The sequence below is a fragment of the Flavobacterium lindanitolerans genome (assembly GCF_002846575.1).
Taxonomy (GTDB): Bacteria; Bacteroidota; Bacteroidia; order Flavobacteriales; family Flavobacteriaceae; genus Flavobacterium; species Flavobacterium lindanitolerans.
In genome coordinates this window covers 1,153,431-1,211,101 of the sequence record NZ_PJND01000007.1, presented here as the reverse complement: position 1 = coordinate 1,211,101, position 57,671 = coordinate 1,153,431, and the positions used below count along the sequence as shown (strand labels likewise).

Sequence of the window (57,671 nt, the reverse complement as noted above, 5' to 3'; positions counted from 1 at the left end):
ACCCGGAAAAACACAGCTTATCAATCATTTTAAAATCAACAGCAACTGGTTTTTGGTGGATTTACCGGGTTATGGCTATGCCCGGGTTTCAAAAAAGACCAAGGAAGTATTCCAGAAATTCATTACCGATTATTTTGAAAAGAGAGAGCAGCTGGTCTGCGCTTTCGTATTAATCGACATCCGTCTGGAAGCACAGGCTATTGATTTGGAATTCATAACTTATTTGGGAGAAATTGAAGTTCCTTTCTGTATCATTTTTACCAAAGCCGACAAAATCAGCAAGACTAAAATCGATTCACACGTAGCGGCCTATCGCAAAAAGCTTCTGGCGAGCAATTGGGAAGAAATGCCTCCCTATTTTATCACCTCCTCTGCCGATGGAACCGGAAAGGAAAAGCTGCTAACCTATATAGAAGAAATCAATACGGAAGTATTCAAAGACCTGAATAATTTTTAAAAAAAGCGGACTCGATATGAGTCCGCTTTTTTTTGCATTGCAGCAATACTTATTTTGCTTTCAAATCCATTTTTTCTGCAAAATAATCGCAAAAATCTCTCATGGTATCTGACATTTTCTCATCGTCTGTAGCCCTTTGGAAAGTATCTGCCATTGCAACAAGGCTTTGGTGAAAGAATTTCTTCATTTCATCAACCGGCATGTCTTTTGTCCAAAGGTCGATTCTCATCGTTTCCTGCACGTTGCTGTCCCAGAATGAAAGCATCATGGCTTTGGATTCTTCCTGAACTACGCCACCATCCTGGGCTGCCCAGAAAAGTTTTTCCGGCACTCTGTTTTCATCTAGTTCAACTGTTATTTTTATTTCAGAGGTTATTTTTTTAGACATTACTTTTTAGGTTTGTATTTGGATTTATCAAAAATTTCTTTTGCATCGGTCTGCAATAATTGCTGCAAAGATACGTCATTGTTTTTCATATAAGAACGAACTATCTGCCATCCTATCCATCTTCCTATCTGTCCCGGAGATTCGTTATCTATTTCCAGATAAAATTTGGAGAATGGTGCCGGATTGATAAATCTTCCCGGCAATTTAGGGTCAGAATCGTATAATAGTTTCTCATCTACAAAATAACGCCAGATGTATCCTTCATTTTCCTGGCTCCATACAATCTGTTCCGGCGTATAGCCAATTTTATCTGCATCTGAAATCTGCGGAATCAACAGGTCTTTCATGTACAATTCTTTACCAAAGTAAATCATCTGCGAAAGCAATGTTCTGTCTGTTGGCGGTACAATTTTTCGTATTGCAAAACTCGAAACCACATCTGAAAGCAGTTGTGATTTTTCAAAAGTCTTTCTTTGATATTCCGGGAAACCAGTATAAAACTCATGGTCTTTGCCCAGATACACATCTAATGAAAGAATCAGAAGGCTGTCTGTATAGATGACTTTATTATCCGTATCTACTTCCGAAATCAGCGTTACGACCTTTGGCAGTCCCGTTTCCGGGAAATAGTATTTAATATGACGGAAAAGCTCTTCTAAATCGCCTCTTTCTTTCTGAAAATTACCAAATTTTTTCTGAACCTCATCATGCACTTGCTTAAGCAACGGGTTTTTCATCTTATTGGTCCAAACCGTATCTTCATTTCCTGCGGGAAAAAAATACGGGAATTGGTGTTTTATTTTTGACAGCTCATTCGGGTCCGATTCATAAAAAATCTTATCAAAACGTTCTACAGTAAGCTCCACCGGAACTTCTTCTATTGCTTTTTCCACTTTATCTTTTTTGTCACAGGAGACGAAAAACACAGTGAACATCAATAAAAAGGCAAGTTTTCTCATTTATATTTTTGTTAGTATTTTTGTATTAAATCTTAACCTTAAATTATGAATTGTTTTTTTTAACTTTAATAGGCGAAATTTAAAGTGCAAATATACACTTCAACAATCTAATTAATAAAATTGTAATGCAAAAAAACAATACGCTTCAGGCTGAAAAGGTTACCACCCACATTGTAAATTGGCTTAAGGACTATGCTACAAACGCAAAAGTAAACGGTTTTGTTGTTGGAATTTCCGGCGGCGTCGATTCTGCTGTTACTTCTACACTATGTGCCGCTACCGGCATGCCAACCCTTTGTGTCGAAATGCCTATCCATCAGGCACCAAGTCAGGTTTCCAGAGGAAGGGAGCATATTGAGCAATTAAAAAAGAAATATCCGAATGTAGAAAGTGTTGAAACCAATCTGACGACTGTTTTTGAGATGTTTAAAAGTGTAGTTCCCGCCAGCGATGATGAAAAAAAATTACACCTCTCTCTCGCCAACACCAGGGCACGCCTGCGTATGACTACTTTATATTATCACGCCGGAATTCACGGAAGGCTGGTTGCAGGAACCGGAAATAAAGTTGAAGATTTCGGAGTAGGTTTTTACACAAAATATGGCGATGGTGGCGTAGACGTAAGCCCTATTGCTGATTTGATGAAATCTGAAGTATATCAGCTTGCGGAATACATGGGGGTTCCTAAATCCATTCTGATTGCTGCTCCAACCGACGGGCTTTTTGGAGACGACAGAAGCGACGAAGACCAGCTTGGCGCAAGTTATGATGAATTGGAATGGGCCATGAAGGCCGTTGAACAAGGAAAAGAGGCAACCGATTTTACCGGAAGAAAAGCAGAAGTTTTTTCAATCTATAAAAGACTTAATTACGTAAATCAACATAAAATGATTCCGATTCCTGTTTGCGAAATTCCGAAACATTTGAAATGATTTTCACACAACTTTATTTGATTTGAAAAAATTTAACTAAATTTACTATAGATTTATCAGTTTAAATTTAAAAAAAATGAATTATGATTAAAATATGTTTAGCCGATAATCATCCCATCGTCCACTACGGGATTAAATCCTACTTTAAAGACAATTCAGAAATCAGCATTGTTGGCCATGCTGAAGACTTTACTACTTTAGAAGATATTCTTAATAAAAAGTCTGTTGATATTGTTATTTTGGATTTGGATTTGGAAGGTCTGTCCAGCATCAACCTTATAAAAGGAATGGTTAAAGATTATCCTTCAACAAAGATTGTGATTTTCACAAATCTTTCCGAGCAAATGTATGCCCCGAATGCTCTGAAAGCAGGTGTTTCAGCCTACATCCACAAAACTTCCAAATTAGAAAATCTTGCATCCGCATTGATAAAAGTTTACGGAGGCGCTGTTGTTTTTAGCGAAACCGTAAAGAAAAATCTTGCCCTGATTGGAAAAAGAAACAAATCAGAGCGTTTGTACAGAAAACTTTCTACACGTGAAATTGAGGTATTACGCTATTTGAGCGATGGAAAAAAGAATAAGGAAATTGCCAAAATTCTTGACTTAAACGAAAAAACAGTGAGTACCTACAAATTAAGGCTTCTTACGAAATTAAATGTAACCAACCTGGTCGACTTGGTTAATAAGGCAAAAACGCTTGAAATAGTCTGATTTTAGCTATAACGCGACATTACCCTGCCTAGTTTGGATGAAAAAGAATTGATTAGTTTATAATAATCCATAGCCATAGACAAGGTTTCCGTATTATCTGAATCCGGACCCGATGTTATGCTTCCTTTCAACTCCTCTATAATCCTGTCAACAAGATACCACCTCAACGTCAGGATTGTTTCGGAAACATATTGCTCGATGGTTTGGTCTTTCTGCTTTACTATAATGTTTTGACCTTCCCAATTGTGAAGAACTTCCCTTTCTTCATGCATCAATATGTCTGTCACTTCTTGCGCTAATTCCGGCGCAAGATGCATGAGATAGTGCTCTGTATTAAACGATTCATTCTGGTGGAAATAATTCACCATATCGTTATATATTTCCCGGAATAACGGATTTGCCAATTCAACTTCGTCTTCCTGAAGGCTCAGATAAATTCTTTGGTAGACCTTATATTCTTTTTTTTCCGTAACTTCTTCTATCTCACCTTCCTCATTTGCACGGAGTATCACATCTTCAAATTCTTCGGTCTTATTTCCATAAAGCAAAAGAATTTCTATTATTTTTCTTTCCAGTTCATAGAGTACATCTATTCTTTGTGACTGTTCCGGATTCTCATTTTTGACAACTTCAAAAGCCTTCTGCTCCTGTTTCTGCTTCTTACCTGTCTCAACTACGTCTTTCTGAATGAGCTGCGCCAGTGTATTGACCAAAACCTGTTCAGAAATATCCATGATTCTTGCCGTCTCCTGAAGGTAGATTTCGCGTTGGATTCTGTCCGGTATTTTTGAAATACTCGTAACCATATCGCGAATGAGCCCCGCTTTTTTTACAGGGTCATTTTGGGATTCATCCATCAGGAGCGATGCCTTAAACTGAATAAAATCTTTTGCATTGGTATCCAGATAGCGGACAAGTTCCTCATAGGAATTTTTACGCGCAAAGCTATCCGGGTCTTCTCCCTGAGGAAACGTACAGACCTTTACATTCATTCCTTCTTCCAGAATAAGGTCAATTCCACGGATGGAAGCTCTCAATCCGGCTGCATCACCATCAAAAAGTACCGTAATATTTTTTGTCAATCGGTTAATCAGACGGATTTGATCTGATGTCAGGGCTGTTCCTGACGATGCCACGACATTTTCTATGCCAGCCTGGTGAAATTGTATTACATCGGTATAGCCTTCAACCAAATAACAATTATCCAGTTTGGCAATGGATTGTTTGGCATAAAAGATTCCGTAAAGCACTTTACTTTTGTGGTAAATGTCGCTTTCCGGCGAGTTCATGTATTTGGCCGCTTTTTTATCGTTGCCGAGAATTCGGCCACCAAAGCCCAACGTTCTTCCCGACATGCTCTGTATAGGAAACATCACACGCCCTTTAAAACGGTCAAACTGCTTGTCTTCCTTAACAATAGTCAATCCCGTTTTTTCGAGATATTCCAGCTTATAGCCTTTCCCTAATGCTTCTTTAGTCAAGGCATCCCAGGTGTCAGGCGAATAGCCCAATTCAAATTTTCTTATTGTTTCGTTGGTAAAACCTCTTTCCTTAAAGTAAGAATAGCCAATTGCCTGTCCTTCTTCATTATTGAGAAGTATGTCGTGGAAATAGCGTTTTGCAAATTCAGAAACCAGATACATGCTTTCCTTTTCATTAGCTTCTGCTTTTTCTTCCTGCGACTGCTCTGTTTCTTCAATTTCTATGTTGTATTTCTTGGCAAGGTACCTGATGGCTTCCGGATAGGTAAAATGCTCATGTTCCATTAAAAAAGCAACAACGTTACCTCCTTTTCCGGAACTAAAATCCTTCCATATCTGTTTTACAGGAGAAACCATAAATGAAGGCGAGCGTTCATCCGAAAACGGGCTCAGTCCTTTAAAATTACTTCCCGCTCTTTTCAATTGCACAAAATCACCAATGACCTCCTCAACACGGGCGGTTTCAAAAACGGTATCTATGGTTGTCTTGGCAATCAATGGCTAAAAAAATCAGGATTTAAGAGCCCAAAGATACGAAGATTTTGTCTTGCAGAATTCGGCAGACTATAAGAAAAGTGCTCATTTCCCAAAACAGGGAATGAGCACTTCTCAACGTATTCACTAACTTCAACTTTTCTAATTAAAATCAAATCTGATTCCTAAAGAGACATTATTCTGGTCAATTTCATTGTCGCGGAAAATCGTATTCAGGTCATATTTAACATACAAGCTCGTCTGTCCATAACCAACATAAGCGCTGAGTCCGTATATGAAATCATTAACATTAAAATCGCCTTTGGTTCTTTCTTTTACATTATGGTCGTCTATTTCATATCGCAAAATCTGTTTTGATTTCACATTTACTCCCGCATAACCACCAACACCCAATCGGAAACTTTCGTGTGAGCGGAAATATGTCCTCTTTTCTGTAACACGTTTTTTCGTAAAATCCAATTCCAGATGCAACGGAACTACCAGATAAACGTTTCTGAAACGGGAATCTTTCAGATGAATCGGATTTCTTTCAAGGTTGGTCTGGTCGCCATTAACAACAAAGCTTCGATTGTCTGTAGGCCTAAGATTGTTGTACATCAAAGACAGTCCGTATTTTGCATGCAGGAGGTTATGGTTTTTAGCCAATCTCGTATTGAACGCAATTCCCCATTCATAAAAATGCGACCCCCACATTCTGTAATCCGAACCTTCCAATGAACCCAGGTCGCCTTTTGTAAGCGCATTGTTAAGTCCTATTGCAAAAACAAATTGTGAAGTTGTTCTTAACTCGCCTCTGTTGTTTCTTATAGAATCTCTTTTTGGCGAATCTTTTTCCCAATAAACGCTGAACGCTGTTCTTCTTCCTTCGGACGGCAATTTTCCGTCAACCTTTTCCCTGACCAGGTCAGTAAGTTTTGCTTCTTCGGCACCAACCCTGGTTTCTATATTTTTAGCCCTTACATCCGCTAATTCCATTTTACGTTTGTCTGCTTCTTCAAGGTCAATTTCTCCTTTTTCGAGTAATTTATTTACAGCTTCTACTTCCTCTTTGAGCGCTTCTTTTTCTTCTTTGGTAATGGTTTCGATACGCAAGGCTATCGCTTTAGCTCTTTGCTCAAAAGTTTCCTGTGCTATTGCTTTAGATACTAAAAAACATAGCATTATCATTGCATAAAAAATAATTTTTTGCATGTCATTGGGTTTTAAAAAATTAAATCTGGTTTATTCGTTGTTTCTGTTTGCAAGGGATGTTTTGACAGATTCATAATTTCTGCCAATTGATTTGATTACTCTGTTTCTAAAACTTTCGTTCAACTCTCCTTCAACATCAGAAAGAAGGCCCTTAGAGTCTACTTTCACACTCGATTTTGCAACATATTTCTTCACTGATTGTGATTGGATTTTGTTTTCGGCTTCGGCCAAAAGTTTCTCTGATTCGATATACTTGTTTGCCTTAACCGTTTCTTTTTGCTCAACAGTAGCTATCGCTTCAGTTTTTTCAGGCATAACCTGCGAAGTTTTATCTTCCTGCGAAACAGCAGAAGATTTTATTTTTTGAACCTTCTTTTGTTCCGGCAATCTTGAAGCGATGGCTCCTGCAGCTGCTGTTGTGATTTGATTTGATGATTTTGTTTTGTATTCGTCTGCAGTTATTGCCTCTTCCTGTTTTTCTGTTGTTTTTTCCTGAACAACAACTCCTTTTTCTTTAGCGGTCTGGATTTCTACTTCTGGCTGTTTGAAGAAGATTGTCCCGACCAGCAAAAACCCTAAAAAACTGGCTGCAATATAGAGCCATGTGCGTTTTTTCGGCTTACTTTTCTTTTCTGCTACCGACAGCATGGCGTCCAGCCTGTCCCAAGACATTTCAGAAGGCTGAATAGTTCTTTCATTAAGCTTCTTCTTGAAATCCTGTTCTAATTTATTCAGTTCCATTTTGAAAATTCTTTAGTTTGTTAATTTGTTCCTGCAGCATTTTTCTTGCATGCGACAATTGCGATTTAGATGTTCCTTCATTAATTCCAAGCATTTTCGCAATTTCCTGATGCTTGAATCCTTCAATAGCATAAAGGTTAAAAACCATTCTGTAACCATCCGGAAGACTGTCTATCAAAAACTGAATATCTTCCACGTTAAACTGACTGTCTGTATTGTTATAGGTCTCTTCGAAATAGGTTTCGTCTTCTATGTACTTTACTTTTTTCTGAACTCTTATATAGGAAATACATTCGTTAATCATTATCCTTCTAATCCAGCCTTCAAAACTTCCTTTGTGTTCAAAATTTTTCAGATTGGCAAAAACTTTCATAAAAGCCGTAATCATTACATCTTCTGCCTGATGCAGGTCTTTTATGTATTGCCTGCATACGCTTAACATTTTGGGAGCATGTCCGGCATATATCTTCTGCTGAGCATGCCTGTTGTTCGCTACAGCCTGGGCGATTATGTCTTTTTCTTCTTGATGTAAAGCGATAACTTTCATTTATATTTTTCGGGTCTTTTTGATAATCGAACCTTCCAATTAGTGTTCTATTGGTATAGACGAGTCTTGTTTGAAAATGGTTGCATGGATAGCAAAAAAAATTAAAAATCAGATATAATAAGCTGTAATTACTTATAATAGAAGAGCTAAATTAAAATATTTTTTGCTTCTCAAGTCTTATCTGTTGTGTTTTGCCATCCTTATTTAGACTTATGACAATTTCATTTTTTCCTTCTAAAAGAATATTGTAAGTTTTTTTACACATACAAAAATCCTGACAATCTATTTTTTTACCATTTATTCCTTCAACAACATCATCTATCTGTAAGCCTGCTTTCTCAGCCGTTGAACCTTTTAGTAAGGTTGCTATTTTTGTTTTTCCATTATCATATTTGAGCGTAAACCCATAAGTTATCCATCCTTCATCTGCTGTTTCAACAGGAAGAAAATACATTTCATCATCTTTAAAGTTTAGGGTGACGATATAGTCTTTTATAATTGGGTTGCCAATCAGGGATTCATTATTTGATGAAGTATAAAGAATGGGCTTGTTGGAATAATAAAGATTTTTAATTTCAAGCTTGCCTGAATTCATTACATAAATTGATTCTTTGATAGTACCATTCCCACCTTCTGTTCCACCTCCTATAATCTCATAGACATTTTCTTTATCATGCTTTTTTGCTGCTTTTTCAGTCATGCTAAACAAAGTAGAACTTCCCAGGTCAAACATCATTTTCTCTTTCTTGCCGTTTATCCGTACATCTATATAAGGCATGAGTCTGCTATTAAAAGTAACCGGAACTTTTATCGCTTTTTGCAGATTTGTTATTTTGGCAATCTGGTCAGTAACAATTATTTTTTTTCTCGGATAGTCAATCTGCCAGATATAATTTTTGATAATACTTGCCCCAATCAATCCGCCATCAATCGTGCATTTAATTGTGGGTGATTCATCAAAATTCATCTGCAAAGCGGCAAGGTCATGAAAAGCGAGGGAACCAATATGCAGACTGTCCAGTTTTACAATATTGATTTCTTTTTTAATTTTATTGCTGCTTCCTACTGTCTGCCTGGTCAGTATCGGGAAATTGTTTTTTTCCTGAATGGCATCTGTAATATTGTTATAGCCTCCGGTGTCAAAAATATAATCGTAGGTATGATTTCCTATCCGAACCTGGATGACAATTTCATCATTGCGGTAGCTAAAAGGAATTTCAAAATAAAAGTTTTTGTTCTTTGATGGAGCAGTATTAATCCAATTCAGTACTTCTTTAGGCTTTTGGGCACAAACCTGTAATGTGATAAGAAAGAAAGAGAAGTAGAGGAAACGCATGAGTGACAGATTTTAGGTTCTACTGTCAAAGACGATATTACGGCTAAAAAGGTTGCATAGCAATAAAAAAATCAGCAGCAACAGATTATTTTTTTCTTTCTATCACATAATTTACCATCAGGGTAAGCGCATCCTTGTAGGGAGAGTTGGGAAAATCCTGAATTAGTTGCAACGCTTCTTTCTGGAATTCGGTCATTTTTTGTTCTGCATAGGCCAGACCGTTATTTTGTTTTACAAAAGAGATGACTTCTTTTACCCGTTTTTTGTCCTTATTGTGATTTTTAATGGAGTTGATAATCCAGCTTTTTTCTTTTGGCGTACAATGATTCAGCACATAAATCAATGGCAGCGTCATCTTTTGTTCTTTAATATCGATTCCGGTTGGTTTTCCAATAGCATCATCGGTATAGTCAAACAAATCGTCTTTAATCTGGAATGCCATTCCAATGAGTTCACCAAATTTGCGCATTCTTTCAATAACCTCATCATTTTCCGGAGCTACAGAACAAGCTCCGAGTGAACAGCAGGCTGCAATTAAGGTTGCTGTTTTCTGGCGTATGATTTCGTAATAGATGTCTTCTGTAATATCCAGCCTTCTGGCTTTTTCGATTTGAAGCAATTCTCCTTCGCTCATTTCTCTTACGGCTACAGAAATTATTTTCAGCAAATCAAAATCACCATTGTCAATAGAAAGCAACAGTCCTTTTGAAAGCAGGTAATCGCCAACCAAAACGGCAATTTTGTTTTTCCACAAAGCATTGATTGAGAAAAACCCGCGACGCCTGTTACTGTCATCAACAACATCATCATGCACTAAAGTTGCAGTATGGATTAATTCGATTACCGAAGCCCCCCGATAGGTTCTTTCGTTGACTGTACCACCTGAAACCATTTTGGCTGTCAGGAAAACAAACATCGGTCGCATTTGTTTTCCCTTACGGTTTACAATATAGTAGGTAATTCTGTTGAGCAAGGCAACTTTTGACGACATCGCTTCATGAAACTTTTTCTCAAAAAGTTCCATTTCGGCAAGAATCGGCTGTTTTATTTGCTCCGTGATTTTCATTGAGGACAAATATACTATTTAAGTGGTAAAGTACAAGAGGTGTTGTGAGGTTATAGAAGATGCAGTTACATTAAATACGCTATCAAAGTTTGAAACTTCGAAAACATAAATGTGTTATAATTATTTTTGTTTTGTTATAAATTTGATTTTTTAAAGAAAAAAGATTATGTTTACAACTTAACAGCCATATAAATTTATTCAAGCATGAAAAAAACTGTATTTATTTTATTCGCCATCTCTTTCCTACTTTTAAGCTGCGACAAAGAAAACCTAGAAACACAAAATACAAATGGTGTTTTAAAAGATGACAAAAGAATCAATAACCAAAAACGTATTATTGATAACAAGCTAAGTGATTTTATCACTGAATGCATCGCATTAAACAATCAAATCCTAACAATTTTAGAAGAAAGCAATAGCGACATAAAAAGCACCAGCCAAAATCTTGATGATATAAAAGACGAGGCAGAACTATTACGCTATTTTGAAAAACTAAAAATCTCTAAACCTGACAAACTAGTTAGACTTACAAAAGAACTTTCGATTCAAACTGAGATATTTTATCAAGACAACAAAGAGTTTTATGAAATACCAGAAGCAGACAGGTTTGAAATCATAATGCAAGAAATAGATTCTCAACTCAATTATGAAGCACATACTTCTGCTAAAAGAACATGTAAAGAGCAGTGGGCAATAGACGATGCCAGATGTGAACGTACCTTTTGGATTGGCGTATCTTTTGCCGCAGCTTCAGGGTTTGTTTCCTTTGGCTGGAGCACGGTAATCGGATATGCTGCCGTGCAGGCCAATATGATTGTTTGTAAAGCTGATGCTAACGCAGATTATGAAGCATGTATAAGAAAATAAAAAATATTAGTAAAAAAGATATTAGCGCAATAATATCGTACAGCTTTCTTTATATGGTGTTGATTATTCAAATTTTTGACACTGATGACTCGTTATTATACCTACAGTATATCATTTTGGGCGTATCAATAGTGTTTACTATTGTTATAGTATCACGCAGGAAATCCCCGAATAAGTAAACAAACAAACCCTGCCAGAGTTTGGAACTCTGGCAGGGTTTGTTTGTTTCTATTGTTTTTGTTTGAAAAATAGTTACGTTTAAAAAATTAAGCAAACTATTTACCAATTTTTAATTAATCTATACGCCATGTTTAAGATAAAAATCGATAAAAAGGTCATTAGCCAAATTATATCAGTTGGTTTGCTTTATACAGGTTTACTTATTCCATTTTTTGATCCTGATGACTCATTATTATATCTCCAATATAGCATTCTAGGTGTATCGATAGCACTTACTATTGTCACGGTACCACTCCGGAAATCTCCTAAGAAGTAAAAAAAAACTGCCAGAGTCTGGAACTCTGGCAGGGTTGAAGTATTCTTCGATTTTTAATTAAGCTTCTTTATTTGCCAACTGTCCGCAGGCGGCATCAATATCTTTTCCTCTGCTTCGGCGTACTTTCACGACAATATCGTTTCTTTCCAAAGCTTTTATGTATTCGTTTATCGATTCTTCCGAAGCTTGTTGAAATTCACCATCGTCAATCGGGTTGTATTCGATAAGATTGACTTTGCACGGAACATATTTACAGAATTTCACCAAAGCATCAACGGAAGCTTTATTGTCATTAATTCCTTTCCAAACGACATATTCATAGGTAACCCGGCTTTTGGTATGGCTGTACCAATATTCTAAGGCTTCACGCAAATCAGCCAACGGAAAGCTTTTGCTAAAAGGCATGATTTGCGAACGGATTTCATCAATTGCAGAATGCAGGGAAACTGCCAGTTTGAATTTCACTTCGTCGTCAGCCAGTTTTTTAATCATTTTAGGAACTCCTGAGGTTGAGACCGTAATTCTTTTTGGTGACATTCCAAGTCCTTCCGGCGAAACAATCTTCTCTATTGCTTTCATGACATTGTTATAGTTCATCAACGGTTCTCCCATTCCCATAAAAACGATATTCGATAAGGGACGATTGTGATACAGTCGGCTTTCATTATCGATGGCCACTACCTGGTCATAAATTTCATCAGGATTCAGATTTCGCATTCTTTTCAGCCTTGCAGTAGCACAAAAATTACAATCAAGGCTGCAGCCCACCTGAGAAGAAACGCAAGCCGTTGTTCTGGTTTCCGTAGGAATCAATACTGATTCTACCACCAATCCATCATGGAGACGGACAGCATTTTTTACAGTTCCATCTTCACTTTTTTGCATTTGGTCAACCCTGATATGGTTGATGACAAAATTTTCTTCCAGCATCTGACGCGTCGCTTTGGCGACATTGGTCATGTCATCAAAATTATGCGCTCCTTTGTTCCAAAGCCATTCATAGACCTGATTTCCGCGAAAAGCTTTGTCTCCGTTTGAAACAAAAAATTCCCTCAATTGGTCTTTTGATAATGCTCTGATGTCTTTCTTCTCAATTTGCATGGCGCAAAGTTATATATTCAAAGTGAGATGTACCTAATGAGTGTTAATATTTTATAATTTTGTAAAAACTTTTTACCATGCATTTTATTTCTCCCGAACTAGAACTTTATGTCGAAAAACATTCTGAAAACGAACCTGCACTCTTAGCAGCCCTTCACAGGGAAACTTTCCAAAAAATTATGCAGCCGAGAATGCTTAGCGGCCATTTTCAGGGTAGAGTCCTAAGCATGATTTCCAAATTGGTCAATCCGGAAAATATTCTTGAAATAGGAACCTATACAGGTTACGCCACTTTATGCCTTGCAGAAGGAATGAAGGAAAACGGTTCCATCGACACTATCGATATTAACGAAGAATTACTTAGCATTCAAAAAAAATACTTCGACCTGTCGCCATGGAAAAACCAAATAACACAGCATTTGGGAAATGCATTGGAAATTATACCTACACTCGGAAAGAAATTTGACCTGGTTTTTATTGATGCCGACAAGGATAATTATCTGAACTATTTTGACATGATAGTACCTATAATGAATAAGGGAGGTATTATTCTTTCTGATAATGTGTTATGGAGTGGCAAGGTATTGGAAACACCAAATCCGAAAGACATAAGTACCAACGTACTTTTAGAATATAATAAAAAACTGAAAGACGACCCCAGAATTGAAACCGTATTGCTTCCTATCCGTGACGGATTAACCGTAAGCCGGGTTTTATAATCTAATTCCGTATAGGTTCATCATTAGTCGGATTGTCGACGTATTCTTTTTGTGGAAAGTATTTATCCCTTAAGTAGGCATATAATCGCAGCATGATCATTGCCATTAAAATTCCCCATACATATCCGCAAAGAATATCTCCCGGATAATGCAGTCCGAGATAAATCCTGCTGTAGGCAAAAATCAGCGGCCACAAAAAGATAAAGCCCATATATTTAAGGTAAGGCTTCAATACTTTATAAAGAAAAAAGGCAGCAGCCATTGAGTTGGATGCATGGCCGGAAATAAAGCTAAAGGATTTTCTTGTCTGTACGGCACGAATCAGGCCTGCAAGGTCAGGGTCGCTTCCCGGCCGTAATCTTTGGAAGCCGTTTTTGAAAAGATTTGTTGTTTGGTCTGTCAATGTAATCAGTAAAGCCATAACTACAATTATCATCAGGGCATGCCTCCAGCCCAGATTTTTGAAAACCAAATAGAGTATGATAGCAAAAATTGGAATCCAGTTGATCTGTTTTGTAATAAATAACCAGAAACCGTCGAACGTTTCAGAGCCGAGACTATTGAGATAAATAAACAGGTTTCTATCAAGTTCTAACAATGTCTCCATTATCTATCCTGTCTTTTTATAGGTCCTTCCATCGTTTCGATATCTTCTTTTACTTTCGTAATTTCTGAATTGATATCTTGTGTTATTTTGTCCAAACCAAAACTGTTATCGTTGGAGTTTTCAATAATTTTATTGAAATTTTCTTTTACCTTACTGATTTCTTCAGAAAAACCGCCTGTTAATGATTGGGTATCCAAACCATTTTCTGAAGCTGTTTTGTGAATTTCAGTTTTAATATCGTCTGTTGCATTTTTAAGCTGCTGCATTCCTTTTCCCAAAGTTCTTGCTACTTCCGGAATTTTATCTGCCCCAAAAAGCATTATGGCTATAAATATGATGAATACTAATTCCGATCCTCCGATACCAAACATAATATTGTATTTTATTCTCGCAAAGATACAGCAAAAAATAACCGCGGTCTTAGCTTTATTGCTTTACTGTTCTTTTTTAATATGATTTTAACTTAATCCTCCAGTTCGTCAAATTTAGATTTAGCCTTCTCTCTTGGCCATGAATTGTTCTCTAAATCAATATCTGCGGTCTGTAATTTTGGGTCCAGCTTAATCTTGGCTACTTTTTTATCTGTTGCAAAAACACGGGACACTACCTGATTGCCTTTTCTCCATATTTGTACCGGAAAATTAAAATCTTCTGTGGTACCGTCTTCATAAACCAGCTGTACCAAAATTGGCATTAGCATACCTCCTGGCTTATCAAAAGCAACTTCGTAAAAATATTTTGGAGATTTGAGTTTGCTTCTTTCTTCCTGTGTATATTTTTCCTGAATAAAGTCAGACAACACTTTTATATCATTAACATCCAAAGGTTTTATATTCTTTTTATTAAAACCTTCAGAATCTGACGAAACCATATAAACGAACGGCCCTTCCTCTTTATTAAAACGTCCCTTTCTTATATTGACATCTTTAGTTTCTTTTGGTGCTTCTGCCGTAACATAATATTCTTTCACATTTTGGATTCCTATATCAACATAATCTGTAGAATAAAACCACCCTCTCCAGAACCAGTCCAAATCAACCGCCGAAGCATCTTCCATGGTTCTGAAAAAGTCTTCCGGCGTAGGGTGTTTAAATTTCCAACGGTTGGCATAGGTCTTGAATGCATAGTCAAACAATTCTTTCCCCATAATGGTTTCACGCAATATGTTCAATCCTGTGGCAGGCTTGGCATAGGCATTGGCCCCAAATTGGTGTATTGTTTCTGAATTTGACATAATTGGCTCTAAAAAATTCTGCGGTCCGCTCATATACGGAACAATCTTAGCCGCGGGTCCTCTTTGTGAAGGATAGCTCGGGCTTAATTCCTGTTCTGCCAAATATTGCAGGAAAGTATTCAATCCTTCATCCATCCAGGTCCATTGGCGTTCATCAGAATTGACAATCATCGGGAAAAAATTATGCCCTACTTCATGAATAATCACGCTTTGCATGCCGTATTTTATCCTTTCGCTTACAAATCCGTTTTCATCAGGACGTCCGTAATTCCAGCAAATCATAGGATATTCCATACCCTGGTCTTCGGCAGAAATCGAAATTGCCTTTGGATAAGGATAGTCAAACGTGTGTGAGGAATAACTTTTTAAGGTATGGGCAACCGTTTTTGTTGAATATTCGCCCCAAAGCGGGTTGGCTTCCGGCGGATATAATGATATGGCCATTACTGACTTTTCCGAAAGCTTTACAGCCATGGCGTCATAGATAAATTTTCTTGAAGTTGAAATTCCAAAATCACGCACGTATTTTGCACTGAATTTCCAGGTTTTTTTCTTGTCTGAAAAACCTTTTGAAGCTGCTTCTGCCTCTTCCTGAGTAACTACTACAACCGGCTTGTCATAGGTTTTTTCTGCCAACTGATATCGCTTAAACTGTTCTGCAGTGAAAACTTCTTTCCTGTTCTGCAAGTCACCCGTCGCTTCCAGAATATGGTCTGCAGGAACGGTGATATTTACTTCAAAATTCCCAAACGGAAGGGCAAATTCTCCCGAACCCCAAAACTGCATGTTCTGCCAACCTTCTACATCATTATAGACGGCCATTCTTGGATAGAATTGGGCAAGTACATACAGGTTATTACCATCTTTATCAAAATGCTCATAACCGGAGCGTCCTCCTTCTACCCTATAATTATTGATATTGAACCACCATTTTATAGAAAATGAGATTTTTTCTTTTGATTTCAAAGGTTTCGGCAAATCAATACGCATCATGGTATGGTTGATGGTATATTTCATCGGATTGCCCTTTGCATCTTTTACATATTCAATCACAAAACCTCTTTCCGGTTTTTCTTCCAGAAATTTTTTCGAAAACCCGGCCGGAGTCATTGCCTTATCCATTTTTTGATTATCTACCAAAGGTGATTCCGAGTCTTTCGCTTTTTGATTTTGGTCGAGCTGCACCCATAAATATTCCAGATTATCCGGCGAGTTGTTATGATAGGTAATGGTTTCCGTTCCATAAAGCCTTGCATTGCGGTCATCTAATTCGATGTTCATCTTATAATCTGCCTGTTGCTGATAATAGGCCGGACCTGGCGCTCCCGATGCTGTTCGAAACATATTAGGCGTAGCCATCAAATCATACATCTGGCTGAATTTGTTGGTATCGTATTTCCCAGGCTCGCGCTTCTTTTCCGTATTTTTTGTTTCTTGCGCAAAGAACACCGCAGGAAGCATCGCGAATAGAAAAATTATTTTTTTCATGGAGGAGTTGGGTTATTTTAAGATTGAAATTTAATCAATTTGATGTAATACCGGAAAAAAAATGCTAATAATTTAACTGACCCCGTATTTTGTCTGAAGTAAGAAGCAGGCTTTGCTTTTTCCCTAAAACGTGCGTATGGAAAATATGCTGCTGGTCATAAAGCTCCATTAAAATAGTGTCTTTTATTTCGATAGAACTGATTTTCTCGACATTCTTGATTGTGAAATAGCAAATCAGGACATTATCTTCTACTTCTTTGCCTAAAAAACGGATTTCTTTTTCCTGTTCGTTTACTTTAACGGCAAACTTTTCCTGAAAATATTTCTGAAGCAGTTCTTTACTTTCTTTTATTTCCTTACTTGTTCCCAGATATATTTTTTTGCCAAACCTTTTCTCCAAGGCCAAATCCATATCATCAATAAAAAGTCGGGATGTTATTTCTATGGCTTTCTTTTCCGGCACATAATCCAATTGGTTTACGGAAACATAAAATTTGTGAAGCGAAGCCGAAGTCAGCCCAGTAAACAACAGTAAAAGAAAAACTATTTTGATTGCCTTTTTCATTTTACAAAAGTACTATTCTTTTACAATTTCTTCATTTTGAAGTTCATTGTATTTTCTGGCCAGTTCGATTATTGCCAATTTGATTTTATCTTTTACCCTCGAATTGACAGTTTTCATAAAATCCGGCTGTTCGGAGCAATAATACTTAAATGCCATGACATAATCAGGGTCAATCTTTAGTACTCTAATGAAATATTCATCACTATACAGGATTCCAATTCTTTCAATCAGCATTAGTTTTTTCTCACCTTCGACCCTTGCTTTTCTTTCTGCCCTACTTCCTACTCTGCCTATCATCCTTCGTTCTGCAACCGTATAAACTTTTGGCTTGAATTTTATGATTCCTAAATTATAGGCCGTTATATTGACATATTTTGTAATTTCGACTTCATCGAGCTGATTTATTTTAGGCTCCATTTCTATAATAATGATATCTTTTTGAAAATCATCCGCTTCAATGATTTTTCTTTTATAATGCATATTGACAGCTGAAAAAACGAGCAGGTCGTCAACCTTTGCCAGAATCGAAAAATCTCCATTGGAATCTGTGACGGCTGATTTTTCATTCACCAAATTCACCAGATTTATGCCTTCAACGTTATTGCCGTTTGCAACAACTCTTCCCTTTATCATTTTTTCTTGCGAAAGGGCGACATAAGAAACCAAAAAAGTAAGGAGTAAGATTTTATTGCTTTTCATCAGACTGCAACTTATTGTATTCTACTGCAAGTTCATTGATCCAAAAAGTTGCCAGTGTTTTGTTTTTTCCCCTAACGGCACTTGCGAATTTAAAATCTTCAATACAGAAGTATTTGAATGCCATGATGTAATCAGGATTGATTTTAAGGGTTTGCGTATAAAATTCATCATCGAAAAGGTCATTTACTTTTTCCAGAAGTATTTGTTTTTTCTCTACCGAAATATTCTGCTTAAGTCTTTTGGTCCTGCCCGACATTAAATTAATTAGCGGGTCGAGCAGTCCGGTGGTGGCCGTCCTCAATTTTCTTTCTGCCGGGGTGTAAACTTTTGCAGGCTTTGATAAAATGCCTAAAGAAACAGCATTAATGTTGTTGTATTTTGTGATTTCTACTTCATCCAACTGATTGGCTTTGGGTATCATCTCAATGATAACTACGTCCGATTTCAGGTCGTCAGCATCAATAATTTTTCGCTTGTATTCGAAATTCAAAGCAGACAGAACCAGCAAATCGTCTTCTTTTGCCAGAATGCGAAATTCTCCGGCTGCATTTGTAACGGCTGATTTTTCATTAACCAGATTGACTACGTTAATTCCTTCAACATTGTTGCCACTGCCCGTAACTTTTCCGCGGATTATCTTTTCCTGTGAAAAAGCAAAGTGTGCTATAAATAAAAAGGCAAAAAGAAAGCTAGTTTTCATCTGAAATCAATTTAAGATATTCCCTTGAAAGCCTTGCCAGTTCAAACTCTGACTTTATCTTATTTTTGTCTTCTAATAACCTCACAAAATTTTCATCACCTATACTGTATAATTTAAAACCCTGTATGTAGTTTTCAGGTATTTTAAGATGTCCTAAAAAATAGTCATCCTGAAACATATCTTCTACCTTTTTCAACAAAAATTCCTGCTGTTCGATTTGTACTTCTTTCTTAAGGCGTTTTGTTTTTCCGTTTATTGCATTTAGTACCGGATCCAAAGGAAATTGTCCAAACAGAAGGCCAACCAAATGGACCGGCTTAAAATCACCAGCCGTCCTGAGTCTGCGTTCTGCAGGAGTATATCTTTTTGCAGGAGTTTCCAAAATTCCCAATTCAAAAGCATCAAGATCCTTATACTTTGTAATCTCTACTTCGTCAAGACTTGTTGTTTTTGGAATCACATTAACAGTAATCGCGCCAGCAAGAATGTCTTCTTTGCTAATGATTTTTCTTTTGTACTCGAAATTTATAGCTGAAAACACCAGTAAATCGTCTTCTTTTGCCGAAATAAAAAACTCACCCTTTTCATCTGTAACTGCTGATTTTTCATTAACGAGATTAACTACATTAATACCGCCTACATAGTTCCCATCTGCCATTACCTTTATTAGCAGAAGTTTCTCCTGTGATTGTGAAAACAACATTCCTGCCGATAGCAGAAAAAGCAAAAGCGTGTAATTATTTCTTTTCATCGGCAAGCAATCCCCTATATTTTTCTGCCAGTTTTATGATAGCTACTTCAAGAGCGGTTTTATTGTTTTGGTCTAATGCCTTGCTAAACTCTTCATCACCTACAATGTAGTATTTAAAGCCATTGACATAGTCTTTCGGAATATCGAGGCTTTCTGTATAATAAGCCTCGTCAAAAAAATTATCCAGCTTTTCGAGCCTGGCTATTTCCCTCTCTACCTGAACTCCTTTTTTAAGCGTTTTTGTTCTACCTGATAAGAAATTAAGAATGGCATCGTTACTGATACCCAAACCTTGTATTAGTTCCACAGGCTTTGACGCCGTCCTCAGCTTTCTTTCTGCCGGTGTATATTTTTTCACTCCCTGCACTACCGAAAATTCATCACTTTTTTCAACAACAACTTCCTGAAGCTCTGTCACCTCAGGCTTCATCACAATTTCAACATTTCCTGAATTGAATTCGTCTTTTGTAATCGTTTTTCTTTTGTGTTCAAGATTGGCTCCCGACAAAATCAGCACGTCACCTGTTCTGGCATAAATGTAGAATTCTCCTTTTGCATTCGTTCTGGTCTGGGTGGCATTCGAAAAATTAACTACTTCAATATCATCAACCGGAACTTGTCCTGCTGTTATTTTTCCATATATTTTTTTATTCTCCTTACTCTGCGAAAAGACAATTTGAGAAAGCAGTATTAGTAGTATTAAAAAGTAATTATTTTTCATTGGTTATGGTTTGAATATATGTTTTGGCAATCTCTCCTAATAAAAATGTCGCCATTGCTTTATTTTTACTGTTCAGATTTTTTACTAATCGTTCGTTTTCAACCGCATAATACAAAAATCCTTTGACATTTTCGGCAGGGATTTTAAGTTTTTTCGTATAGTATTCTTCTTCAAATAAATCCTCCAGCTGGCTTATCCATTTCTCTCTTTTTTCTACTTCCAGTTCTTTCTTGAGCATCGAAGTCCTTCCGGACATCAGGTTTAAAAGCGGGTCGAGAGTAAACGAATTATTTAGTCCTACTTTAGGATCTACACCTGTAGCCGTCCTTAATTTTCTTTCGGCCGGTGTATAGACTTTGGCGGGCTTGGGTATAATTCCTAAATCGTAAGCATTGATATTTTTATATTGCACGACTGTTACTTCATCCAATTGATTTACCATAGTCTCAAGCTTCACAAAGAACAATTCTTTCTCAAAATCAGCCTGGCTGACTTCCACAATTTTACCTTTGAACTGGATAGACGAAAACATTAATGAATCTCCTTCTTTGGCCTGAATCGAAAAATAACCGCCTTCTTTGGTTACTGTTTCTTTTTCTGAAGACAGGTTCAGGACATAAATCCCATCAAGATTGGAAGCAGATGCCATAACTTTCCCTTTCAGGTTTTTTCGCTCGGAAACCTGTGAAAGCACCGAAGGAGAAACAGCTATAAAAAAAGAACATAAAAATATTTTTTTCAGCATAATGAATTGAGGGATAAGTTTGTCAGGTAAAAATATCTTATCACCTCCCAAATTATTGCCAACGACCTAATAAATTTGTGTTAATAATAAAGTTCACATTCTACTGCTTTATAATTTCCAACCTTGCTAACTTTACGTCATAAAATCATATTAAAATGAAAAATCTGATTATAGCGAGTACCTCAACATTACACAACGGAGGTTATCTCGAATATCTTTTGCCGGAACTTTCTATTCACTTCAAAAATGTGTCTGAACTTGTCTTTATACCTTATGCCAGACCAAGTGGTATATCACACGACGAATATACTGAAAAAGTACATCAGGCTTTTTCTAAAATCAACATTAAAGTAAAAGGCCTGCATGAATTTGAAGACCTGAAAGAAGCCCTAAAACAAGCGGAAGGAATTTTCACAGGTGGCGGAAACACTTTTTTATTGGTAACGCAACTTTATCGTCATGACCTGATGACCTTGCTATCTGAAACATTAAAAAAAGGTACTCCATATTTGGGAACCAGCGCCGGAAGCAATATAACCGGACTGACAATGCAGACTACTAATGATATGCCTATTATTTATCCACCAAGTTTCCAGACTTTGGGCATGATTCCATTCAACCTCAATCCGCACTATCTCGACCCGGACAGCAACTCAACACATATGGGCGAAACGCGGGAAACAAGAATAAAAGAATTTCACCAATTCAATACTTTACCCGTTTTGGGACTTAGGGAAGGAAGTTGGCTGGAAGTAAAAAACGAAACCATAACCTTAAAAGGAAATCTGAAAGCACGCCTTTTCAGACAAAACCAGCAACCTGAAGAATTAGAAAGCGGAAGTGATTTGAGTTTTCTGAACTAGCAACATTTAATACCTCCTGAAGTTCATATGAACTTTGCGCCTCTGCGTCTTTGCGAGTAATTATTTTCACGCAAAGACGCAGAGGCGCAAAATACAAACCCCTAAATTTATTGGAAATCCATTTCTGAAAAGTTTTGGAAATAAAAAAACCTCAAGCTTTCACTTGAGGTTTTATTTTTAGAGCGGAAGACGAGGCTCGAACTCGCGACAACCAGCTTGGAAGGCTGGAGCTCTACCAACTGAGCTACTTCCGCATTTCTACGGTGCAAATATAAGCAATAAGTTTTTTCAGTTGCAAGTTTTTTTTCAAAAAAAATGCAATCTTTTTTTCGCAATCTTTGCAGAAATAAGCTTTTCGACCGCTAAGAGTTTTATTATTAAATTGTTATATTTTACAATCCCACCCAAAAAATTTTAAAAGAAAAATGGAAACCATAAAAGAAATATCTGCATTAGATACATTTTCTGTCCGACATCCCGTTTTACGACCCGGAAAACCGATAGAAACCTGCCATTTTGAAGGCGATAATTCAGAATCTACAAAACATTTTGGCTTATTCAGCAATGAAAAACTTGCAGGCATTGCTTCCCTGTTCATACATCCCACTCCTTTCTTAGAAGAAAAATTACAATTTCAACTAAGAGGTATGGCCATATTGCCGGAATTTCAGAAAAAAGGATTTGGTGAAGCTTTAGTAAAGCATGCAGAAAATGATGCCCAGGCACGTGGCGGAAAAATTATCTGGTTTAATGCACGGGAAATTGCGGTTGGATTCTATAAAAAACTCGGATATGAAATTATTGGAGAGCCTTTTGACATAGCCGATATTGGCAAACACTATGTAATGTACAAAAAGTTAGATACCGTATAAAAATTCATCGGGTACTTCGCAACTTGAAACTTTTTGAGTAACTTCACACAAGTCCTCGTACAATTCTTGGTTATGTATCGATTTTTTCTCATAACGGCATTATTGCTTCTTCTGGTTTCCTGCAAGGAAAAAGAAATCGCTTATACCCCACCTTTAAAAAAGGACACAGGAGATGTGACCAAACACGAACCCAGAAGTTATGATATTGATTCCGCTTATGTAGCAAGCTTTGAGAATGATTCGCTTACTTCATTTTACAGGATGAATGATTTCAAAACTGTATGGAATACGTCAAAAAACAGACAACTCATCATTGAAGAACTTTTAACAGTCGACAAGGAAGGTTTAGAACCTAAAGATTACAATTCCTACGAGTTGGAGCGTCAGGAAAAAAGCCTGTCTTCATTAACCGAAAAAGAAATCGTAAGCTATGACGTGCAGATGACACTTGCCATTCAAAAATATCTTCTGCACCAGACCCGCGGCAAACTAAACCCAAAAGAACTTTATGAAGATTGGGATTTGATTCCTAACCAGGCAAAAATCAATCAGCTATTAACAGATGCCAGTAACGGTGATTCACTACAGACTATTATTGAAAAAGCAAAACCAAACCATATTGTCTATAAAAAACTAAAAGAGGCGTTGGTGCTCATCGATAAATTTCCAACCGATACGCTTAAAAAAATAGAAGTTGCAGGAAAATTAAAAGTAAACGATACCAGCCAATCAATCATAAATATTAAAAAAAGACTGATGTATTGGAGAGATATGACACCACAAGATTCTCTTACCAATCTTTACGACCCAGAAACCGAGAAAGGAATCAAGAGATTCCAGTCCAGACATGGGCTTGCAGCAGATGGAGTCATTGGCCCGAGTACGGTCATGGCACTAAATATTCCTAAAAATGTGCGGAAAGAACAAATCATTGCCAATCTGGAACGCTGGCGATGGTTCCCTAAGAATATGGGCGAGCACTATATTATTATCAATATCCCTGACTACAGGCTCTGTACGGTTTTTAAAAATGATACGACCAGAACACATAATGTCATTGTTGGCACCTCTAAAAGGAAAACACCCATATTGAGTTCTAAATTGAGTTATGCCGTATTCAATCCTACATGGACTGTACCTCCTACAATTTTAAAGGAAGATATAATTCCTGCCACAACAAAAAACCGAAACTATCTCACGAAAAAAAACATTACTGTTTATGACAAAAACGGAAAAGAAGTAAGCTTAACTAGCTGGAACCCTGAAAAAGCACTGAACTATCGCTATGTGCAAAGTCCCGGCACTTATAATTCATTAGGAATGGTAAAAATAATGTTTCCGAATAATTTTACGGTTTACCTGCATGACACGAATCACAGGGAATATTTTGACAAAACTAACCGTTCACTTAGCTCCGGTTGCGTCAGGGTTCAAAATCCGTTGGAGCTGACAGAGTACCTGTTAGACGATAAGAAAAACTGGAGTCTTGAAAAGATTACCGAAACCCTGAAAAGAGAAAAAACTCAAAATGCGAAAATTAAAAAAGAAATTGCCATTCACCAGCTATATTGGACAGCATGGAGTAATGGCAATAGTTTACAATTCAGGCCTGATATCTACACCTTAGACAGCAGTCTGTATCTTAAATTACGAGATTAATTTAGTTGCTGCTTTATAATTAGCAGAAGGATGGTAGATAAAAAGGCACGATTTATCTTTAATCACATTGATAACTTCTTTTGTAATTCCAACCGGTAATGCAGGGCATCCCTGGCTTCTTCCAAGTCTTCCGTGAGTTTTTATAAAAGATTCTGCCACATAGTCGGCACCATGAACGACAACCGCTCTGCTTCTGGCGTTATCATTTATACCTTTCTCTAATCCGTCAAGGCGTAACGAAAGACCGTGTTTTCCCTGATAAACTTCTCCTGTGGCATAAAATCCAAGACTGCTTTTGTTAGAAGAAGATGCATTTGAAAACTCTTTTGCATATTCTTCGCCTGTATTTCTGCCATGGGCAACAAGCGAATTATAAAGTACCGTATTGGTTGACATGTCAATAATCCACAATCTCTTGGAATTGGAAGACAGACTAAAATCGATAATTGTTAATATGTTTTTTGAAACCAGACCTTTCTCTTTCAGTTGGTAAAAACCCTGAAGCGCTTTTGAAAAACTCTCCAATTTTGGTAAAGAAAGATTATTTGAATGCAGTGTGTGGTATAGCTTTTCAGCTTTCATCGAAAAACTTGCTTCGGCTGTGGCTGCAATTAATTTTTCTGGCTCTGTAGGTTTGCTCACATTTGTTGTAAATGAAGCAAAAAAGTACATGAAGACGGGTAAAAACTTGTAAATCATTGAAATTCTAATGGGTTAAAATTGACTTGGGGAGCGCCAAAAGTATTAAAAAAAATTTATTCTCAAAATTTATTACTCTTAAAATGAGGTATTTAACAAAATTAACCTTTTTTTAATTTTAGTGTAACAGAGATTATAACGTACAAAATTCAAAAATATTGCAAAGTAATTGTGTATGTATATTTTATGGCTATTTTTGCTATATAAACACGCACAAATGGGCAAACCGTTTTCACTGATTTTACTTTTTTTCGCAATCATTTCTACTTTCGACTCCTATGGTCAGAGAAAAAACCTGCAAGCAAAATCAATTTCCGAAAACATTTCCATTGACGGTAAACTTAATGAGGCCATTTGGAATACTGCTCCGGTCGCTACCGATTTTTTAATGCTCGAACCCGATAACGGAAGGCCAATAAGTCCAAACAAAAAAACGGATGTTCGCATATTATATAACAATGACGCCATTTATGTAGCCGCCATACTCTATGACGATGAACCCCAAAAAATACTAAAAGAGCTAACACAAAGAGACAATTTTGGAACAGCAGACCATTTTGGAATTTTCATCAACGGATTTAATGACGGCCAACAGGATTTCCGCTTTTTTGTAAGTTCATCGGGCGTGCAGATGGACTGTCTTGCGACTGAAGGCGGTGAAGATTATAGCTGGGATGCCATTTGGGACAGCGAAGTTTCCATTACAGAATATGGCTGGGTCGTTGAGATGAAAATTCCTTATGCGGCACTGCGTTTTTCTAATGATGAAAAACAGACATGGGGTCTTAACTTCTACAGGGAAATAAAAAGAGACCGCCAGAAATATACCTGGAATCTGATTGACATGAAAATTGGAGCCGCGCTTCCTCAAACCGGTCAGCTGGAAGGTATTGAAAATATAAAACCGCCCACGAGACTCTTTTTTATACCCTATTCTTCTTTTTATGTAGAAAACAATAAGGAAGGAACAGATAATAAATTTAAGGCCGGAATGGACATCAAATATGGCATCAACGATTCTTTCACATTAGACGCGATTCTGGTTCCTGATTTTGGACAGACAAAATATGATAATGTCGTATTGAATTTGGGACCTTTTGAACAGCAGTTCAATGAAAACCGACCTTTTTTTACGGAAGGAACCGACCTCTTTAATAAAGGAAACTTATTATATTCCCGCAGAATTGGAGGCAGCCCCTCCACTTACCTGTATTCTTCAGATGAAAATGTTATTGCCAGTAATCCATCTACTGTCAACCTCATTAATGCCATAAAAATTTCAGGAAGAACCTCTTCAGGACTCGGAATTGGCGTACTGAATGCTGTTACTGAAAAAACATACGGAACTTTAAGAAACACACAAACCAATGAAACCAACAGAGTGGTCGTAGAACCACTTACCAATTATAATATTTTGGTTTTAGACCAGAGATTTAACCAGAATTCATCTGTAGCACTCGTAAACACTAACGTAACCCGCAATGGTGAATTTCGTGATGCAAATGTTTCTGCTTTGGTTTATGACCTGAACACTAAAAACAACAAATTCAATCTTACGGGAGATTTTAAATACAGCTATATCAATGAATATGGCGATAATGACAATCTGAATGGCATCAATACCGCCATACAAATTGGAAAAAAAGGAGGAAAATGGAGATATAATACCGGAGCTACGTATGTTTCCAAAGAGTATGACGCCAACGACCTCGGCATCACTTTTATTAATAATTTCCATTCGGGGTATGTCAACCTGGGCTATAGAATTTTGAATCCAAATTCCGTTTTCAATACTTTTAAAATTAACACGAATTATTACGCCGAATTCCAAAATACTACGGGCCGCCTGCAAAAAGGTGAAATAAATATTGACTTTACTTCAACAAGCATAAAAAATGATTATTATGCCATTTCTGTTTATATCAGCCCGCTGGAAACTTATGATTTTTATGAGGCACGTGTTAACGAACGCTTTGTAAATCTTCCTAAAAATGTTTATTCTTCATTTTATTTCTCCTCCAATTACAACAGGAAATTTGCCCTTGATTTGAATCCTTACTTTACCGTGACAAGTGAAGAAAACCGTGTTTCCTATGGTTTGAAAATAGCACCCAGATATCGATTTAGCGACAAACTGCTTATGAATTACATGATTGAGGCTTACAACCAGAATAGTGACAGAGGATGGGTGGCTTTTGATGGCGATGCTATTATTTTTGCCGAACGCGACCGCAGGACATTGACTAACGAATTGGGTTTAAAATATTCAATGAATCCAAAAATGACTTTAAATCTGGCGGCCCGCCATTATTGGTCATATGCAGAAAATAACCAATATTTAACACTTCAAAACGACGGTAGCTTAACATCAAATAGTACTTTTACAGTAAATAAAAACTCGAATTTCAGCACCTGGAATTTTGACCTTTCCTATTCATGGTGGTTCGCTCCAGGAAGCCAGATTTCGGTACTTTACAGAAACAATGCTACTGATAGCAGAACAGAGATTGACAGGAGACTCGGAAACAATTTTAAAAACCTTTTCAACAACAACCTGAACAACATCCTCTCAATCAGCGTCAGATATTTTATTGACTACAATTCGATTAAAAACAAGTTTTAGATGAACAAAAAAGTAATCCTAATGATATTGGATGGATGGGGCAAATCTCCTGATCCAAAAGTTTCTGCAATAGACAATGCAAATACACCTTTCATTGACAGCCTTTATACAAAATATGCCAACGCCCAACTAAGAACAGACGGCCTTAATGTTGGCCTTCCGGAAGGTCAGATGGGTAATTCTGAAGTAGGACACATGAATTTAGGTGCCGGCAGGATTATCTACCAGGATTTGGCCAAAATTAATCTGGCCGTACAACATAAAACCCTGCAACAGGAAAAAGCATTGATTGATGCTTTTCATTATGCCAAACAGAACAATAAAAAAGTTCACCTTTTGGGATTAGTATCAGATGGAGGAGTGCATTCCCATATTGACCATGTAAAAGGCCTGATTGACGCAACCCAGGACTTCGGACTTGAAAATGTATATGTCCACGCTTTTACGGACGGCAGGGATGTTGACCCGAAATCAGGAATATTTTTTATTTCGGCACTGGAAAAGCATATGGAAAACACTTCCGCAAAACTGGCCTCTATCGTTGGGCGCTATTATGCAATGGACCGCGACAAACGTTGGGAAAGAGTAAAAAAAGCCTATGATTTGCTGGTAAACGGAGTAGGAATCCATTCTCAAAATGCGGTTAGCAGTCTGCATGACAGCTATGAAAAAAACATAACCGATGAATTTATCGAGCCTATTGTTATGGTTGACGAGAATAACAATCCTATCGCAACCCTACAAAATGATGATGTGGTCATTTTCTTTAATTTCAGAACCGACCGAGGCAGGCAACTAACAGAAGTGCTCACACAGTTTGATTGCCATGAACAGAACATGCACAAACTCAATCTGTACTATGTGACAATGACAAATTATGACGATAGTTTTGTTGGGATACATGTAATTTATGACAAAGAAAACATCACGGAAACACTGGGTGAAATTTTAGAGAAAAACCATAAAAAACAAATCCGTATCGCTGAAACTGAAAAATACCCACACGTGACCTTTTTCTTTTCCGGTGGCAGGGAGTTACCTTTTGTAGGCGAAACCCGAATTTTGAAAAATTCTCCAAAAGTGGCCACCTATGACCTGAAACCTGAAATGAGCGCTTATGAATTGGCAGACGCACTAGTTCCTGAACTCGAAAAAGAAGAAGTTGATTTTGTGTGCCTTAATTTCGCGAACGGAGACATGGTTGGCCATACCGGCGTTATGCAAGCCGCTATCAAAGCATGTGAAGCGGTAGACAAATGCGCTGAAAAGGTCATCACAACTGCTTTAGCGCACAATTATACAACAATTGTTATTGCAGACCACGGAAATTGCGAGACGATGATTAACCCGGATGGTTCTCCTAATACCGCCCATACTACAAATCCAGTTCCGATTATTCTGGTAGACAAAGATTTAAAACACATAAACAATGGTATTTTGGGCGACATTGCTCCTACCATTCTGGACTTGATGGGCATTCAAAAACCAGAGGTTATGACCCAGCATTCACTGCTATAAAACAGGCTTTTTATAAAATAAAACAGGGAATTCTATTTAAAGCGGAATTCCCTGTTTTTATTACAACCAATTTGTTAATTAACAGATAGACAGAAGAATATTGTTATGATTTCTGAAAAAATAAAAATAAACTACCTATTTTCGCGTTGAAAACAATTAAATTTCACACGTTGTTTCTTTTCAAAGCATGAAATCATTGAACAGACTTTTACTTATTATTTTTTTTCTAACGGCAGAAATAGCCTACTCCCAGGGTGGTGCCCCATCATGCGCCGAATTACAGGCTAATTTTGAGCGCTATCAATCCTGCGCAACCAGTATTCCTTTTATCAACTCTACCAATAACACCAGCGGGGAAACTTATAGAACTACTTGTATCAGGCAGAATTTTAGAGGACCTACCTGGTTTTTTATGAAAATAAAAACGAGTGGAGATATCTTTTTACAGATTTCTCAGGTTAGCAACGCGGGGATTTCCAGTGACGTTGATTTTGTATTGTGGGGACCTTTTAACAACCTGAACAATATCTGTAGCCAATTAGATATCCCAAAAGAAGTAGATTGTAGCTGGGAACCTGATGGCATAGAAAATGTGGTATTACCTAATGCAGTAGCCGGACAAATATACATTCTTCTTGTAGATAACTTTTCCAATACGCCAGGCCAGATTACAATTACGCAAACCGGGGGTACCGGAAGTTCTGATTGCAGTTTTCTTTCCTCAGTAAAAATAAAGGACAATACCGGAAACGATATTACACAATTAAATTACTGCAAACCTGACACCAAAGACCTTGTTGCTACAATTGATGTTACCGATTTTCCAGGAAACACAAGCGATTTAAGATTTAACTATAAATGGTATAAAGACGGAATATTGCTTACCACAATTACAAATTCACTTTCCAACACCAATACACTCACCGTTTCTGATAGCGGACTTTATAAGGTCGAAACCACAGCATATGACAGTACAGATCCGACGGTCAATCAGAACGACCTTCAGGTAAGCGATGCTGAAATTGACCTGAAATTCTTTACAGCCCCAAACATGACGTTGCAAAATACAAATACACAATGTTTGGCCAGTAATCCGGTTCTACAAACCATTGACAACAATACAATAGTACAGACATATACTTACGAATGGTTCCGGGGCGGGATTTCAATACCGGGAGCAACCGGCTCTACTTTTACACCAACCCTGTCGGGAAATTATTTTGTAAGGATTTCAAATCCGGGTTGTGCTCCTTTTGATTCAAATACCATTGCTATTTATGAGCCTCCTCAGGTTACTATAACAGACAATCAGACAATTTGTGAGAATGACACCTATCAAATAACTTCTACCATCGCTAATGCTGCCAATCTTACCAATGTAACTTATCAATGGTATAAGGATGGGAATTTAATTCCGGGAGCGACATCAAGCTCTTATATTGTTTCTTTAGCAGGACAAAATGCAGGCACCACATCATCTTATGTTTTGGAAGCAACAGAACAGGGACTATGTGTCACAACTTCAAACCCGGTAGCTATTACTCTTAATGCAAAGCCACTTTTGAATACGCCTGTAGCCTTGCAACAGTGTGATTATATTTCACCAAACAATGACGGGTTTGCCACGGTAAATCTCACACAGGCCTATAACAGCCTGACAAATGGTGATACAGCACTTGTCTTGAGCTATTTTTTAGATGCAGGATTAACCCAGCAGATAACCACACCTAATTCCTTTACCAATACAGTTGCTTTCTCACAGAACATTTATGTTACTGCCATAAATCCGTCACATATTCCAATTTGTACTTCAAATGTGGCAATAATCAATCTTTCTGTTAATCCAACCAGTGTTGCGACTTATACAGACATGACACCTGTTTGCCCGGAATTGAATGCTAATTACGGATTCGTTGATTTCAACTCAAAAAGGGCTGCCATAAAAGCATCCTCTTTCCCTACAACTACTGTAGACATTGCTTTTTACATTAATGAAACTGACGCATCAGTAGAAGAAAACGCATTAACCAATACCTCTCAGATACCTGTCGGGATTTCAACAATTTATACACGAATAGAAACCAATAATAATTGTGCCGGAATAGGAACTTTTAAAGTACAGGTATATGCCGGCCCGGCACAGAATGCAATTACTCCAATCAATGCCTGTCAAACTGAAACCATTATTCTGGCGAATAAAGACAGCGAAATATTGGCCAGCCAAACTCCAACCGTGAGCGTTAGTTATTTTAATACGTTTGATAATGCACGTACCAATACGGCTGCCATAAACAAAAACACCGCCCTTCCTCTCACTGTAGGAACTAAAGCAATTTTTGTACGACAGTTCGATATGGCCACACAATGTGTTTCGGTAGTGAGTTTCGATATCAATGTGTTTGCAAATCCGACCATCACTACTCCTGACCCGATTACGATTTGCGGCAGCAATACCGCTGATTTTAATCTTGACAGCAGAATTCCTCAAATTACTTCCGGAAACACAAATTACAGGGTTTTCTTTTACGAAACTCCTGCCGATTTAGCTGCCGACACGCCTATCACTGCTACGAATCCTTACAATTCGGTTTCAAAGACAATCTCGGTTAAAGTTGTCGACCCAACCGGAAATAACTGTTTCTCAACAACAACTCTTCGATTAAACGTTGTAGGAAGTCCGGGCAGCACGACCAATCCGAATATTATTCAGGCTTGTGATGACAGCGGATTCTATCCGTTTAATCTTACCCAAAGGCAGTCCCAGATGGCCGGAACAACTCCTTTGAATACGATTCAGTTCAGATATTACATTCGTGAACAGGATGCATTAAGCAATTCCAACAATGCGATTCCTGCTCCTGAGAATTTCACCAATACTGTTGCCGACTATCAGAAAATATATGTACGTCTGAACAGCACCGTAAATATTGGAAGCGAAAACGGGGAAGCTTGTTTCAGAATACTCGAATTGGAATTGTTTGTAAGGCCATTCCCGGCCAATAATATACAAGAGTATCCTTATAGAATATGCAAGGACATCTACAATAATGTAGTTACTCCAGCATTTATAGATACGCAATTATCTGAAACCGATTACGATTTTGAATGGTATACCGGTCATGATGCGGTTGCTTCCAACCGAATCTCTTCTGAAACAGGAAGTACCTTCACTACCTCAGTACAGGGAGATTATTCCGTTAAGATAATAAACACAACGAATACGGCTCTTTGCGCCCGAATCATCAATTTTACGGCCAAAAACTCGCTGATTCCTTTTTCAATAACAGGTGACCCTTCAGAACAAATTACGTTTGAGTCTGACAGCAAAGTTACTGCAATTGTTACACCACAATCACCCGATTTCCAATACATGATTGATGATAACGGGTGGCAGGACAGTAATGTATTCCATAATATTAAAGAAGGAATTCATTTCTTAAAAGTGAGAAACAGATACGGCTGCGGCGAAATCAGCACCCGCATTGTAATAGTCGATTACCCAAGATATTTTACTCCAAACGGTGACGGATTTAACGACACGTGGAATATTGGCGGAAGAACGTCATTAGACATTTCAAACGTCTACATTTTTGACCGCTACGGCAAAATCCTGACCGACCTACGTCAAAACGGATTTGGATGGGATGGCACTTTTAATGGTCGCCCAATGCCTTCCGACGATTACTGGTTCAAAATCATTTATCAAAAAGACGGGGTAAAAAAGGAATTCAAAAGCCACTTCACTTTAAAACGATAAAATACACAAACTGCCTCAAGGGCAGTTTTTTATTTGCTCCGGTTTCTAATCAAATAAAAATAGTATTTTTGCAAACTGATAAAATTCCAATTTATGATTATCCAAAAAACCAGAGAAGAAATTGAGTTGATGCGCGAAAGTGCTCTTTTGGTTTCAAAGACACTAGGCATGATTGCAAAAGAAATCAAGCCAGGAGTCACAACGTTGCACCTTGATAAACTAGCGGAAGAATTTATTCGTGACCATGATGCTGTTCCTGGATTTTTAGGATTGTATGGCTGTCCTTCTTCAATTTTAACCAGCGTTAATGACCAGGTTGTTCATGGCTTGCCTACTAACCGCCCGATAGAAGAAGGTGATGTTGTTTCTGTAGATTGCGGTGTTTTAAAAAATGAATTTTATGGTGACCATGCCTATACTTTTGAAATTGGAGAAGTAGCTCCGGAAACCAAAAAACTGCTACAGGTAACCAAAGAATCGCTGTATGTTGGAATACGCGAATTTAAAATTGGAAACCGTGTAGAAGACGTAGGAAATGCAATTCAGAAATATACAGAAGCACATGGTTATGGCGTAGTTCGCGAATTGGTTGGACACGGTCTGGGCAGAAAGATGCATGAAGACCCAGAAATGCCTAACTACGGGAAACGCGGTCGCGGAAAGCTGTTTGTTGAAGGAATGGTAGTCGCTATCGAACCGATGATTAATCTGGGAACTAAAAATATCAAGCAGTTGAAAGATGGTTGGACAATTGTTACTGCCGACAGAAAACCAAGCGCCCATTTTGAGCATGATGTAGCATTAATTGACGGAAAGCCTGAACTGCTCTCAACATTTGCCTATATATATGATGCTTTGGGAATAAAAAGCGGCGAAGAAAACGAATTCAGAAGACAGCCTTTGGTGATTTCCTAATGAAAAAAATTTTCAGATTCGTCTTAAATACTATCCCGAGGCCGGTATTAATCCGCCTGAGCTATGTCATTCGCCCAGTTCTTGCTTTTGCCTTAAAAGGGAAAAAATATACGGACCCGATTGATGGAAAAAGCTTCAGGAAATTCCTGCCATATGGTTATGGCACGCAACGCAACAATGTGCTTTCTCCAAGTACTTTATCATTGGAAAGACACAGGCTCCTTTGGCTCTATCTAAAAAACGAAACCGATTTTTTCACCGCACCTAAGAAAGTATTGCATTTTGCTCCGGAACAGGCATTTTACAAAATCTTCAGAAACCAAAAGAATCTGGACTATACAACAACCGATTTACTATCGCCTTTGGCCGATGTAAAAGCGGACATCTGCAATTTGCCTTTTGAAGACAATTCGTATGATGTAATTCTTTGCAATCACGTTCTGGAACACATTCCTGACGATACCAAAGCAATGCAGGAATTATTCAGGGTGCTGAAGCCCGGAGGAATGGGGATTTTCCAGATTCCGCAGGACTTGAAAAGGGCAACTACTTTTGAAGACGATTCCATCACCGACCAAAAAGAACGTGCGAGAATTTTTGGCCAGTATGACCACGTACGCGTTTATGGAAGAGACTATTTTGACAAATTAAGAAGTATCGGATTTACTGTAAACGAAGAAGATTATACCAAAAAGATAGGTCCGGGACTGGTAGAAAAATACTGTCTGGCTCCCGGAGAAATAATTCCCGTGTGTTATAAATAACAATAACCGAATACCATAAAAAAGCCTGATGGAAATCCATCAGGCTTTTTGCTTAATCCAATCAAGATTTAGCTTTTTTCAGGCATTAATATACCCACAACCTTATCTTTTGTAAGATACTTTTTCGCTACATCCTGGATGTCTTTTGCAGTGATTGCATTCACCTTCTCTTCTACTTTCAAGATGTCTTCCGGATTGGTTCCGTTAACATAAGAGCGGTTAAAATTAGACAGCCAATACCTGTTTTCCTTAATATCTTTTTTATAATCCAACAGTTCAGCCTCCTTGAATTTCGTTACATCGGCAGGCAGTGGTCCGTTATCAATTATTTTCTGTAATTCTCTTAACGCAGAAGCCGTAAGTTTTTCAGCATTATCAGGTCCGCATGGGAAGTTAATTGAGAAATTATAAGAACCATTTGGAACTTTACTCATGCTTCCTCTGGCACTGATTCCATATACGCCACTTTCATTCTCTCTCAATTCTTCAACCAATTTAATAGAAAGCACTTCACCCAGCGCCTGCATTGCCAAAGCTTCTTTCGGGCTATATACTGCATCACCATAGAACATGATGTTAACCGTACTTTTTGGGTCTGTACCTTTATTTACAATTTTCTTATGCTCGCCTTTAAGCATTCTGTAACCAACATCAACAGCCTTTTCTTTCTTGTCATTTGACGGCAAAGCAGCCAGATATTTTGCAGAATACTCTTCAATCTTTTTATCATCTATATTACCTACAAAGAAAAATTCAAAATCTGCAGCATTTGCAAAACGCTCTTTGTATTTGTTATAAGCCAATTGGTAATCTGTAGTTTCCCATGCTTTTTCGTCCGGTATCATACCAAAGAATCTTGGGTTGTCTTTAAGCAGGTATCCGTATAATTCCTGTTGGAAGAAGAAACCAGGCTGTGATGCCATGTTTTTGAAAAATGCAGATTGCTTTTGCTTATAACCTTCGAAGGCATCTTTGTCATAATTCAAATCTGTAATATAAGCCACAGTCATCTGGAACAGATATTCCAAATCTTTTGGCGTAGCGCTTCCTCTAAGTCCTTCGGTTGTATTTCCAATATATGGATTTACGTTTGCTACTTTTCCAGACATAAATTTATTGATGTCATTCTCTTTCAATCCGGAAAAACCTGCCTGAGTCAATCCACCATTTGCGAATTGTGTTTTCTTCAACTCGTCAACCGAATACAGGTTTGTTCCTCCAAAGCTAACAGCATCCATCAAAACCTCATCATTTTTGAAATCGGTTTTCTTGTAGGTTACTTTTGCACCATTGGAAAGAAATAGTGTTGTTGTTCCTATTTTGTCATTTTTCTCTTTTTTGACAATGGTTCCCGGCTTCAGCTCTTTTCTCAGAAGGCTCGATGCCACTTCTGAATCTGCATATGGAGTAATCTCGGCTGTATTCACTTTTAATGCTCCTAATACTTCCTGTTCTGTCGGTTTTTTCAACCCGTCTTTTTCCGGACCTGTCAAAATCACAACTCTGTTATCTTCCTTCACATAGTCTTTAATCAAACTGTTTACATCCTTCAATTCGATAGCAGGCAATAGTTTTTTCGTTGCATTGTAAGTCCATTCAATACCCGGAACCGGCTCTTTTTGCAAGAAATGCGATTGATATTCTCCCACAAATCTTCGGGATTCTGTTTTGTCCCTGTCGTTATAATCAGATTCGATATTCGCCAGGATTTCTGATTTGGCACGTTCCAATTCACCTTGTGTGAAACCAAACTTTTTAACTCTCTCGTTTTCTGTAACCAAAACTTTTAAGGCATCTACCTGTTTGTCTTCCTGCGACATTGCGAAAGACTGGTAAGCCTCTTTCGTTCTCGCCCATGTTCCTCCATGATAGGAATATCCATAAGTAAATGGAGGTGTAGGAGAATTGGTTAGCTCGTTTAATCTGTTGTTAATCATAGTAGAATACAAACCTTCTACAAGCGATTTTCTAAAGTCATTTACAGTTACGACCGGCTTTGCATTTTCATAATCTTTATAAATCAACTGTACCTGCGCAGCAGAAGCTTCTTTATCGCTTTCAACCGCTACAAAAGTTTCTTTGTGATTTGGCACATCAAAAATCTTTCTTGGTTTTTCGTTTTTAGGATTCTTATAGGCCGCAAAATGATCTTTGATTTTCTTTTCCATTGCAGCCACATCAATATCTCCCACCACAATAACGCTCATCAAATTAGGACGGTACCAATCTTTGTAGAAATTGATTAGTTTGTCATATTTGAAGTTCTCAAGGATTTCTTTTTTACCAATTGGAAGACGTTCTGCATAATGCGATTTGTACATCATTTTTGGCATATAGCGCCCCATCATTCTTTTACCGGCTCCAAGTCCAATACGGTACTCTTCCAAAACCACTCCTCTTTCCTTGTCAATCTCTTCCGGTGTCAGAACAGCATTGAAAGCCCAGTCTTCCAGAATCTGGAAACCTTTCTCCAGTTTTTCCGGGTCATCAGAAGGAATTGGAAGAAAATAAACAGTCTCATCAAAACTGGTGTAAGCATTCAAGTGCTGACCAAACTTAACACCTATGCTTTGCAAATAATCTACCAGTTTGTTTTTCGGGAAACGTTTGGTTCCGTTAAAACACATATGTTCCATAAAATGCGCAAGACCTTGCTGGTCGTCGTTTTCAAGAATAGAACCTGCATTGATGACAAGTCTTAAATCTACCTTGTTTTCCGGTTTTGCATTTCTCTTAATGTAATAGGTCAATCCGTTTTCTAATTTTCCTGTCTTCACAGAGGGGTCAAACGGAATTGGACCATCGCCTTTAAGTTCCTGTGCAAAAATTGACACTGGAAAGGCCAACAGAAGCACGAATAGTTTGCTGTAATGTTTCATTAGGTTTGTTATTTATTTGAGTTATAAAACTAAAATTATAACTAGAAACCCACCTATTTATTGTAAAATATTTAACACATTTTATACAATATCTGTTATTTTAGGGCTATTTTTATTTGTTTTTCTACTTCTCAGAAATTTGGCATAATTCTCGCACAATTTTATTTGTCTTATATTTGTTATTATATAAATCCGAAAATCTTTCCGACAGATGAAGAAGAATTATTTTATTATTTTGCTGGCCTGCCTGTTCTCCGGTCTTGTCACAGCACAAGTTCAAAATGAAATCGACCCGCCATTCAACATAAAAACTGTTTCATTTGTCCAAAACGGGCAAAATGTAATTCCAATATTCAATCTTCAGGAAGGATTCCAACTGCAATTTGATGACCTTTATGGAAATGAAGCCAATTATTATTATGAAATTGTACACTGCAATTATGATTGGACACCGTCACAACTGGTCAAAAGCGAATACATTCAGGGATTTGACAACCAGCGAATACAGGATTACGAAAATTCCTTTAATACGTTACAGCTTTACTCCCATTACCGACTCCCATTTCCAAATAAATTTACACAGTTTAGGGTGAGCGGTAATTATATCATCAAAATATTGAATGAAGACAGGGATGTTGTTTTTTCACGAAAATTCATCCTGTATGAAGACCAGGTGTCGGTTCCTTTACAGATAAAAAGAGCCCGGGATGTACGCGACATCAATTACATGCACAATCTTGACTTTGCTATTAAGTCGGCCTCCATTACGTTTATCAATCCGCTGCAAAGTGTGAAGGTTATGCTATTGCAAAACGGGCAGTTTAAGGAAGCCATCTACAATATCAAACCGCAATATACCATCGGAAATGACTTGATTTACAAATACGATAAAGAAACACAATTTTGGGCCGGCAATGAATTCTTATATTTCGACAATAAGGAAATCAGGGCTGTTGTCAACAACATCAATTATGTGAGGGCAAAAGATCTTTACGAACCGCATCTTTACATTAACAGAGCAAGAGCCAATCAGGTATATACTTATTATCCGGATGTCAACGGAAATTTTGTAGTCCGTAATTTTAATACCCAAAATAATGAAATAGAAGCCGACTATGCCTGGGTGTATTTCACATTAGATGCTCCGAACTATTTTGGAAAAAGCGACATCTATATTAATGGAATGTTTAACAATTATGCCCTGAATGAGGAAAACCGAATGGATTTCAACCAGAAAACCGGCATGTATGAAAAAGCAATTGTAATCAAACAAGGATTTACCAATTACCAATATGTCATTGCAGATAAAAAAGGCAAAATAGACCATGCCAATGCCGTTGATGGTAATTTTTACCAAACCGAAAATAACTATCAGGTAATTGTTTATTATCGGGGTATTAATGAAAGATATGACAAAGTGATTGGAAGAGGAACTGCCAATTCCGAAAATATTGTAAATTAAAAAAGCTAAAAAACTGTTTTTAAAACCATTAAGCAAAATTTAGCAACAAAAACGCCAATCCAATAGGATAAATTTGTACTTTTGAAACATTATTAGCATTCTATGGTTACGCAAATAACTCGAGGTATTAAAATTTCTGTTTTGACTAGTTTTGAAGGAACTTACTTCAAAAACTATAAGATTCATTTTGCCTTTAGTTATGAAATCACCATTGAAAACCACAGCAAGGATTCCGTACAGCTAATGTCCCGCCATTGGGAAATCTTTGATTCCTTAAACAACAAAGACTTTGTTGATGGTGAAGGCGTCATTGGAAAAAAACCGGTTCTTAAACCTGGCGAATCGCACACCTACAGTTCAGGTTGTCTTCTCTCCTCTCCTTTTGGCGCTATGAAAGGCTATTTCAATATGATTAATTTTACCTCAACAAAAAGTTTCAGGGTTATTGTTCCTACTTTCAGACTAAGTGCGCCGTTCGCCCTGAATTAGCCTAAGTCTGTAAAAAATTATAAATTCCATAAATCCGGAAGAGTACCTGCATGATTGTTATCAAAATGGTAATTCTTTCAAAGTTCCCCATTCATTTCGTATCTTTGCCGTGCAAAAATTTGATATTATTAAATATAAAAACAAATCAGTATGCCAAAAGGAATTTACAATGTCCCTAAAGCGGTTAACGAAGTAGTTAAGTCTTACGCTCCGGGAAGTCCAGAAAGAGAACAAATCTTAAAAACGTATAAAGAATTATATAATTCAACTGTTGATGTCCCTTTGTTTATTGGTGAAGAGGAAATCAAAACCGGAGACACCAAAAGACTGTTCCCTCCATTTGACCACCAACATACTTTGGGTCAATACCACCAGGCTGACAAAGCTCTTGTAGAAAAAGCTATAGCATCAGCTTTAGAAGCGCGTAAAAAATGGGCTACCATGCCATGGGAACACAGAGCTGCTATCTTCTTAAAAGCTGCTGAATTATTGGCGGGTCCATACCGCGCTAAAATCAATGCGGCAACTATGATAGCCCAAGGAAAAACCGTTCACCAGGCAGAAATTGATTCCGCTTGTGAATTCATTGATTTCTTGCGTTTCAACGTGCAGTATATGACTGAAATTTATGCTCAGCAGCCTGTTTCTTCAGAAGGAATCTGGAACCGTTTGGAGCACCGTCCGCTAGAAGGTTTTGTTTATGCTATTACACCTTTTAACTTTACAGCCATTTCAGGAAACCTTCCTTCATGTGTTGCCTTGATGGGTAACGTGGTAGTATGGAAACCTTCTGCAACTCAAATCTATTCGGCAAATGTAATCATGGAAGTTTTCCAAAAAGCAGGATTGCCAAAAGGCGTCATCAACATGATTACCGGAGATTCAGGAATGATTACGGATACCATTTTAGACAGTCCTGATTTTGCCGGAATCCACTTTACGGGTTCAACGGGTGTATTCAACAGCATGTGGGCAAAAATTGGACAAAATATCAGCAAGTACAAAACCTATCCTCGAATTGTGGGTGAAACCGGAGGAAAAGATTTCGTATGGGCACACCCTTCATCAAATCCGATTGAAGTAGCAACAGCATTAACACGCGGTGCTTTTGAGTATCAGGGACAAAAATGTTCGGCTGCTTCAAGAGCTTACATTCCTGTTTCCATCTGGAATGCTGTAAAAGACCGTCTGGTTGCTGATGTAAAATCATTCAAAATGGGCTCACCGGAAGACACTTCAAACTTTGTTTCTGCAGTAATCTCAGAATCATCATTCGATAAATTAGCTAAAGCTATTGATGAAGCCAAGGCATCATCTGAAGCTGAAGTAATTGTTGGTGGTGGTTATGACAAATCTAAAGGATGGTTTATTGAACCAACGGTAATTGTTACTACCAATCCAAAATACGACACTATGGAGACAGAGTTGTTCGGACCTGTATTGACAGTATACGTTTATGAAGACGCTAAATGGGAAGAGTCACTTAAACTGGTTGACGAAACTTCAATTTATGCCTTAACTGGTGCTATCTTCTCTCAAGACCGTTTTGCGATTGATGTTGCTACAAAAGCCCTGGTAAACGCTGCCGGAAACTTCTACATCAATGACAAGCCAACCGGAGCGGTTGTTGGACAACAACCTTTTGGTGGCGCGAGAGCTTCCGGAACAAACGACAAAGCCGGTTCTATTTTGAACCTACTTCGTTGGGTTTCTCCAAGAACCATCAAAGAAACATTTATTCCTGCAACTGACTACAGATATCCATTTCTTGGGTAGTAGATAGTCGAAAGTTGTAAAGTCGAAAGATTTAAAGATTTTTGACCACACATAAAAAAAGCCGAATCTGAATTCAGATTCGGCTTTTTACTTTATGCCTTTTCGCTTAGCGACTTAGAATCTCAGCACCTATTAACTAATCACTATCCACTACCAACTATAAACTATTGCCAACTATCCCTTATACTTTAATGGTAAGTGAACCACTTTTTTAGTCTCAAAAAATTCATTATCAAAAAAAGCGGAAATATTATATTCCGTAGCTTTTGGAAAATCTTTTAATTCTTCTGTCAGGTCGCCGCCTTTCAGATATAAAATTCCGTTTTTGAGTTCGTGTTTCTGCTGTTTTTTGATTTTTAGCCTTACCCAGCTCACAAAATCAGGCATGTTGGTAACGGCACGACTAACGATAAAATCAAAATCTCCCTTGACATTTTCTGCACGAATCTGTTCGGCTTTTACATTTTCCAGTTTTAAAGCTTCAGCAACTGCCTGCACCACTTTTATCTTTTTCCCAATAACATCAATCAGGTAAAATTGGGTTTCCGGAAAAAGGATAGCTAACGGAATTCCGGGAAAACCACCGCCTGTTCCCACATCCAGAATAGAAGTCCCCGGCTCAAACTCCTGAATTTTTGCAATTGCCAAAGAATGCAGTATGTGTTTTGTATACAATTCATCAATATCCTTACGTGAAATAACGTTTATTTTTGCATTCCAATCGTGATAAAGTTCCTCTAATTTTTCAAACTGCTGCTTCTGAATATCAGACAGATTAGGGAAATATTTTAGAATTTCTTCCATTTTTAAAATTTTCACAAAAGTAAACATTTTCAGATTGAAATTTTTTAGGTTTTTATCCGTTTACATAAGCAAGAATCTTTACCTTTGAAGACTTTATTTTGATTAATTATAAATTACCATATGAATACCACAATTCCAACGTTTTCCAAAAATGACAGCTTGAAATTTTTTAGGACCCTAAACACTCGCGTCAACAATTATTTCAAGGAAAATAACATCAAAAAAACCGGAAACTGGAAATTGCATCTCAAGGCGATTATCATGTTCAGCCTTTTTCTAACTCCTTATTTCCTGATATTGGCTCTGGACATGCCTTTTTGGCTTATGCTTTTGCTGTCCATCGTAATGGGAATCGGAATGGCCGGAGTAGGTATGAATGTGATGCATGATGGAAATCACGGCTCTTATTCCAATAAATCATGGCTTAATAAAATTATGGGAGGTAGCATATACATTCTGGCAGGAAACGTATACAACTGGCAAGTACAGCACAATGTCCTTCACCATACCTATACCAATATTCACGGACATGATGAAGATTTGGATGCCGGAAAAATCATCCGTTTCACACAAGATGCAAAATGGCACAGATTCCATAAATTCCAACACTACTATTCTGTTTTCTTATACGGTTTGCTAACATTCAACTGGGCAATCACAACCGATTTCAGACAGATGAAAAACTACCTCAGAAGAAAACTTTCCTATGGCGAGCCTCAAAGCCCTGTCAAATTATGGACCGTTTTGGTTATCACAAAAATCATCTACATTTCCATATGGCTGGCACTTCCAATGATATTAGGAATTTCCTGGTGGAAAGTTCTTTTAGGATTTCTGGTGATGCATTATACAGCCGGATTGATTTTAAGCATTATTTTCCAGTTGGCACACGTAGTAGAAGAAACAGCTAATCCTGTTCCAAATGACGAAGGAGAAATTGAAAATACCTGGGCTATCCACCAACTGTATACTACAGCCAATTTCGCTCCAAAAAACAAAATCGTTAATTGGTTTACCGGCGGATTAAACCACCAGATAGAACATCATATTTTTCCACATATCAGCCATGTTCATTACGGAAAAATTGCTGAAATCGTAAAACAGACAGCAAAAGAATGCAATCTGCCTTACCATGAATTCAAGACCATGCGAGGTGCAGTAGCAGCCCACTTCAGACACTTGAAAGAATTAGGACAGAATCCAGCAATGGCATAATTGACTAAAATATAAACAATACGTTTTTCATGAATCATTTATCGGATAGAATCAACAGATTATCAACTTCGCAAACCTTGGCAATGGCAGCATTGGCAAGAGAATTAAAAGCCCAGGGAAAAGACATCATCAGCCTGAGCTTAGGTGAGCCTGATTTTAATACGCCTGACTTCATCAAAGAAGCCGCAAAAAAAGCAATTGACGAAAACTACAGCACCTACACGCCTGTAGACGGTTATGCTGAACTGAAAGAAGCGATATGCAGAAAATTTAAAAGAGATAACAATCTTAATTATACACCTGCTAACATTGTCGTGTCAACAGGTGCCAAACAATCTTTATATAACGTTGCACAAGTAATGCTGAACGACGGTGACGAAGTAATTTTACCTGCTCCTTACTGGGTAAGCTATTACGAAATCATCAAAATGTCGGGTGGTATTCCGGTAGAAGTTCCTACTACCGTAGAAAGTGATTTCAAAATTACGCCGGAACAACTTGAAAAAGCGATTACACCAAAAACAAAAATGATTTGGTACAGCTCGCCATGCAATCCGAGCGGTTCTGTATACAGCCGCGAAGAACTGACTGCATTGGCAAAAGTATTGGAAAAACATCCTGATATTTTTGTAGTAGCCGACGAAATCTACGAACATATTAACTTTTCGGGCACATTTTGTAGCATTGCCTCTATTCCGGGAATGTTTGACAGAACCGTAACTGTGAATGGTGTGGCTAAAGCTTTTGCCATGACCGGATGGAGAATCGGATATATTGGTGCTCCGGAATTTATTGCAAAAGCCTGTACTAAAATGCAGGGACAGGTAACAAGCGGTGCTAATTCAATAGCGCAAAGAGCAACAATCACAGCGGTTGATGCGGACCCCAGCGTATTAAATGACATGGTGGCCGCTTTTAAAAACCGCAGAAATTTAGTAGTAGGACTCATTAAGGAAATTCCGGGCCTAAAGCTAAATGTTCCTGAAGGTGCCTTTTATGTTTTCCCGGACGTTTCTTCCTTTTTTGGAAAAACACTGCGTGGCACTGAAATCAAAAATGCTGACGACTTTTCTATGTATCTTTTAGCAGAAGCCAACGTAGCTACTGTAACCGGTGATGCGTTTGGAAACCCAAACTGCATCCGCTTGTCTTACGCAACCAGCGAAGAACTGCTCACAGAAGCCTTGCGAAGAATCAAAGAAGTTTTAGCTTAAACAAATACGCCCTGAGGAAACTTGGGGCTTTTTATTTTATATTTATCCACAACCCTTTCAGGGCTTTGAACCCTGAAAGGGTTATCAAAAACGATACTAAATGTCAAAAATACTACTACTCGGTTCCGGAGAATTAGGAAAAGAATTTACAATCGCAGCACAACGCATCGGACAAACCGTAATTGCTGTTGACAGCTATGAAAATGCCCCTGCCATGCAGGTTGCTCATGGATTTGAAGTTATCAATATGCTTGACGGAGAAGCATTAGACCGGATTGTAGCCAAACACCAGCCAGATTTTATAGTGCCTGAAATAGAAGCCATCCGCACAGAACGCTTTTATGATTATGAAAAGCAAGGATATACCGTAGTTCCTTCTGCAAAGGCAGCCAACTTCACAATGAACCGAAAAGCCATACGCGATTTGGCAGCCAAGGAACTGGGCCTAAAGACTGCAAATTACCGATATGCCACTTCTTCCGAACAACTGCACAAAGCCGTTGAAGAAATTGGAATTCCTTGCGTAGTAAAACCTTTGATGTCATCTTCAGGAAAAGGCCAATCCACCATCAAATCTCCTGAAGACATTGAAAAGGCATGGAACTATGCAGTTGAGGGCTCCAGAGGTGATGTTGTAGAAGTTATAGTGGAGGCTTTTGTAAAATTCAATTCTGAAATCACACTACTCACCATTACTCAAAATAACAATCCAACACTTTTCTGCGCTCCAATCGGACATAGACAGGAACGTGGCGACTATCAGGAAAGCTGGCAGCCAGCCCGTATTTCAGACAAAGACCTGTTTGAAGCGCAGGATATGGCCGAAAAAGTAACCGAAGCTTTAGGAGGAGCCGGTCTTTTTGGGGTAGAATTTTTCCTGGCAGACGATGGCGTATATTTCTCCGAATTATCTCCAAGACCGCACGACACAGGAATGGTAACGTTGGCGGGAACACAAAATTTCAACGAATTTGAGTTGCATCTGAGAGCTATATTAAGCCTGCCTATTTTTGAAATAAAATTGGAAAAAGCAGGTGCAAGTGCCGTAATTCTCGCTTCCGAAAATTCTTCGAACCCAACTTATGAAGGTATCGAAAAAATTGCCGGACTTGCCAAAACCGATTTTAGGATTTTTGGCAAACCAACCACAAGACCCTATCGTAGAATGGCGGTAGCCCTGACTAATGATTCTCTTGACACTCCAATAGAAGAAGTAATCGAAAGGGCTAAAAATGCTGCCCAATTAGTAACTGTAAAATAATACACTCATGAAAAACATCATCGCTATCGCTTTCCTGTTCTTATCTTTTACTGTAAGCGCGCAAAACTCCGGCGCTAAACAAGCCAATCCAAAAAAGACAGCTCCAAAATCCCAAATAGTGGAAGCCTCCTGCGGACAATGCCAGTTTGGGATGAAAGGACACGGTTGTGACCTGGCCGTTCGTATAGACGGAAAACCTTATTTTGTAGACGGCAGCGGAATCGATGACCATGGAGATGCACATGCAAGTGACGGTTTTTGCTCTAAAATCAGAAAAGCAGAAGTTACCGGAGAAGTCAAAAACAATCGTTTTGTAGCAACTTCATTCAAATTGCTTCCTGAGAAAAAATAATTTATAAATTTCATGCATACTTAGTGGCTCTGTGCCTTTGCGAGAGATTATTTTCACGCAAAGACACAGAGCCGCTAATGATATGAAGAAGAAATATAGAAAGTAAAATTGTTGTGATTTCTTTTATTCAGCACAAACTTCCCCAAATATTAGAATCTGGAAAATCATTTAATCTGTGACTGAAAAAATTATTTCTTTTTTTTTTACCTAACACGCCCACTAATTGTTTAATCCCTGCATTAAAAAAGCGCCAAAATCAGGCGCTTTTCTTTTTATTTTTTCTTTCCGATGTTCTTGTTTTCAAAACTCGAAACATCAATCACTTCTTCTAAATCAACATCAAAAGAAATTGCAATGGAATCGCCCACAACCGTTACCGGCAATTCATTTGACAATTGAGATGACCCAACAAAAATATTAGGATAATCTTTTACCGTAAAATAATAAAAACTGTTTCCGTTCTTGACATCGCTGCTGATTCTTGTCACTACCGATTTTATACTTTTCTTACTGGTTATGCTTTCTGGATTTATACCATTGTCTGCCATGTTATAAACGTTTTTGTAGGCCATCAAGGTTTCACGCATTGTATTTCCTACGCCTACAATAGTATAATCACTTATGGAAACCATCGCAAACATTTTTACCAGACCTCCATCATCCTTAAGCGTCATGACATATGTCGGGATATTATTAATTACATACGGAATGGGCAATGAAGCATGATATCCCTTTTCCTGTACCTTCCCTTCGGCCGAACTCTGTGCCGCATATTCTGTTGCACCGCTTTGCTTATAATAGGTTGTTTCTTTGGTTCGTGTATCTACCAATACAAATCCTACGGTTGATTCTTCTTTACCAACAGACGACAAGCCGGTATACCAATACGATTTATGGTTCTCTCCATAAACCAAAGTCAGTCCTTCTGTAGTCTGCAACTTATTTTCATTCGAAAAGTTCCAATAGCCATGAACATATTCGCCCCAATCATTAAGCTGCTCTTCAACAAAACTTATCGGCTGGATTCGGTCAACCCATAAAGGCGTATTGTCAATATTATATTCTTTTATTTCTCCGGTCTGCGCATCAACCGTTAAAACACCGGTAGCATCGTTTCCGGCAAAACCTATCGTTTTTTTGTATTTGGTAACAATCCAATACGGATTTCCGGCATCATCAATTTCAAAATTAAAATCTTCCAATCCGGTTGTAGCATATCCGTTGAAATAAACATGCCTGTCAATTCTTGAACCAAAATAAGCCGATGGCTGGTATTTAATTTTAAGCGGTTTTCCGTTAACATTCTGAATCAGCTTCACATCTCTTTCATTAGTCGCAGAAACCATTACATAACCCGGCGTACCTTCTGAATTGTTATACCATTTGAAAAATCCGGTGTGCAGCAAAGGTGCCACCCAATACAATTCGTCATTTACCTTTTGTATAGTAAACTCCCCTATTTCTGCCTGAGAACCTAATGATGGCTGAGAACCGATAATCTTTTCACCCAAAAGCATGGCAAGCTCTTCATCAACAACCCTAATCTTGTCCAAAGAAATAGGTGCTATATGATTTTTAAGGTCATCGCCGTTTTCAACCTTACCTATTAATTTTTGATAAGCGCTACTTCTAAACATCGGGAGTGAAGTTAACAGAGGCACAACCAACAAATACAACATAAGTCCAAAAGACAAGAAAAACAGTATTTTGTTCGTTCGTGAAAAAACATTCAATTTCCTTGCTTTAGCTGTTACTTCAACTTTTGAAAAAATTATAATCGCCAGAAATATCAGAAATAACAATAGCAGTGGCAAACCCACAAAGCCATAATTAATTACGGGCAATATGTTGTAAAATAAAAAAAATCCGATTAAAAGCAGGATAAAAATCAGAATAGTTTTTTTCATGGTAGTGTTTTATTTGGTTTGCTTAATGAGTCGGTGAACATTAAAAATGTTACATTACTTATGAAGCAGATTTGTAAAGATTTTTTACCTTTATGATACGCTGAATGCAAACACTTAAAAAAACGTCATGGAAGACAAGAAAGAATATTCAAATGGAGAGGTAACTGTGGTTTGGCAAGCTGAAAAATGCATCCATTCAGCCAATTGCGTTAAAAACAACCCGCAGGTATTTCAGCCTAAAATGAGACCCTGGATTAATATTGAAGGTTCATCAAGTGATAAAATTATCGAAACAGTGAAAAAATGCCCTTCAGGAGCTTTAAGCTTTTATCAAAATAATCAGTCATAATTCGACATACTTGATTATATAACTCCGTTTTCTTATAATTTTCGCAAAAACAACGATTGAATTTTACGTTTTACAAAATTTTAACATTTCAATCTCTACTTTTGTTTTTGAGCACCAAACCCCTATTCTATGAAGCTACTCATTGTTGAAGACGAGCCTAATCTTTTGTCGATTATCCGGAAAGGACTTTCCGAAAAAAACAATGAAGTCAGTGTTGCTCTTGACGGCACTACTGCTCTGGAAATGATACAGAATCATAATTTTGATGTGATTGTCATGGATATTATGCTGCCGGATATTAACGGAATAGAGATTTGCAGACGGCTTAGGGCTTCTAAAAATTTTGTGCCTATTCTCTTATTAACCGCGTTGGGAACCACAGAAAACATTGTTACCGGATTGAACGCCGGCGCTGATGATTACCTGGCCAAACCTTTCAAATTTTCAGAACTGGAAGCCCGCATAGGTGCTTTGGCAAGAAGGTCAAACCAGGACCATAAGCCTAATGATAAAATTCAGATAGATGATTTGGAAATCGATTCACGTTCAAAAACCGTCAAACGCAATGGTGAAATAATACAACTCACAGCCAAAGAATTCAAATTATTATATTATCTGGCAAAAAATACGGAAATCATCCTTTCCCGCGAAAAGATTCTGGATAATGTATGGGACATTAATTTTGACATGAATACGAATGTCGTTGATGTTTACATCAATTATCTAAGAAACAAAATAGACAAACCTTACCAAAATAAATTAATCCACACCATCAAGGGTCTTGGATATGTTATAAAATCACAATCCTGATGCAGATACGAAAAAAAATTACCGCCACTTATATTGCGCTCTCCTGCTTTAGCACCTTGCTTTTGAGCGTTGTGGTTTTTTTTCTGTTCAAGCAGAATAATGAATATTATTTTTTGAAAAGGCTTCAGGACAGGGCAAAAATTGCTTCTTCAATCTATTATCAAAACGACCTCCGCAAGACGCGCTATTTTCAGGAATTCAAAAAAGAAGGACTTGAAGAGCTGGTAGAAGAAAAAGACTTCGTACTAAAAGTAAACGGAGAAAATACTTTTGAATATAATACAGACCTGCACCTTCCTCCGGAATTTTATGCCAATGTAATGAAAACCGGCTCCAGCTGGATTGAAGAAAATTACAGCTATTATTACGGTCAGATTTTTAAGGAATCCGGACAAAAATATATGGTAATCGTTACGGCTAAAGACCGAAGAGGATATACCAGCGCTATCTATATGATACAGATTTTAGTGTTGGGAGGAGCCGGATTTTTGGTTTTGGCTTTCTTTTTCGGAAGACTTCTGGCACGACGGGTTATTGACCCAATGGCAAGGATTACCAAAGAAGTTAAAAGAATCAGCGCTTCCAATCTTCACAACAGATTAGCAGACGCAGAAGGAAATGACGAGATTTCCGACCTTGCAAAAACCTTTAATGATATGTTGGACCGTCTGGAAACTTCTTTCGAAATACAGGCCAACTTTATCAACAATGCATCACATGAATTAAAAACACCAATCACCACAATTATAGCAGAAACCGAAATCATGCTCTTAAAAGAAAGAGAAGTTGAAGAATATGTAGGTTCATTAGAAAATATAAACCGCCAGGCTACAAAACTGGGGAACCTAACCGAAAGTCTGCTGAAATTGACCCAAACCGGATATGACGGAACCAAGCAGGTTTTGGATATTGCCAGAATCGACGAGCTCCTTTTGGAAGCAAAAGCTTCAATCGACACTTTATTTCCGGACAACCGTGTCAACATCAAGCTGAACGCCATTCCGGAAGACGAATCGTTGCTGACTATTCCCTGCAATAGGCCATTGCTGGAACTGGCACTGAATAATATTATTTCAAACGGCGTAAAATATTCAGACAATGACGAGGTTTTTGTGACGCTTTCTGCCGACAAGTCCAAAATTAAAATTGCGATTACCGATATAGGAATTGGTATTCCGCCTGAAGATATTCCTTATCTGTATGAGCCTTTCTTCCGCGGAAAAATTGCATCCAAATATAACGGTTATGGTTTAGGCCTGCCTCTGGCAATGAAAATCATCCGGATGCACAACGGAGAGCTGCATATCCAATCTGAAACCGGAAAAGGTACCGTTGTAAACATTACCTTCCACAAAACCAACATTAGAAATTCTAATCTGAAATCTTAGGAAATTCTAATTTTAATCTAAGTCCGTTCTAATTTCGCCCCACTTATTTTGTATGTATAATCAAAACCGATATACATATGAAAAATCTATTAATACCATCAACATTAGAAAAGGACACTATTAATGCCATTAAAGTTGCCATCCAACAGTCAAAAGGAAAAAGCTGTACCATATACTTAGCTTTGGTTAGTGAGATTCCGGACACTTACTCCTCTGCCGCATTTTTAAGAAACATTAAAAGCGACATGAGTGTTTCGCAAAAAAGCATTTTGCATAGTTGCCGCGAACTGGTTGCCACTTCACAAAACTGCTCTCTAAAAATCCACAATCAATACGGAATTTCTGCTCCGGTAATGAAAAACCTGATGGAGCATCTTAACATTGAATTGACAATACTGACTCCTTCTTATAAAAACACCGAAAGAAGAATTCACAATCAATTCCTGCAGATTCTTGCCAATTGCAAATGCCCGATACTCCACCTGAGTCCAAACTTCGAGGAACAGGATTTGAGCAAAGCCCTGTATTTGGAACAGACAAAATCAAAACTGCATGTAGAAGACCTGCAGGAACTTGTTCAAAATCATTTTGATTTCAGAATTGTAAGCCAGGCTACCATTTTTAATGACCAAAAGCCCGAAGAGATTCAACCTTTACTCACAGAGGCCATTACAAAAAACAACATCAATGTTTTAATAGAAACAAGAAAACCTAAAAAAATCAAGCTGAAAAATAAAAATTTCAGCATTAATGAAAGCTTCGGATTGCCTGTATTGTCCTTATATGAGGAAATTGTCTAAATACGGAAGCCATGGAAAAATTATTAAAAAACAAAACATATTTATATGCTACTAAAAAAGAAAATACCAATGAAATATGTACTGGGAAAAATCAAAATCGAGCTTTTCTTAGTCATCCTATACGTTATCTCCTTTGAAATTTTCCTTTATTATTACGGGACAAACGCTATAAACATTCCAATTGCAATCCCAACAATTATCGGAACCATCATATCGCTTCTGCTTGCATTTAAATCCAACCAGGCCTATGACCGCTGGTGGGAAGCACGAATCATTTGGGGTGCTATCGTAAACGACTCCAGAACATTAATCAGACAGGTTATTGCTTTCTATAAGGACCCGGATTTTTCTGTGGAAGCTAATGATTTCAAAGAAAATTTTGCAAAAAGACAGGCTGCCTGGTGTTACAGCCTTAGCCAGTCATTGCGAGGAAAAGACCCTTTAAAAGCAGTAAAGCAAATTTTAAGTGACGAAGATTTCAAATATATTAAAAAGCACAAGCACGTTCCTAATGCAATATTACTGTTGCATTCCAAAGACCTGAAAAAAGCTAACGAACAAGGAAAAATAAACACTTACCAGCAAGTAGAAATTGACAATACGCTGACAAGATTATGTGATTCTATGGGAAAGTGTGAAAGAATCAAAAATACAATTTTCCCGACAACCTATAGCATGTACATCCGTTTCACGTTGTGCCTTTTTATTATTCTTTTGCCTTTTGGGCTTACGGATTTATTAGGCTGGCTACAGATACCGTTGGTAACAACCATTGGTGCGGCATTTTTCCTGATTGAAAAGATGGCTATCCATCTGCAGGATCCGTTTGAGAACCGACCAACAGATACGCCAATGACTGCTATTTCAAGTACAATCGAAAAGAACCTGGTTCAGATGGTAAATGAATTTCGTGACGAATTTGAAACTCCGACCAAAAAACCCGAAGTTGAACTCCATCATATACAACCTGTTAAAAATTCGTATTTTGTACTGTAGTTTAATCCCTTTTTCTAAACCGGCCTTCCATTAAGGCCGGTTTTTAGTTTATACAGAAACATTTTATACTCTCTTTATTTGTTATATCTGAAAAAATTTTACTTTTACATAAATCTAACAAAACAATTTATGAAGACAAACACTTTCAGAAGCATTGCTGGCAAAGCATTCTTAATCTTAGGATTTTTATCCTTCACTTTTTTTGTTTCATGTTCTAACGACAGCAATCCTGAGGCGGTAGCAGAGAAATTCTTAAACCACGTCAACAAAGGAGAGTTTAAGGAAGCAAAAGAATATTGTGATGAGCAAACAGCTTCATTAATCGGAATGATGGAATCTATGGCTGGCGCTAAAAAAGACGAGCTAAAAAAGAACGACGCAAAAGTTGAAATTATTTCTTCTGAAGTTAAAGACGATAAGGCTACAGTAAAATACAAAACTGTTGGAGGAAAAGCAGAAGCTGCTGCTGAGCAAACTCTTAACCTTGTGAAAGTTGACGGAAAATGGAAAGTAACTATCGACAAAGAAAACGCTAACAAAGAAGGAGCTAAAGCTCCAGGTGCTGATATGGAAGCTACTGATTCTTTGGCAGCCCCTGCTGATGAACCAGTTGTTCCTGCTGATTCAACAGAAACAGCAGAATAATCTAACAAACCCTAACATTAAAAAAAGCATTGCCTAATGAAGAAATTTATCTTTTATACGGCAATGCTTTTTGTTTTAGGAATTATTGCCTACAAACTTTTCTTTTATTTTGATAAAAAAGCAGAACAGAAGGCCATCCTAAAAAATGAAGCCATAACCCGACTTTCGGAAGATGAACTTTCAAAAATCGAGGAAGGCGATTTTATACTCCGCAGAGGCTTTGGCTTTTTTAGCGATTATATTTCCAAAGAGCTCAATTCAGGCCCTATTGACGTAACACATGCGGGCATTATCATAAAGAGAAATGACTCACTCTATGTCGTACATTCTTTATCCTCAGATGTGACAGACGTTGACGGATTACAGCTACAACCGCTTAAAGAGTTCCTTAAATATTCTTTCCCCAACAAAATCATCGTAACACGTGCCAAAAATTGCGACAAAAAAATGGGAGCGCAAATTTCACAACTGGCTCAAAAATATCTTGCCATGCATATTCCGTTTGACCACAAAGGAGATTTTGACGATGATACAAAATTTTTCTGTACCGAAATGATTTGGAAAATTTTGGAAAAAGACCTGCATAGCGTCACCCTGCCTACCGAAGCTGCGGCACGAAAAAAATTCTTTTTTTCTATGACTCCGATGTATGATACCCAATATTTCGACATTAAGATAAATCAATACGATATTAAGAATAAATAGTATTTTTGCGACAATAAACAAAACCGAGAACAAATGAAGGCATACGTATTTCCAGGTCAGGGAGCCCAATTCACAGGAATGGGAAAAGACCTATACGAACAATCAGAACTAGCAAAAGAATTATTCGAAAGAGCCAATGCTATTTTAGGCTTTCGAATCACAGATATTATGTTTGAAGGAACAGCTGAACAGCTGAAAGAAACCAAAGTAACGCAACCTGCCGTTTTCCTCCACTCTGTTATCCTTGCCAAAACATTAGGCAATGATTTCAAACCGGAAATGGTAGCCGGTCACTCTTTAGGCGAATTTTCTGCCCTGGTTGCCAATGGCACCCTATCATTCGAAGACGGACTAAAATTGGTTTCACAAAGAGCCATGGCCATGCAAAAAGCCTGCGAAATTACTCCTTCTACCATGGCAGCAGTTTTAGGTTTAGAAGACCAGATTGTTGAGGAAGTTTGTGCTTCTATTGACGGCATTGTAGTGGCTGCTAACTATAACTGTCCGGGACAGTTGGTAATTTCAGGTGAAACAACAGCTGTTGAAAAAGCTTGTGAAGCCATGAAAGCTGCCGGAGCAAAACGTGCCCTGATTCTTCCGGTTGGTGGTGCTTTCCACTCTCCAATGATGGAACCTGCCAGAGAAGAATTGGCTGCTGCTATCGAAAATACTGTTTTTTCCCAACCTATATGTCCGGTATACCAAAATGTGCCTGCAAGCGCAGTTTCTGACCCAATTGAGATTAAGAAGAATCTTATCACACAATTGACAGCTCCTGTAAAATGGACACAGTCTGTACAGCAAATGATTAAAGATGGTGCCACTTCTTTTACAGAAGTAGGACCTGGAAAAGTACTGATTGGATTGGTTAACAAAATTGACAAAGAAGCAGCTACTTTCTCTGCTTAATCCTATTATACAGCATAAAAAAATCCCGCATTTAAATGCGGGATTTTTTATTATTTAGCTTCTGATTTTCTTTTCCCATTTCCAGGCACTTTCGATAGCTTCGTCCAATGTCGATTGTGCTTTCCAACCCAACACAGAATTTGCTTTTTGGGTATCTGCATAAGCTTCTATTACATCACCATCACGTCTTTCAACCAATTTATAAGGCAATTTTTGTCCGCTGACTTTTTCAAAAGAACGAATAACCTCTAAAACACTACTCCCTTTTCCGGTTCCTACATTAAAAACCTCAACTGCAGTCTCATTTTTTTTGTCAATCAATCGTTTAAGGGCAACAACATGGGCTTTAGCTAGGTCAACAACATGAATATAGTCACGGATACATGTTCCATCAGGTGTAGGATAATCTGAACCAAAAACCGAAAGTTCCTTCCTCATTCCTATACCTGTCTGAGTAATAAAAGGCACCAGATTTTGTGGCACTCCAATAGGAAGTTCTCCTATTTCAGCCGAAGGATGTGCTCCAATCGGGTTGAAATAACGCAAAAGAATCGCATTAATATTGGACACTTTTGCTACATCCCGGATTATTTCCTCACCTATCTGTTTTGTATTTCCATATGGAGAAGCCGCCAGTTGAATAGACGCATCTTCTGTTATTGGCATTTTTTCTGCCTGACCATATACCGTACAGGAAGAACTAAAAATAAAATCGGCTCCCGGCTTTGACTGCAATTCCTGCAATATATAAACCAAAGCGTTAATATTATTTTCATAATATAATAGTGGATTTTCCACACTTTCACCCACCGCTTTTGAAGCCGCAAAATGAATAACGCCCGCAATATCATTGTATTTTTTAAAAAAGGCCCTTACAGCTTCTTTTTCTCTCAAATCAAGATTTTCAAAAATCGGTTTTTGGCCGGTAATCGCCTCAATTCCATGCAGAACCTTTTCTTCTGCATTTGAAAGATTATCAATAATTACGACTTCAAAACCTTCGTTCTGCAATTCGACAACAGTATGCGAGCCAATGAAACCTAAACCTCCTGTTACTAATATTTTTTTCAATTTATTTACTATTTTGATAGACAATGGAAAAATTAAAAAGGTCTTGCCGTTTTTGTAAAATTCTTATACTATGCCAGGAATTCCAAAATAGAATCTGTGATAAACTTAATCTGCTCGTCGTCCAGTTCTGTATGCATTGGCAATGAAATTACTTCCTGTACCAATTGGTTTGTAATCGGGAAATCTTCTTCCGTATAGCGTGGGTCAAGATAGGCTTTCTGGCTGTGCAACGGAATTGGGTAGTAGATGGCACATGGAATACCCTTATCCAATAAATGCTGCATTAAAGCATTTCGGTCTGCATTCAATATTCTTAAAGTATATTGGTGGAAAACATGCGAATCTCTTTCACCTGCAATATAAGGTGTAACTATTTTGTCATGATTTGCCAAAGCCTGGCTGTATTTCTGGGCAGCAAGCTGTCTTGCCGCATTATATTCATCCAAAAGCGGAAGTTTTGCATTTAAAACCGCTGCCTGTATGCTATCCAAACGGGAATTTACCCCAACAACATCGTGGTGGTAGCGCACATACATACCGTGGTTTACTATGCCTCGCAGCTTGTGAGCCAAATCGTCATCATTGGTAAAAATAGCTCCACCGTCACCATAACATCCTAAATTTTTGGAAGGGAAAAAGGAAGTTGAAGCCACATGACCTATCACACCTACTTTTTCTTTTTTGCCATCAAAATATTTGTAGTTTGCTCCAATTGCCTGAGCATTATCTTCAATCACATACAAATTATGCTCTTTGGCCAACTGCATGATGCCCTCCATATTGGCTGCCTGTCCAAAAAGGTGAACCGGAACAATGGCTTTGGTTTTTGGCGTAATTGCTTTTTTTATCGCCTCGACAGAAATATTAAAAGTATCTATTTCAACATCTACCAAAACCGGAGTCAGTTGCAAAAGGGCAATTACTTCTACTGTTGCCGCAAAAGTAAAATCTGCCGTGATAACCTCATCGCCTGGTTTTAAATCCAGCGCCATCATGGCAATCTGCAAAGCATCAGTTCCATTAGCACATGGAATCACGTGTTTTGCTCCCAGATATTCTTCAAGATTTTTTTGGAATTTGTGAACTTCAGGTCCGTTAATATAGGTATTGGTATCGAGAACTTCCTGAATAGAATTGTTTACTGTTTCCTTTATATTTTCATATTGACCTTTAAGGTCAACCATTTGGATTTTTTTCATCTAAATTAAATTTAAAACAAGCAAAACTACTAATAAAATGACGGACGACCAATGAAATTTCTCGAAACTAGCGTATTTTAGCAATTCAAAATCAGGCGTATGTTTTTTCTTTATAATCTGTTGGTAATCATCGCGGGATATGCCCTGAAGGCAATCGCATTTTTCAATCCGAAAATGAAGCTTTTTGTAAACGGCAGAAAAAATGTTTTCAGGACTTTAGGCAACAAAATCCAGGCAACAGACAAAACCATCTGGTTTCATTCGGCTTCGCTTGGCGAATTTGAGCAGGGACTTCCTGTTATGGAAAAAATCCGCAGCCTGTATCCGGAACATAAAATCGTACTGACCTTTTTTTCGCCTTCAGGATATGAAGTCAGGAAAAACTCAACTGCAGCAGATGTAATCGTATACCTTCCGTTGGACACGAAAAAAAATGCTGCTGAATTTCTAAGGCTGGTACATCCTGAAATGACATTTTTTATCAAATATGAATACTGGCCGAATTATTTAAAGGAATTAAAGGAACAGAACATTCCAACCTATCTCTTCTCCGGTATTTTCAGAAAAGACCAGATTTTCTTTAAATGGTATGGCGGTTTTTACAGAAAAGCCCTGACCGCTTTCAAAATGTTTTTTGTACAAAATGAAAGTTCCAAATTATTATTACAACAAATTGGTTTCCAAAATGTAAAAATAAGTGGCGACACTCGTTTTGACCGGGTATTAAAAATCCTGAACAGAGACAACTCTTTAGATTTTGTAGAAAAATTC

The 57,671-nt window shown here is 37.8% G+C and carries 53 protein-coding genes and 1 tRNA gene (2 of these 54 cut by a window edge); 29 read left to right on the top strand and 25 right to left on the bottom strand.

Going from position 1 to position 57,671, the window contains the following annotated elements:
- Positions 1 to 457: the 3' portion of a ribosome biogenesis GTP-binding protein YihA/YsxC gene (gene yihA / locus B0G92_RS05340; protein WP_056068301.1), read on the top strand. Its footprint begins 164 nt before the window's first position; only the last 457 of its 621 coding nucleotides appear in the window; the start codon falls outside the window, past its left edge; its stop codon occupies positions 455 to 457.
- Between the two features lie 49 nt (positions 458 to 506).
- Here yihA and gldC read toward each other — a convergent pair whose 3' ends face one another.
- The gene (gene gldC, locus B0G92_RS05335) at positions 507 to 845 is read right to left on the bottom strand and encodes a gliding motility protein GldC (protein WP_056068299.1); all 339 of its coding nucleotides are present in this window, start codon (positions 843 to 845) and stop codon (positions 507 to 509) included.
- Positions 845 to 1,804 (bottom strand): gliding motility lipoprotein GldB, encoded by a 960-nt coding sequence (gene gldB / locus B0G92_RS05330; protein ID WP_101471341.1) that lies wholly within the window; start codon positions 1,802 to 1,804, stop codon positions 845 to 847. The genes gldC and gldB overlap by 1 nt, the downstream gene beginning before the upstream one ends.
- Positions 1,805 to 1,929: 125 nt before the next feature.
- Between gldB and nadE the strand changes: the two genes are divergently transcribed.
- On the top strand, positions 1,930 to 2,736 hold the full coding sequence (gene nadE / locus B0G92_RS05325) for an NAD(+) synthase (protein WP_101471340.1): 807 nt from the start codon (positions 1,930 to 1,932) through the stop codon (positions 2,734 to 2,736).
- 83 nt (positions 2,737 to 2,819) lie between these two features.
- Complete coding sequence (locus B0G92_RS05320) at positions 2,820 to 3,449, top strand: response regulator transcription factor (RefSeq protein ID WP_056068294.1); 630 nt, start codon at positions 2,820 to 2,822, stop codon at positions 3,447 to 3,449.
- Positions 3,450 to 3,451: 2 nt separating this feature from the next.
- Here B0G92_RS05320 and dnaG read toward each other — a convergent pair whose 3' ends face one another.
- The 6 genes from dnaG to B0G92_RS05290 form a co-directional block, all read right to left on the bottom strand.
- Entirely contained in the window at positions 3,452 to 5,428 is a 1,977-nt protein-coding gene (dnaG, locus tag B0G92_RS05315) for a DNA primase (protein WP_101471339.1), read from the bottom strand.
- A gap of 138 nt (positions 5,429 to 5,566) precedes the next feature.
- Positions 5,567 to 6,616 (bottom strand): hypothetical protein, encoded by a 1,050-nt coding sequence (locus B0G92_RS05310; RefSeq protein ID WP_101471338.1) that lies wholly within the window; start codon positions 6,614 to 6,616, stop codon positions 5,567 to 5,569.
- Between the two features lie 30 nt (positions 6,617 to 6,646).
- Positions 6,647 to 7,357: a hypothetical protein gene (locus tag B0G92_RS05305; RefSeq protein ID WP_101471337.1), complete on the bottom strand. Its 711-nt coding sequence runs from the start codon at positions 7,355 to 7,357 to the stop codon at positions 6,647 to 6,649.
- On the bottom strand, positions 7,344 to 7,904 hold the full coding sequence (locus B0G92_RS05300) for an RNA polymerase sigma factor (protein WP_101471336.1): 561 nt from the start codon (positions 7,902 to 7,904) through the stop codon (positions 7,344 to 7,346). The genes B0G92_RS05305 and B0G92_RS05300 overlap by 14 nt, the downstream gene beginning before the upstream one ends.
- A 151-nt stretch (positions 7,905 to 8,055) precedes the next feature.
- Entirely contained in the window at positions 8,056 to 9,240 is a 1,185-nt protein-coding gene (locus tag B0G92_RS05295) for an aspartyl protease family protein (RefSeq protein WP_101471335.1), read from the bottom strand.
- Positions 9,241 to 9,325: 85 nt separating this feature from the next.
- On the bottom strand, positions 9,326 to 10,306 hold the full coding sequence (locus tag B0G92_RS05290; RefSeq protein WP_101471334.1) for a polyprenyl synthetase family protein: 981 nt from the start codon (positions 10,304 to 10,306) through the stop codon (positions 9,326 to 9,328).
- Positions 10,307 to 10,510: 204 nt separating this feature from the next.
- On the opposite strand from B0G92_RS05290, the gene B0G92_RS05285 reads away from it, so the two are divergent.
- Positions 10,511 to 11,173 (top strand): hypothetical protein, encoded by a 663-nt coding sequence (locus B0G92_RS05285; RefSeq protein ID WP_101471333.1) that lies wholly within the window; start codon positions 10,511 to 10,513, stop codon positions 11,171 to 11,173.
- Between the two features lie 553 nt (positions 11,174 to 11,726).
- Here B0G92_RS05285 and rlmN read toward each other — a convergent pair.
- Positions 11,727 to 12,770: a dual-specificity RNA methyltransferase RlmN gene (gene rlmN, locus B0G92_RS05270; RefSeq protein WP_101471330.1), complete on the bottom strand. Its 1,044-nt coding sequence runs from the start codon at positions 12,768 to 12,770 to the stop codon at positions 11,727 to 11,729.
- 77 nt (positions 12,771 to 12,847) lie between these two features.
- Between rlmN and B0G92_RS05265 the strand changes: the two genes are divergently transcribed.
- Positions 12,848 to 13,489 (top strand): O-methyltransferase, encoded by a 642-nt coding sequence (locus tag B0G92_RS05265; protein ID WP_101471329.1) that lies wholly within the window; start codon positions 12,848 to 12,850, stop codon positions 13,487 to 13,489.
- Between the two features lies 1 nt (position 13,490).
- Here the strand turns inward: B0G92_RS05265 and B0G92_RS05260 are convergent, their stop codons facing one another.
- From B0G92_RS05260 to B0G92_RS05220, 9 genes are all read right to left on the bottom strand, one after another.
- Complete coding sequence (locus tag B0G92_RS05260; RefSeq protein ID WP_308842162.1) at positions 13,491 to 14,096, bottom strand: phosphatase PAP2 family protein; 606 nt, start codon at positions 14,094 to 14,096, stop codon at positions 13,491 to 13,493.
- On the bottom strand, positions 14,096 to 14,467 hold the full coding sequence (locus tag B0G92_RS05255; RefSeq protein WP_056068273.1) for a Sec-independent protein translocase subunit TatA/TatB: 372 nt from the start codon (positions 14,465 to 14,467) through the stop codon (positions 14,096 to 14,098). Before B0G92_RS05255 ends, B0G92_RS05260 begins: the two co-directional genes overlap by 1 nt.
- Before the next feature lie 92 nt (positions 14,468 to 14,559).
- On the bottom strand, positions 14,560 to 16,818 hold the full coding sequence (locus tag B0G92_RS05250; protein ID WP_101471328.1) for a M1 family metallopeptidase: 2,259 nt from the start codon (positions 16,816 to 16,818) through the stop codon (positions 14,560 to 14,562).
- 64 nt (positions 16,819 to 16,882) lie between these two features.
- Complete coding sequence (locus B0G92_RS05245; RefSeq protein ID WP_056068269.1) at positions 16,883 to 17,383, bottom strand: DUF6702 family protein; 501 nt, start codon at positions 17,381 to 17,383, stop codon at positions 16,883 to 16,885.
- 12 nt (positions 17,384 to 17,395) lie between these two features.
- A complete protein-coding gene (locus tag B0G92_RS05240; RefSeq protein WP_101471327.1) occupies positions 17,396 to 18,082 on the bottom strand; it encodes a carboxypeptidase-like regulatory domain-containing protein in 687 nt (228 codons plus the stop codon).
- Positions 18,069 to 18,782 carry a carboxypeptidase-like regulatory domain-containing protein gene (locus B0G92_RS05235; RefSeq protein WP_101471326.1) on the bottom strand — a complete coding sequence of 238 codons (714 nt, stop codon included), beginning with the start codon at positions 18,780 to 18,782 and terminating at the stop codon, positions 18,069 to 18,071. The genes B0G92_RS05240 and B0G92_RS05235 overlap by 14 nt, the downstream gene beginning before the upstream one ends.
- Entirely contained in the window at positions 18,772 to 19,533 is a 762-nt protein-coding gene (locus B0G92_RS05230; protein WP_101471325.1) for a peptidase associated/transthyretin-like domain-containing protein, read from the bottom strand. Before B0G92_RS05230 ends, B0G92_RS05235 begins: the two co-directional genes overlap by 11 nt.
- Positions 19,520 to 20,254, bottom strand: coding sequence for a peptidase associated/transthyretin-like domain-containing protein (locus B0G92_RS05225; protein WP_101471324.1), 735 nt, complete (start codon positions 20,252 to 20,254; stop codon positions 19,520 to 19,522). Before B0G92_RS05225 ends, B0G92_RS05230 begins: the two co-directional genes overlap by 14 nt.
- Positions 20,244 to 20,999: a peptidase associated/transthyretin-like domain-containing protein gene (locus tag B0G92_RS05220; protein ID WP_101471323.1), complete on the bottom strand. Its 756-nt coding sequence runs from the start codon at positions 20,997 to 20,999 to the stop codon at positions 20,244 to 20,246. Before B0G92_RS05220 ends, B0G92_RS05225 begins: the two co-directional genes overlap by 11 nt.
- 155 nt (positions 21,000 to 21,154) lie before the next feature.
- Between B0G92_RS05220 and pepE the strand changes: the two genes are divergently transcribed.
- Positions 21,155 to 21,862, top strand: coding sequence for a dipeptidase PepE (gene pepE, locus B0G92_RS05215; protein ID WP_101471322.1), 708 nt, complete (start codon positions 21,155 to 21,157; stop codon positions 21,860 to 21,862).
- Positions 21,863 to 22,043: 181 nt separating this feature from the next.
- On the opposite strand, the gene B0G92_RS05210 is transcribed toward pepE, so the two are convergent.
- A tRNA-Gly gene (locus tag B0G92_RS05210) sits at positions 22,044 to 22,116 on the bottom strand.
- 171 nt (positions 22,117 to 22,287) lie between these two features.
- Here B0G92_RS05210 and B0G92_RS05205 point away from each other — a divergent pair.
- Positions 22,288 to 22,734 carry a GNAT family N-acetyltransferase gene (locus B0G92_RS05205; RefSeq protein ID WP_101471321.1) on the top strand — a complete coding sequence of 149 codons (447 nt, stop codon included), beginning with the start codon at positions 22,288 to 22,290 and terminating at the stop codon, positions 22,732 to 22,734.
- Between the two features lie 72 nt (positions 22,735 to 22,806).
- Complete coding sequence (locus B0G92_RS05200) at positions 22,807 to 24,393, top strand: L,D-transpeptidase family protein (RefSeq protein WP_101471320.1); 1,587 nt, start codon at positions 22,807 to 22,809, stop codon at positions 24,391 to 24,393.
- On the opposite strand, the gene B0G92_RS05195 is transcribed toward B0G92_RS05200, so the two are convergent.
- Positions 24,382 to 25,092: a murein L,D-transpeptidase catalytic domain family protein gene (locus B0G92_RS05195; protein WP_056068251.1), complete on the bottom strand. Its 711-nt coding sequence runs from the start codon at positions 25,090 to 25,092 to the stop codon at positions 24,382 to 24,384. The two genes, B0G92_RS05200 and B0G92_RS05195, sit on opposite strands and share 12 nt — an antisense overlap.
- A 217-nt stretch (positions 25,093 to 25,309) precedes the next feature.
- On the opposite strand from B0G92_RS05195, the gene B0G92_RS05190 reads away from it, so the two are divergent.
- The 5 genes from B0G92_RS05190 to B0G92_RS05170 all read left to right on the top strand — a co-directional run bounded on the left by B0G92_RS05190 (position 25,310) and on the right by B0G92_RS05170 (position 34,669).
- Positions 25,310 to 27,715 (top strand): DUF5916 domain-containing protein, encoded by a 2,406-nt coding sequence (locus B0G92_RS05190; protein WP_101471319.1) that lies wholly within the window; start codon positions 25,310 to 25,312, stop codon positions 27,713 to 27,715.
- The gene (gene gpmI, locus B0G92_RS05185; protein ID WP_101471318.1) at positions 27,716 to 29,233 is read left to right on the top strand and encodes a 2,3-bisphosphoglycerate-independent phosphoglycerate mutase; all 1,518 of its coding nucleotides are present in this window, start codon (positions 27,716 to 27,718) and stop codon (positions 29,231 to 29,233) included.
- 187 nt (positions 29,234 to 29,420) lie between these two features.
- Complete coding sequence (locus B0G92_RS05180) at positions 29,421 to 32,990, top strand: T9SS type B sorting domain-containing protein (protein WP_101471317.1); 3,570 nt, start codon at positions 29,421 to 29,423, stop codon at positions 32,988 to 32,990.
- Positions 32,991 to 33,083: 93 nt separating this feature from the next.
- On the top strand, positions 33,084 to 33,905 hold the full coding sequence (gene map, locus B0G92_RS05175) for a type I methionyl aminopeptidase (RefSeq protein ID WP_101471316.1): 822 nt from the start codon (positions 33,084 to 33,086) through the stop codon (positions 33,903 to 33,905).
- Complete coding sequence (locus tag B0G92_RS05170; protein WP_101471315.1) at positions 33,905 to 34,669, top strand: class I SAM-dependent methyltransferase; 765 nt, start codon at positions 33,905 to 33,907, stop codon at positions 34,667 to 34,669. The genes map and B0G92_RS05170 overlap by 1 nt, the downstream gene beginning before the upstream one ends.
- Before the next feature lie 68 nt (positions 34,670 to 34,737).
- Here B0G92_RS05170 and B0G92_RS05165 read toward each other — a convergent pair whose 3' ends face one another.
- Complete coding sequence (locus B0G92_RS05165; protein ID WP_056068239.1) at positions 34,738 to 37,548, bottom strand: M16 family metallopeptidase; 2,811 nt, start codon at positions 37,546 to 37,548, stop codon at positions 34,738 to 34,740.
- A 211-nt stretch (positions 37,549 to 37,759) separates the two neighbouring features.
- Here B0G92_RS05165 and B0G92_RS05160 point away from each other — a divergent pair, with 211 nt between their 5' ends.
- The 3 genes from B0G92_RS05160 (at position 37,760) to pruA (ending at position 41,275) form a co-directional block, all read left to right on the top strand.
- Positions 37,760 to 39,010 carry a type IX secretion system plug protein gene (locus B0G92_RS05160; RefSeq protein ID WP_101471314.1) on the top strand — a complete coding sequence of 417 codons (1,251 nt, stop codon included), beginning with the start codon at positions 37,760 to 37,762 and terminating at the stop codon, positions 39,008 to 39,010.
- Positions 39,011 to 39,112: 102 nt separating this feature from the next.
- Positions 39,113 to 39,499, top strand: coding sequence for a Co2+/Mg2+ efflux protein ApaG (apaG, locus tag B0G92_RS05155; protein WP_056068235.1), 387 nt, complete (start codon positions 39,113 to 39,115; stop codon positions 39,497 to 39,499).
- A 150-nt stretch (positions 39,500 to 39,649) separates the two neighbouring features.
- A complete protein-coding gene (gene pruA, locus B0G92_RS05150; protein ID WP_101471313.1) occupies positions 39,650 to 41,275 on the top strand; it encodes an L-glutamate gamma-semialdehyde dehydrogenase in 1,626 nt (541 codons plus the stop codon).
- Positions 41,276 to 41,449: 174 nt separating this feature from the next.
- Here the strand turns inward: pruA and rsmG are convergent, their stop codons facing one another.
- Entirely contained in the window at positions 41,450 to 42,079 is a 630-nt protein-coding gene (gene rsmG / locus B0G92_RS05145; protein WP_056068472.1) for a 16S rRNA (guanine(527)-N(7))-methyltransferase RsmG, read from the bottom strand.
- Between the two features lie 120 nt (positions 42,080 to 42,199).
- Here rsmG and B0G92_RS05140 point away from each other — a divergent pair, with 120 nt between their 5' ends.
- From B0G92_RS05140 to B0G92_RS05125, 4 genes are all read left to right on the top strand, one after another.
- Complete coding sequence (locus tag B0G92_RS05140) at positions 42,200 to 43,294, top strand: fatty acid desaturase family protein (RefSeq protein ID WP_056068231.1); 1,095 nt, start codon at positions 42,200 to 42,202, stop codon at positions 43,292 to 43,294.
- Between the two features lie 29 nt (positions 43,295 to 43,323).
- Positions 43,324 to 44,508, top strand: coding sequence for a pyridoxal phosphate-dependent aminotransferase (locus B0G92_RS05135; RefSeq protein ID WP_056068229.1), 1,185 nt, complete (start codon positions 43,324 to 43,326; stop codon positions 44,506 to 44,508).
- Positions 44,509 to 44,608: 100 nt separating this feature from the next.
- Positions 44,609 to 45,769, top strand: a complete 1,161-nt coding sequence (gene purT / locus B0G92_RS05130) for a formate-dependent phosphoribosylglycinamide formyltransferase (RefSeq protein ID WP_101471312.1) — start codon at positions 44,609 to 44,611, stop codon at positions 45,767 to 45,769.
- A 7-nt stretch (positions 45,770 to 45,776) separates the two neighbouring features.
- Positions 45,777 to 46,121 (top strand): DUF6370 family protein, encoded by a 345-nt coding sequence (locus B0G92_RS05125; RefSeq protein WP_101471311.1) that lies wholly within the window; start codon positions 45,777 to 45,779, stop codon positions 46,119 to 46,121.
- Between the two features lie 272 nt (positions 46,122 to 46,393).
- Here the strand turns inward: B0G92_RS05125 and B0G92_RS05120 are convergent, their stop codons facing one another.
- Complete coding sequence (locus B0G92_RS05120; RefSeq protein WP_101471310.1) at positions 46,394 to 48,028, bottom strand: hypothetical protein; 1,635 nt, start codon at positions 48,026 to 48,028, stop codon at positions 46,394 to 46,396.
- A gap of 127 nt (positions 48,029 to 48,155) precedes the next feature.
- Here B0G92_RS05120 and B0G92_RS05115 point away from each other — a divergent pair, with 127 nt between their 5' ends.
- The 8 genes from B0G92_RS05115 (at position 48,156) to fabD (ending at position 54,630) form a co-directional block, all read left to right on the top strand.
- Complete coding sequence (locus B0G92_RS05115) at positions 48,156 to 48,377, top strand: (4Fe-4S)-binding protein (protein WP_056068468.1); 222 nt, start codon at positions 48,156 to 48,158, stop codon at positions 48,375 to 48,377.
- A 129-nt stretch (positions 48,378 to 48,506) separates the two neighbouring features.
- The gene (locus tag B0G92_RS05110; protein WP_056068221.1) at positions 48,507 to 49,187 is read left to right on the top strand and encodes a response regulator transcription factor; all 681 of its coding nucleotides are present in this window, start codon (positions 48,507 to 48,509) and stop codon (positions 49,185 to 49,187) included.
- Entirely contained in the window at positions 49,187 to 50,575 is a 1,389-nt protein-coding gene (locus tag B0G92_RS05105; RefSeq protein ID WP_101471309.1) for a HAMP domain-containing sensor histidine kinase, read from the top strand. Before B0G92_RS05110 ends, B0G92_RS05105 begins: the two co-directional genes overlap by 1 nt.
- Before the next feature lie 77 nt (positions 50,576 to 50,652).
- Positions 50,653 to 51,375 (top strand): hypothetical protein, encoded by a 723-nt coding sequence (locus tag B0G92_RS05100; RefSeq protein ID WP_101471308.1) that lies wholly within the window; start codon positions 50,653 to 50,655, stop codon positions 51,373 to 51,375.
- 69 nt (positions 51,376 to 51,444) lie between these two features.
- On the top strand, positions 51,445 to 52,371 hold the full coding sequence (locus tag B0G92_RS05095) for a bestrophin family protein (RefSeq protein WP_245867706.1): 927 nt from the start codon (positions 51,445 to 51,447) through the stop codon (positions 52,369 to 52,371).
- Between the two features lie 129 nt (positions 52,372 to 52,500).
- Complete coding sequence (locus B0G92_RS05090; RefSeq protein ID WP_101471306.1) at positions 52,501 to 53,016, top strand: DUF4878 domain-containing protein; 516 nt, start codon at positions 52,501 to 52,503, stop codon at positions 53,014 to 53,016.
- Positions 53,017 to 53,052: 36 nt separating this feature from the next.
- Positions 53,053 to 53,721: a YiiX/YebB-like N1pC/P60 family cysteine hydrolase gene (locus tag B0G92_RS05085; protein WP_101471305.1), complete on the top strand. Its 669-nt coding sequence runs from the start codon at positions 53,053 to 53,055 to the stop codon at positions 53,719 to 53,721.
- 33 nt (positions 53,722 to 53,754) lie between these two features.
- The gene (fabD, locus tag B0G92_RS05080; protein WP_101471304.1) at positions 53,755 to 54,630 is read left to right on the top strand and encodes an ACP S-malonyltransferase; all 876 of its coding nucleotides are present in this window, start codon (positions 53,755 to 53,757) and stop codon (positions 54,628 to 54,630) included.
- 54 nt (positions 54,631 to 54,684) lie between these two features.
- Here the strand turns inward: fabD and galE are convergent, their stop codons facing one another.
- Entirely contained in the window at positions 54,685 to 55,701 is a 1,017-nt protein-coding gene (gene galE / locus B0G92_RS05075) for a UDP-glucose 4-epimerase GalE (RefSeq protein WP_101472030.1), read from the bottom strand.
- A 68-nt stretch (positions 55,702 to 55,769) separates the two neighbouring features.
- Complete coding sequence (locus tag B0G92_RS05070) at positions 55,770 to 56,900, bottom strand: DegT/DnrJ/EryC1/StrS family aminotransferase (protein WP_101471303.1); 1,131 nt, start codon at positions 56,898 to 56,900, stop codon at positions 55,770 to 55,772.
- 99 nt (positions 56,901 to 56,999) lie between these two features.
- On the opposite strand from B0G92_RS05070, the gene B0G92_RS05065 reads away from it, so the two are divergent.
- A protein-coding gene (locus B0G92_RS05065) for a 3-deoxy-D-manno-octulosonic acid transferase (protein WP_101471302.1) crosses the window boundary here: on the top strand, positions 57,000 to 57,671 show its 5' portion. Its footprint extends 555 nt past the window's final position; the window shows 672 of its 1,227 coding nt (coding positions 1-672); its start codon is at positions 57,000 to 57,002; its stop codon lies beyond the right edge, outside the window.

Bases quoted from the DNA above. Each gene is read 5' to 3' on its own strand.
- B0G92_RS05170 (WP_101471315.1), top strand. From the start codon at position 33,905: ATGAAAAAAATTTTCAGATTCGTCTTAAATACTATCCCGAGGCCGGTA.
- gldC (WP_056068299.1), bottom strand. From the start codon at position 845: ATGTCTAAAAAAATAACCTCTGAAATAAAAATAACAGTTGAACTAGAT.
- map (WP_101471316.1), top strand. From the start codon at position 33,084: ATGATTATCCAAAAAACCAGAGAAGAAATTGAGTTGATGCGCGAAAGT.
- B0G92_RS05235 (WP_101471326.1), bottom strand. From the start codon at position 18,782: ATGAAAACTAGCTTTCTTTTTGCCTTTTTATTTATAGCACACTTTGCT.
- B0G92_RS05205 (WP_101471321.1), top strand. From the start codon at position 22,288: ATGGAAACCATAAAAGAAATATCTGCATTAGATACATTTTCTGTCCGA.
- B0G92_RS05260 (WP_308842162.1), bottom strand. From the start codon at position 14,096: ATGGAGACATTGTTAGAACTTGATAGAAACCTGTTTATTTATCTCAAT.
- B0G92_RS05160 (WP_101471314.1), top strand. From the start codon at position 37,760: ATGAAGAAGAATTATTTTATTATTTTGCTGGCCTGCCTGTTCTCCGGT.
- gldB (WP_101471341.1), bottom strand. From the start codon at position 1,804: ATGAGAAAACTTGCCTTTTTATTGATGTTCACTGTGTTTTTCGTCTCC.
- nadE (WP_101471340.1), top strand. From the start codon at position 1,930: ATGCAAAAAAACAATACGCTTCAGGCTGAAAAGGTTACCACCCACATT.
- B0G92_RS05120 (WP_101471310.1), bottom strand. From the start codon at position 48,028: ATGAAAAAAACTATTCTGATTTTTATCCTGCTTTTAATCGGATTTTTT.
- fabD (WP_101471304.1), top strand. From the start codon at position 53,755: ATGAAGGCATACGTATTTCCAGGTCAGGGAGCCCAATTCACAGGAATG.
- B0G92_RS05320 (WP_056068294.1), top strand. From the start codon at position 2,820: ATGATTAAAATATGTTTAGCCGATAATCATCCCATCGTCCACTACGGG.
- B0G92_RS05085 (WP_101471305.1), top strand. From the start codon at position 53,053: ATGAAGAAATTTATCTTTTATACGGCAATGCTTTTTGTTTTAGGAATT.
- gpmI (WP_101471318.1), top strand. From the start codon at position 27,716: ATGAACAAAAAAGTAATCCTAATGATATTGGATGGATGGGGCAAATCT.
- B0G92_RS05180 (WP_101471317.1), top strand. From the start codon at position 29,421: ATGAAATCATTGAACAGACTTTTACTTATTATTTTTTTTCTAACGGCA.
- B0G92_RS05115 (WP_056068468.1), top strand. From the start codon at position 48,156: ATGGAAGACAAGAAAGAATATTCAAATGGAGAGGTAACTGTGGTTTGG.
- B0G92_RS05220 (WP_101471323.1), bottom strand. From the start codon at position 20,999: ATGCTGAAAAAAATATTTTTATGTTCTTTTTTTATAGCTGTTTCTCCT.
- B0G92_RS05225 (WP_101471324.1), bottom strand. From the start codon at position 20,254: ATGAAAAATAATTACTTTTTAATACTACTAATACTGCTTTCTCAAATT.
- B0G92_RS05250 (WP_101471328.1), bottom strand. From the start codon at position 16,818: ATGAAAAAAATAATTTTTCTATTCGCGATGCTTCCTGCGGTGTTCTTT.
- purT (WP_101471312.1), top strand. From the start codon at position 44,609: ATGTCAAAAATACTACTACTCGGTTCCGGAGAATTAGGAAAAGAATTT.
- pepE (WP_101471322.1), top strand. From the start codon at position 21,155: ATGAAAAATCTGATTATAGCGAGTACCTCAACATTACACAACGGAGGT.
- B0G92_RS05110 (WP_056068221.1), top strand. From the start codon at position 48,507: ATGAAGCTACTCATTGTTGAAGACGAGCCTAATCTTTTGTCGATTATC.
- B0G92_RS05300 (WP_101471336.1), bottom strand. From the start codon at position 7,904: ATGAAAGTTATCGCTTTACATCAAGAAGAAAAAGACATAATCGCCCAG.
- apaG (WP_056068235.1), top strand. From the start codon at position 39,113: ATGGTTACGCAAATAACTCGAGGTATTAAAATTTCTGTTTTGACTAGT.
- B0G92_RS05285 (WP_101471333.1), top strand. From the start codon at position 10,511: ATGAAAAAAACTGTATTTATTTTATTCGCCATCTCTTTCCTACTTTTA.
- B0G92_RS05135 (WP_056068229.1), top strand. From the start codon at position 43,324: ATGAATCATTTATCGGATAGAATCAACAGATTATCAACTTCGCAAACC.
- B0G92_RS05295 (WP_101471335.1), bottom strand. From the start codon at position 9,240: ATGCGTTTCCTCTACTTCTCTTTCTTTCTTATCACATTACAGGTTTGT.
- B0G92_RS05305 (WP_101471337.1), bottom strand. From the start codon at position 7,357: ATGGAACTGAATAAATTAGAACAGGATTTCAAGAAGAAGCTTAATGAA.
- B0G92_RS05240 (WP_101471327.1), bottom strand. From the start codon at position 18,082: ATGAAAAGCAATAAAATCTTACTCCTTACTTTTTTGGTTTCTTATGTC.
- B0G92_RS05195 (WP_056068251.1), bottom strand. From the start codon at position 25,092: ATGATTTACAAGTTTTTACCCGTCTTCATGTACTTTTTTGCTTCATTT.
- rsmG (WP_056068472.1), bottom strand. From the start codon at position 42,079: ATGGAAGAAATTCTAAAATATTTCCCTAATCTGTCTGATATTCAGAAG.
- B0G92_RS05255 (WP_056068273.1), bottom strand. From the start codon at position 14,467: ATGTTTGGTATCGGAGGATCGGAATTAGTATTCATCATATTTATAGCC.
- B0G92_RS05230 (WP_101471325.1), bottom strand. From the start codon at position 19,533: ATGAAAAGAAATAATTACACGCTTTTGCTTTTTCTGCTATCGGCAGGA.
- B0G92_RS05310 (WP_101471338.1), bottom strand. From the start codon at position 6,616: ATGCAAAAAATTATTTTTTATGCAATGATAATGCTATGTTTTTTAGTA.
- B0G92_RS05070 (WP_101471303.1), bottom strand. From the start codon at position 56,900: ATGAAAAAAATCCAAATGGTTGACCTTAAAGGTCAATATGAAAATATA.
- B0G92_RS05265 (WP_101471329.1), top strand. From the start codon at position 12,848: ATGCATTTTATTTCTCCCGAACTAGAACTTTATGTCGAAAAACATTCT.
- pruA (WP_101471313.1), top strand. From the start codon at position 39,650: ATGCCAAAAGGAATTTACAATGTCCCTAAAGCGGTTAACGAAGTAGTT.
- B0G92_RS05190 (WP_101471319.1), top strand. From the start codon at position 25,310: ATGGGCAAACCGTTTTCACTGATTTTACTTTTTTTCGCAATCATTTCT.
- B0G92_RS05200 (WP_101471320.1), top strand. From the start codon at position 22,807: ATGTATCGATTTTTTCTCATAACGGCATTATTGCTTCTTCTGGTTTCC.
- B0G92_RS05245 (WP_056068269.1), bottom strand. From the start codon at position 17,383: ATGAAAAAGGCAATCAAAATAGTTTTTCTTTTACTGTTGTTTACTGGG.
- B0G92_RS05090 (WP_101471306.1), top strand. From the start codon at position 52,501: ATGAAGACAAACACTTTCAGAAGCATTGCTGGCAAAGCATTCTTAATC.
- rlmN (WP_101471330.1), bottom strand. From the start codon at position 12,770: ATGCAAATTGAGAAGAAAGACATCAGAGCATTATCAAAAGACCAATTG.
- B0G92_RS05125 (WP_101471311.1), top strand. From the start codon at position 45,777: ATGAAAAACATCATCGCTATCGCTTTCCTGTTCTTATCTTTTACTGTA.
- B0G92_RS05095 (WP_245867706.1), top strand. From the start codon at position 51,445: ATGAAATATGTACTGGGAAAAATCAAAATCGAGCTTTTCTTAGTCATC.
- B0G92_RS05100 (WP_101471308.1), top strand. From the start codon at position 50,653: ATGAAAAATCTATTAATACCATCAACATTAGAAAAGGACACTATTAAT.
- B0G92_RS05140 (WP_056068231.1), top strand. From the start codon at position 42,200: ATGAATACCACAATTCCAACGTTTTCCAAAAATGACAGCTTGAAATTT.
- B0G92_RS05290 (WP_101471334.1), bottom strand. From the start codon at position 10,306: ATGAAAATCACGGAGCAAATAAAACAGCCGATTCTTGCCGAAATGGAA.
- B0G92_RS05165 (WP_056068239.1), bottom strand. From the start codon at position 37,548: ATGAAACATTACAGCAAACTATTCGTGCTTCTGTTGGCCTTTCCAGTG.
- B0G92_RS05105 (WP_101471309.1), top strand. From the start codon at position 49,187: ATGCAGATACGAAAAAAAATTACCGCCACTTATATTGCGCTCTCCTGC.